Source organism: Gordonia sp. N1V, from assembly GCF_029269935.1.
In the GTDB taxonomy this organism is placed as follows: Bacteria; Actinomycetota; Actinomycetes; order Mycobacteriales; family Mycobacteriaceae; genus Gordonia; species Gordonia polyisoprenivorans.
This window is the reverse complement of the sequence record NZ_JARJDD010000019.1, coordinates 57672-115224: the sequence shown is the minus strand read 5'-3', so window position 1 is coordinate 115224 and position 57553 is coordinate 57672. Positions and strand designations below refer to the sequence as shown.

The window sequence follows — 57553 nt, the reverse complement described above, 5'->3', positions numbered from 1 at the left end:
GCGCGCCGAGCCGGACGATCGCCTGATCGACTCCCGCCTCCCGCCTCCGTCGTGTCTCCCAGCCGTCGTAGATCTGACCCTTGTGACCGAACGTCGCGGGCTGATACTGCGCCGGGGGCGTCTTGATCAGGTTCTGTGCCTCCGCGAAGAGGTCGTCGTTGGTCCACACGACGGCGCCGCCCAGGTCCCGTAAGGCCAGGTCAGGCATGGACGTGAAGTGCGGACGGTTACCCGATGACGTCGGTGGGGGTACAGGGGTCACGACCGTCGATCCTAATGGGATTTGCCATGACGACGAACTCGAGCGCATACTTGCAGCCGCCAACTACATGCAGCCAACAACTAGTTGTGGTCGGCAAGGAAAACGGACATCGTCATCGATCGGGGTATCAGCATGCTCGAAGATCGCGACATCGATCAGCTCTTCGACACACTCGCGCGCTACGTCCGTATCCGCGACCGCGCGGTCCACACGACCTTCCGTACGCCCGACGGTGAGTTCGAGACGGCGGCCTTCAAAGGCCTGTTCCATCTGGCCAAACGCCCGATGCGCTCGCGAGAGCTGGCCGCGGAACTCGGCGCCGATCCGTCGACGGTCAGCAGGCACGTCAGTCAACTCGTCGACCTCGGCCTCATCCGACGCGAAGCCGACCCGCACGACGGGCGCGCGACGCTGCTCGTCGTCACCGACGCCGGACGTGACCGCGTCGAGTCGATGCGCGCGGGCCGCCGCTCGGCGGTGAACTCCGCGATGAGCGAGTGGTCTGCCGACGAAATGGCGACCCTGGTAACCCTTCTCACCCGCTTCGTCGACGCCGCCGAGACCCTGGTCCCGCCCGCGTGCGAACGCCGGCCATCCGAGACGGCACCGGCGTCCGAATCACCACGTATCCCCCCAGCCCCTACGACCACGAGGAACTCATGACCAACGACAACGTCACCACCTCTGCGGTGAGTCCCCCGGAGGAGCACGCCGGAGCGGGACTCTCGCACCGGCAGATCCTGACGGTGCTGACCGGCCTGATGCTCGGCATGTTCCTCGCGGCGCTCGACCAGACGATCGTCTCGACCGCGATCCGCACGATCGCCGACGATCTGCAGGGCTACGACATGCAGGCCTGGGTCACGACGGCCTACCTGGTCACCTCGACCATCGTCACACCGCTCTACGGCAAGCTCTCCGACCTCTACGGGCGTAAGCCGTTCTTCCTGCTGGCCATCTCGATCTTCGTGATCGGTTCGCTGGCCTGCAGTATGGCGACCTCGATGTACGAGCTCGCGGCGTTCCGCGCCTTCCAGGGTCTCGGTGCCGGCGGCCTGTTCACCTTGGCGCTGACGACCATCGGCGACATCGTCCCGCCCCGCGAACGTGCCAAGTACCAGGGCTACTTCCTGGCCGTGTTCGGTACCTCCAGTGTGCTGGGACCGGTGCTCGGCGGACTGTTCGCCGGGCAGTCCTCGATCCTCTGGGTCTCCGGGTGGCGCTGGGTGTTCCTGGTCAATGTGCCGATCGGCATCCTTGCCCTCGCCGTGGTCTACCGGGTCCTCAACTACGACCAGAACAAGGGCGTCGGTGGCCGCACCGACTACTGGGGAGCCACCGCGCTGGCGGTGACCGTCGCACCGCTGCTGATCGTCGCCGAACAGGGCCGCGAATGGGGATGGCTGTCGGGCTGGTCCTGGCTGTGCTACATCGTCGGCGCGGTCGGGCTCGCGGTGTTCGTGTTCATCGAGCACCTGATGGGCGATGACGCGTTGATCCCGTTGCGCGTCTTCAAGAATCGCGTCTTCGCGCAGGGCATCGTCGTCTCGATGGTCGTCGGCGCGGTGATGTTCGGCGGCATCTCGATGCTGCCGCAGTACTTCCAGGTGCTGCGCGGGTCGAGCCCGATGGTCGCGGGCCTGCAGATGCTGCCGATGGTGCTCGGGCTGATGACCGGGTCGGTGCTGTCGGGTCAGCTGATCTCGCGGACCGGACGGTACAAGATCTTCACCATCCTGGGTTCGGTCCTGATCACGGTGATGATGTTCATGCTGCACACGGTCGGACTGTCGACGCCGGTGTGGCTGGTCATGATCTACGCGTTCTTCCTCGGCTTCGGGCTCGGTAACCTCATGCAGCCGATCACCCTGGCCATGCAGAACATCCTGCCGCCCAAGGACATGGGACTGTCGACGGGTACCGCGACCTTCTTCCGGCAGATCGGTGCGACGCTCGGTGTGGCCGTGTTCTTCTCGATGCTGTTCAGCTTGATGGGCCCCAACATCAAGGACGAGATGGTCACCGCGGCGGCGGCTCCGCAGTACCGCACCGCGGTGATGACCGCCGCGTCGAGTCCGGACCCGCAGGTCAGCGGATTCGCCAAGGGTCTCATCAGTGCGGCGCAGAATCCGGGTGCCGGGGGTGGCTCGGCATCGGAGAGCGTGATGTCGGATACCTCGGTGATCAGCAAGCTCCCCACCGAGCTGGCCCAACCGATCAAACAGGGCTTCGCCAACTCGATGGACCGCGTGTTCCTGACGGTCTCGATCATCTCGTTGCTCGCGATCATAGGCACCGTCACGTGGAAGGAATTGCCGCTGCGCAGGGGCAAACCGCTCGGCGACCCGGAGTCGACCGGCCCCGCGCAGTAGACACCGGCTCGGCCCCCGGCGTGAGAAGAAACGGCGCCCGCCCCCGCGATCGGGGGACGGGCGCCGTTCTCGTGCTCGAAAGCCAGCGTCAGCCGCGCGAGGGCTCGTTGGCGTCGTGTGGCTGCTTATCGAGACGCTCGATGGCCTGCTGCGCCACCTTCTCCGCCTCGGCGGTACCGACCCAACCGCCCGGGTTCACGTGCTTGCCGGGCTCGAGGTCCTTGTAGTGCTCGAAGAAGTGCGCGATCGCCTTGAGCTCGTACTCGGGGACGTCACCGATGTCCTGGATGTGATCCCAGCGCACGTCCTTGGCCGGGACGCACAGCAGCTTGTCGTCACCACCGGCCTCGTCGGTCATGGTGTACATGCCGACGATCCGGGCCCGGACGATCACACCGGGGTACACCGACTCCGGCAGCAGGACGAGGGCGTCGAGCGGGTCGCCGTCCTCGCCGAGCGTGTTGTCGATGTAGCCGTAATCGGCGGGGTAACCGAACGCGGTGTAGAGGTAGCGGTCGAGATAGATCTTGCCCGTCTCGTGGTCCACCTCGTACTTGTTGCGGCTTCCCTTGGGGATCTCGATGGTCACATCGAATTCCACGCGTCCTCCTTGATCGTGGCACTGTCGTTGGGGTGAGCGCGGCCGCCGCTGCCCGAAACGCCGGATGCAGGTATCGGCTCATCGTGCGAGTCGGCGGCGCGAATCGCCTCAACGATACTGTTAGGTCCACATGAAGGAACGTCGAGACCCGGAGGTTGTGTGGGTGCACATCACGGAAGCGCCGCGGTGAACCGGCCGCGGACGCGTCGTCGGCGCCTCATCTGGTCGTTGCTCTCGATCGCTCTGGTCGCCGTCATCGCGGTCGGCGGGGTGTTCACCTACCTGCAGCTGACCAAACCCGACCCACTTCCGCCGGGCACCCCCGACCGGCCCGCGCCGATCGCCTTCACGCCCGCCATCGACCCGGTGTCGGCGACCGCGCCCGAACCGACCGCGGTCGGCGTCCGGCGAGCCATCGCCGCGTCGCTCAAAGCGCCCGCACTGGGCACCCTCACCGGCCAGATCAGCGACGCGCTGACCGGGACGGTGCTGTGGTCGCAGGGCGCCGACCAGCCGCGCACCCCGGCGTCGAACGCGAAAATCCTCACCGCGGCGGCGGTGCTGCTCGCCCTGCCCCACGATCAGCGCATCACCACCACCGTGCTCGCCGGGCCCGACGGGCAGGTCATCCTCAAGGGCGCGGGGGACCCGACGCTCAGCGCCCAGCCGCCCGGGGTCGACACCTTCTACACCAACCCGGCCCGGATCTCGCAGCTCGCCGACCAGATCAAGAACTCCGGGGTCGACGTGCGGTCGGTGGCCGTGGACGTCAGCGCGTACACGGGACCGTCGATGGACCCGACGTGGGATCGCGCCGACATCGCCGGCGGCGACATCACCCCGATCCAGCCGCTCATGGTCGACGGCGGCCGCACCGCGCGACCGCTCGACGAGTACTCGCCGCGCGTCGCCGACCCGGCGGTCACCGCAGGCAAGGCGCTCGCCACGGCCCTCGGGGTGTCGACCGACGTCACCGAGACGACCGCGCCGGCGGGTGCGCAGACCCTCGCGAAGGTGTCCTCGGCCCCGTTGCTCACCCGCGTCGACGACATGAACCGCTTCTCCGACAACGTGATGGCCGAGGCGCTATCCATCGAGTTGTCGGTGTCCCAGGGTGGTCCGGCCACCTTGTCCGGAGGCGCCGCAGCGGTGGTGAAAACGTTGCGGGACAACGGTTTCGACACCTCCGGGGTGACCCTGCACGATTCGTCGGGGCTCTCGTATCAGAACAAGATCCCGGCCGCATTCCTCGACACCCTGATGGGCGCCATCAGCGGTCCCGACGATTCGAACAGCCCCAATGGTGCCCGCAACGCCAAACTACGCCCGATCCTCGAGGGCCTGCCGATCGCCGGTGGCACCGGGACCCTCGCCGACCGCTTCGACGAACCGGACAACCCGGCAGCGGGCTGGGTGCGGGCCAAGACCGGAACTCTGACCGGCGTCAGTTCGTTGACCGGCATAGTGCAAACCGTCGATGGGCGGGTGTTGTCGTTCGCGTTGATGTCGGGGGGAACCTCCCCGGCCGACGCCCGCCCGGCACTCGACGCCATCCCCGGCGACCTGAGGGAGTGCGGATGTCGATAGATCACGCAGACCACGATCTGGAGTCGGTCGGCGCCAAGATCGACTGGGGCCTCGCGTCCACGGTGGGTAAGAAACTCTCGCGGCCCGGCCCGAAGATGACCGACTACACGCGGATGGCCGCCCGGGTCGAACTCGCCGACGCCGCGGTGCGCGCCGAGGCGCCGGTCCGCGAGGTCACCGGTCTCGCCGACGGCCTCGCGGTGCCCGCGGCACGCGTGCTCGAACGCGACGAATGGATCGACGCCGCAGGGCAATCCATGCGATCGATGCTCTCGGGGCCAGGTGGCGCCGACGACTCACCCGGTCTGAGCGGGCGCATCGGCGGGCTGCAGGCCTCGGGTCTGCTGGCCTTCCTCTCCACCGCGATCCTCGGACAGTACGACCCGTTCTCGCCGCCGGAGGAGTCGGTGTCGGGGACCGCCGACGACCCGGGTGTGTTGATGCTGGTGCTGCCCAACATCGTCGGCGTCGAGCGGACGCTGAAGGTGGTCCCGTCGGACTTCCGGCTCTGGGTGTGTCTGCACGAGGTGACCCACCGGGTGCAGTTCTCGGCCAACCCGTGGTTGCGGCAGTACATGCTCGACAACATCGAGGTGCTGACCTCCGACGCCGGCGAGTCGATCTCCGACGTCGTCGAACGCATCACCGGCGCGCTCAAGGGCGGCAAGCCCCGGGAGAAGGGCGTGATCGGTGCGATGCAGTTGCTGCAGACGCCCGAACAGTACGACGCCTTCAATCGGATGCTGATGCTCGGCACCCTGCTCGAAGGCCACGCCGATCACGTGATGGACGCCGTCGGCCCGGCGCAGGTACCCACCGTGGCGTCGATCCGCGCGGCGTTCGACAAGCGGCGCACGGGACCGAAGAATCCGGTGCAACGCATCATCCGTGCCCTCATCGGTATGGATGCCAAACTGGCCCAATACATTCGGGGTAAGGCATTCGTCGACGAGGTGGTCTCGACGGTGGGCATGGAGCGCTTCAACACGATCTGGACCTCGCCGGAGACGATGCCGCTGCCCGCCGAGATCGACGAACCGGCGAAATGGATAGCGCGGGTGCTCTGACCCGGGCGGTCGAGCGATTCGCCGCCGACCACCTCGACGGCCACCGGCAGGTCTGCGTCGGACTCTCCGGCGGTCCGGATTCGCTGGCGCTGACCGCGGCCGCCGTGCGCGCCGGGTTCGAGGTTCGTGCGCTCGTCGTCGATCACCGGCTCCAGCATGGGTCGGCGCATGTCGCCGACGCCGCGGCCGTGGCGGCGCGCGGGCTCGGTGCCCGCGCGCAGGTGATCGAGGTGAGTGTCGGCACCGCGGGTGGGATGGAGGCAGCGGCCCGGACGGCCCGCTACGCGGCACTCGAGGAGGCCCGGGACGGATGGCCGGTGCTGCTCGGCCACACCGCCGACGATCAGGCCGAGACAGTTCTGCTCGGACTGGCACGCGGCTCGGGCGCGCGTTCGATCGCCGGGATGCAGGCATGGTCGGCGCCGTGGGGAAGGCCCTTCCTGGGTGTCCGGCGTGCGCAGACCGTCGGTGCCTGCACCGAACTCGGGCTCGCTCCGCATGCCGACGCGCACAACCGTGATCCCCGGTTCACCCGGGTGCGTCTGCGTTCGGAGGTCCTGCCGCTCCTCGACGACGTCGTCCACGGCGGTGTCGTCGAGGCGCTGTGCCGCACGGCCGATGCGTTACGCGCCGACACCGACGCCCTCGACGCGCTCGCCGAGGAGTATCACCGTGCCGCCCGCACCGACGCGGGCCTGGCGATCGAGCGGGTGCGAGATCTCGCCGCCGCGGTGCGGACCAGGGTGATCCGGCGGTGGCTTCTCGACGTCGGGGCCACCGAGCCGACGAGCCGGGTGATCGGTGCCGTGGACGCGTTCGTCGTCGATTGGCACGGTCAGGGCGGTGTCGCCGTCGGCGGCGATGGCGGGTCCCGACGTGAGGTCGCCCGGGTCGGCGACGTACTCACGGTGCGGGACTCACCGCGCTGACGTCGCCGGACCCGGGCGTGCGGGGTTGGACCGGCTCACTTCTGGGGTGAGCTGGTCCGGGGTGGGACGAACGGGGAGTTGATGGTCTGCAGGTACTGGATTCCCGCGACGACGAGGGTGCCGCCACCGCCGACGATCGTGCCCGCGACACCGCCGAGACCCGCTGCGGGGACGACGGCCACCAGGCAGCCGATGACCGCGGCGGCCAGTCCGATCGCGCAACCGATGACGCCGCCGACGATCGCGCCGATGATGGTGCCCACCAGTGTCCCGATCGTGGTGCCTGCGCCGAGGATTTGCATGAATTGCGCCAATGCCTGATTGTCGCGTTCCTGCCGGGTCGTCGGCGCGTCGACGAGTTGCTTTCCTGCGGCGGCGCGAACGGGTTCCACCAATTGTGGATCGATTGATCGTGAGTCGGCCACGCGGTGTGACGGAATGAGTGTCACCGAATTGCCGGAAATCTGCGCCGCAATCGGGTACTCCCGGTCCTCGAGGCGGTAGCTCAACGGCATTTGGAAAACCGCCGAACCGGCATTGTCGACGATTGCCAGAGAGTTCTGGCCACGCTTGAATGTGCCGTGTTGCAACGTCAGGGTGAGCGACGTGCTGGTGCTCGACAGCGTGTAGCCCACCGGGGTCGGCGGCGCTGCATTGGCCGGGGTCCCACGCGAAATCAACACCAGTGCAAGGGAAATCGCGACCAGGAGGATGATGCTGCGGTGCCGGGATCGGCCGCTCGGGCTCCTGTGGTCGGTCGGTGGTGGCGATGAGGTGTGCATGGGGTGTCCATTCGGCGGGTCGGTCCGATCCGGGCGACGAAGAATGCCGAGTGGGGCAAACGTGGACGTCATCGTCCGGGCGGAATGATGGAATCCGGACATTGCCGGGGCATGTCCGGGATTTCGGTGCACTGGTTTTCTTACTGCTTTGGAGATTGTTCAACTTGAATGCGTCAGAAGTCCAAAAAATCGCGTGAGATGTGACCGCTGTGGCGTCGCGTTATCGAGTTGTGATGTTATGTCGTCAAACGGCGGACAAAATGCACGCCCTTGCCTTTCTTCCTTGACGCCCGACGGCGCTCGCCGACGTCGGATCCATCCCGGGCGTCGGGCATGACAAGCTAGAGGCCGTGGCGAACGAGATCGAACACCATTACGGCGACGACATCGAAGCGGTGCTGATCACCGAGGAACAGATCAAACAGCGCACCGCCGAGCTGGCCGAGTCGGTTGCCTCGCGCTACGCCGGTATCGAGGACGATCTCGTCCTCATCGGTGTGCTCAAGGGCGCGATCATGTTCATGACCGACTTCGCGCGGGCGTTGCCCATTCCGTCGCAGATGGAGTTCATGGCGGTATCGAGCTACGGCTCGGCGACGTCGTCGTCGGGTGTCGTCCGCATTCTCAAGGACCTCGACCGCGACATCGCCGGGCGCGACGTCCTGATCGTGGAGGACATCATCGACTCCGGGCTCACCTTGTCGTGGCTGATGAAGAGCCTGGCGACCCGCTCGCCGAAGTCGTTGGAGGTGTGCACGCTGCTCCGCAAGCCCGAGGCGGTTCGCTCGCCGGTCGACGTCGCCGAGGTCGGTTTCGACATCCCCAACGAGTTCGTCGTCGGGTACGGCCTCGACTACGCCGAGCGTTATCGCGACCTGCCGTTCATCGGTCGGCTGCGCCCGAGCGTGTACCAGGGCTGAGCCGGCGAGGAGCGCAGCGACAAAGCCCCCACAACGTGCGTGCGCCGCGCCGCGATGAGGAGGAGCCGGCGAGGAGCGCAGCGACAATGCCGGAGACGACGAAGAGCGGTGCCGAGAGGCGCACGCACCCGCGACGCCGGAGGCGGCGCCAACAAACAGGGAACGGTTTTACCTGCGCGATCGTTGACCGGTAGCCTTATCACAACGATCACGGTCGATGCTCGGCGTGCGTCTGCACGATTTGTCCGCGTCAACTCGGCTTGTTGTGGTCACGAATCGATGGGAAGGACCAACGGGACCGGTCGGGTGTCACCACCGCCGACCAACCCCTCACTGGCATGAACCGCAAGACAGTCTTCCGCAATCTCGCCATCGTGGCGGTCATCGTGCTCGCCTTCTGGGGCTGGAGCGTCTGGCGCGACAATGATCGCGACTACACGGCCGTCGACACCTCGGTCGCGTTGACGCAGCTCAACACGAAGAACACCAAGTCGATTCAGATCGACGACCGTGAGCAGCAGCTGCGTATCGAGACCAACACGCCGGTCAAGGTCGGCGATGACGAGTCGACCAAGATCTCGACGAAGTATCCCTCGGCGGCGAGTGAGGAGATCTTCAACGACGTCAAGGCGACCGGTGCGCCGTATCAGACGAATGTCAACGAGCAGTCGGTGTTCTGGCAGATCATGATCTTCCTGCTGCCGATGTTGTTGCTGTTCGGTTTGTTCTTCTTCGTGATGAGTCGCATGCAGGGTGGTGGTCGTGGCGGCGTGATGGGCTTCGGCAAGTCGCGCGCCAAGCAGCTCACCAAGGACATGCCGAAGACCACGTTCTCCGATGTCGCCGGCGCGGATGAGGCGGTCGAGGAGCTCTACGAGATCAAGGACTTCTTGCAGAATCCGACGCGCTATCAGGCGCTCGGCGCGAAGATCCCCAAGGGCGTGTTGCTCTACGGTCCGCCCGGTACCGGTAAGACGTTGTTGGCTCGCGCGGTCGCCGGTGAGGCCGGGGTGCCGTTCTTCACGATCTCGGGTTCGGATTTCGTCGAGATGTTCGTCGGTGTCGGTGCCTCCCGTGTGCGTGACCTGTTCGAGCAGGCCAAGAACAACAGTCCGTGCATCATTTTCGTCGACGAGATCGATGCGGTCGGGCGTCAGCGTGGTGCGGGTCTCGGCGGTGGTCACGACGAGCGCGAGCAGACTCTCAACCAGCTGCTCGTCGAGATGGATGGCTTCGGGGACCGGCAGGGCATCATCCTGATCGCGGCCACCAACCGTCCCGACATCCTCGATCCGGCGTTGCTGCGTCCGGGTCGTTTCGACCGGCAGATCCCGGTCGGCAATCCCGACATGGCCGGGCGCCGGGCGATCCTGCGCGTGCACGCCAAGGGCAAGCCGATCGATTCCGACGCCGATCTCGACGGTCTGGCCAAGCGGACCCCGGGCATGTCCGGTGCCGATCTGGCCAACGTGGTCAACGAGGCGGCGTTGCTGGCCGCTCGTGAGAACAAGCACACGATCACCGCGGAGATGCTCGAGGAGGCCGTCGACCGTGTGATCGGCGGGCCGCGTCGTAAGAGCCGCATCATCAGTGAGCACGAGAAGAAGGTCGTCGCCTACCACGAGGGCGGCCACACGTTGGCCGCGTGGGCGATGCCGGATCTCGACCCGATCTACAAGGTGACCATCCTGGCCCGTGGACGCACCGGCGGTCATGCGCTGGCCGTACCCGAGCAGGACAAGGACATCATGACCCGCTCGGAGATGATCGCCCGCCTGGTGATGGCGATGGGTGGTCGTGCCGCCGAGGAGTTGGTGTTCCACGAGCCGACGACGGGCGCGTCGTCCGACATCGATCAGGCGACGAAGATCGCGCGGGCGATGGTCACCGAATACGGTATGAGCGCCAAGCTCGGTGCGGTCCGGTACGGGCAGGAGCAGGGTGATCCGTTCCTCGGCCGTTCGATGGGCAACCAGACCGACTACTCCGCGGGGGTTGCCGGCGAGATCGACGAGGAGGTGCGCCGGCTGATCGAGGCTGCGCACACCGAGGCGTGGGCCATTCTCTCGGAGTACCGCGACACCCTCGATGTGCTCGCCAGCGAGTTGTTGGAGAAGGAGACACTGACGCGGAAGGATCTGGAGAAGATCTTCTCGCAGGTCGAGAAGCGGCCGCGGATCACCACGTTCAACGATTTCGGCGAGCGCACGCCGAGTGACAAGCCGCCGGTGAAGACGCCGGGTGAGCTCGCGATCGAGCGTGGTGAGCCCTGGCCGCCGCCGGAGCCGGTGAAGGTTCCCGAGCCGGTCGGCGCGGGTGGCCCTCCTGGAGGACAACCGGGGGCACCGGCGTATCCCCCGCAGGCGGCACCCGGGTATCCGCATCCGGGGCAGTTCCCGCCGCAGCAGAATCCGTATCCGCCCCAGTCATATCCACCGCAGTCGTATCCGCCCGAGTCCTATCCGCCCCAATACCCGCCGCAGGGGCAGCCCCAGCCGGGCCATCAGGCCGGGACGTGGCCCGATTACGGCGCCCCGCGTGATTGGTCGGCGCCCGGGTGGCCGCCGCGCGAGCAGGGCCCCGGGGTCAACGGCGGCACCGAGCCCAATGGCGCAAATGGCCCCAATGGCGCACATGGCTACGGGGGCAACGGGAATGGCCCGGGTGCCAACGGGCATTCCGGCCGGCCGGACGAGACCGGCAAAGACGTGAACGGTACCGGCGCCTGAGCCCGGTGGCGACTCGAGGCGATCGAAGGGGACGGATGTGACGACACTCGACCAACGGGGTCCGGATTCGGCTGCAGAACCGGTGCGGGAGTTTGATCAGGCGCGGGCCGAGGCCGCGGTGCGTGAACTGCTCCTCGCGATCGGCGAGGACCCGGATCGAGAAGGGTTGCGCCGCACCCCGACCCGTGTCGCCAACGCCTATCGCGAGATGTTCGCCGGGCTCTACACCGATCCGTCGGAAGTGCTCGCGACGACCTTCGACGAGGACCACGACGAGTTGGTGCTGGTCAAGGACATCCCGCTGTATTCGACGTGCGAACATCACCTCGTGTCCTTTCACGGGGTCGCGCACGTCGGTTACATCCCGGGCGTCAGCGGGCAGGTGACCGGTCTGTCCAAGCTGGCGCGACTGGTCGATCTGTACGCGAAACGTCCGCAGGTTCAGGAACGTCTCACCAGCCAGGTCGCCGATGCCCTTGTGCGACGGCTCAATCCGCGCGGCGTGATCGTCGTGATCGAGGCCGAGCACCTGTGCATGGCCATGCGTGGCATCCGCAAGCCGGGCGCGCGGACCACCACGTCGGCGGTGCGCGGTCTGTTCAAGACCAGTGCGGTCTCGCGGGGCGAAGCGCTCGACCTCATCACCCGGTGAGTCCCGCGCCGACCCAGGTGATGGGCATCATCAACGTCACCGCCGACTCGTTCTCCGACGGCGGCCGTTACCTGGATCTCGACGCCGCGCTCGCGCACGGACAACAACTGCTCGACGACGGCGCCGACCTCATCGACGTCGGCGGTGAATCCACCCGTCCCGGCGCCATTCGGGTCGATCCGGCGATCGAGACGGCGCGGGTCGCCCCGGTGATCTCCGCGCTCACCGATCTCGGGGCGACGGTTTCCGTCGACACCATGCGCGCCTCGGTCGCCGCGGCCGCGATCGAGGCGGGTGCGCGCATCGTCAACGACGTGTCCGGAGGCCGTGCCGACGCCGACATGGCCCGTGTGATGGCTGATGCCGGGCTGCCGTGGATCCTCATGCACTGGCGTCCGGCCGGGGACGACTCCGACGCCGGGCGCCGCTTCACTCACCGGGTCGACGACGTCGGCGGCTATCACGACGTCGTCGCCGAGGTCAGTCGCGAACTGCTCGGCCAGGTCGATGCCGCCGTCAGCGCGGGCGTCGACCCGGATCGGATCATCCTCGACCCGGGCCTGGGTTTCGCCAAGACCGCCGACCACAACTGGGCGCTGCTGCACGCGTTGCCGACGTTCGTCGGACTGGGTTTCCCGATCCTCGTCGGCGCGTCTCGTAAACGTTTCCTGGGCACGTTGTTGGCGGCCGGCGGCGCCGACCGGCCACCGGCCGGTCGGGACGTCGCCACCGCAGCGGTGTCGACCCTCGCCGCTGCCGGCGGGGCCTGGGGGGTGCGGGTCCATGACGTCGCCGCCAGCCGCGACGCGGTCCTCGTGGCCGCGGCCTGGCGAGCAGGTGGATGCGGTCGGGTACACGCCCACGTACAGGCAGGGGAGCGCTGATGGCCGATCGGATCGAGCTGAAGGGGCTGCGGGTCCGTGGCAATCATGGTGTCTTCGAGCATGAACGCCATGACGGTCAGCTCTTCATCGTCGACGCCACACTGTGGGCCGACCTGCGTTCCGCGGCAGCCAGCGACGACCTCGCCGACACCGTCGACTACGGTGCGCTGGCCCACCAGATCCATGCGATCGTCGCGGGCCCGGCGCGGAATCTGATCGAGACGGTCGGCGCGGAGATCGCCGACGCGGTGATGGCCGACGAGCGCATCCTGGCTTGCGAGATCGTCGTGCACAAGCCGTCGGCGCCGATCCCGTTGGCCTTCGACGACGTCGCGGTGGTCACCCGTCGGTCGCGGAAGTCGGTCAAGTGAGCACCGTCCCCGTCGGCCACAGCCGCGCGGTGCTGTCCGCGGGGTCCAACATCGGCGACTCGGTGGCCACCTTGGCGCTGGTGCCCGACGGGTTCGCCACCGCAGGCCCCGATATCCGCGTCGTCGCCGTGTCCGACGTGTACGCGACCGCGCCGTGGGGTGGGGTCGAGCAGGACGATTTCTGCAACATCACGCTGATCGTGGAGGGCAAACGGGAGCCGCACGAGTGGCTGCGGATCGGCGCCGACCTGGAGAATCGGGCGCACCGCACCCGCGAGGTGCGATGGGGACCCCGCACCCTCGACGTCGACGTCATCACGGTCGACACCGCCGACGGCACCGTCCACTCCGACGACCCCGACCTCACGCTGCCGCATCCGCGGGCCCATCAGCGCGCGTTCGTGCTGCTGCCCTGGCTGCAGATCGATCCCGACGCCGAACTCCTCACCGAGGCCGGGCCCCGGCGGGTCGCCGAGCTGGCCGCAGCCCTGCCCACCGACGAGCGCGACGGGGTACGCCGGACCGGGCCGCTGTCGAGGTCCGCACTGCGATGAGCGAGCCCTCCGCGCCCAAGAAGGACGACGACGAGCACCAGGGGATGGGACCCACCAAGCCCCTCGACCTGGTCCTCGTGGCCGTCATCGTCGGCGTCACCGCGTGGATTCTGGTGCGCTACAACTATTCCAGCGTCCCGCCGATCCCGGCGTTGGCCGGCATCGTGCTCTACGTCCTCGCCGTCATCGAGGCGGTCACCGGGTTCATCGTGCGGGCACGCGTCGAGGGCAAACAGGTCGGCCGGGCCCGCGGGCAGTTGCACCCGCTGACCGCAGCCCGGGTGGTCGCGCTGGCCAAGGCGTCGGCGATTCTCGGGGCGATCGCCACCGGGTTGTGGGGCGGGGTGCTTGTCTTCTTGCTCAATCAGACCGGTGTGAGCGCCGCCGAACACGACACGCCCGCCGCGGTCGTCGGCCTCATCGGGGGTGTGGTGCTCACCGTTGCCGCCCTCTGGCTCGAATACTGTTGCCGCGCGCCCGACGACCCCGACGACAATTCCGTCAACGGCAACGGTCACACGCGACCGGGCCCGGCCTGAGAAGTCCACGGCGACGCCGATGATTCCGGCGGCGCCACTCACGCCGCGCCATAGCGCATCGACGATTCGTGACTCTCCGCCGGGCTTGTACACCCAAAGACAGGTCAACGGGTAAGTTGCACAGATATGACGACCTCCACCGGCCGCTCCTCGGACCCCCGGCGCGCCGGCCGCTCGGTCGGCCAGTGGCTGCTGGGGCTGCTGATCGTGCTGGCCCTGGCGGCCAGCATCCTGATGATCTTCACCGACAACCTGTCGATCTCGGGCAGTCTCGCCGTCATCGCGGCGCTGTGGGCCGCGGTCATCGGCGCGATCCTGGTGACCCGATTCCGTAAGCAGGCCGAGACCGCCGAGGCCAAGAGCCGCGACCTGAGGCTCGTGTACGAACTCCAGCTCGAACGGGAGATCGCCGCGCGTCGTCAGTATGAGCTCGACGTCGAGACCACCATCCGCAAGGAGGTCGCCGCCGAATCCGGTGCCGAACTCGCCTCCCTCAAGGAACAGGTGATCTCGCTGCGCGCCAGCCTCGAACGGTTGCTCGGTGAAGCCCTCCCCGACGATCAGGTCGCGTTGCCCAACGAGAAGCTGCGCGAGCTCGCCTCCGGCCTCGGCGGCGGCGGGCTCGATCCCCACCAGTATTCCGCGCCCTACGGGAGTTCCGGGCGCGGTGACTCCGCCTTCGGCGGACATGGTGGCGCCTACGGCTCGCAGGGCTACGCGCCGGATCAGTACCGTCCGGAGGGCTTCGGCGCCGCCGATTTTCACGCCCCCGACGATGGTGTGGTCGCCGCACGCGATTTCGCCGAGACCGTTCCGGCCGCCGACGACGGCCGCCACGTGGAGCGCAAGGCCGACCCCAACGAGATGACCGAGGTCATCCCGATCGTCACCGACGACCCGCTGTCGGGACGCTTCGCCACGTCGACGGCCGATCATGCACAGGATTCCGCGACGTCGGAAGCCCCGGAACAACCCGGTCGCGACCAGGCGGGACGTGAACAGACCGGTCCCGAGCAGACGGCTCCCCAGCAGTCCGGTCACGACGCCGTCGATGAGCCCGCCGCGTTCGTCGATGACACCCCGACCGACGAATGGGATCGACCCGGCCCCGAGGTGTCCACGCCGGGCAGCGCCGCCGAGGCTGCCGGGGCCCGGACTGCCGATGCGTCCGGTCCGATCCCCGCGTGGTCGCGTGGTCGACACGAAACCGCAGGCGCAGCAACCACATTCGGTGGCGGGGGGCGTCGGCGACGCCCCGAGGAGCAGCCGGAGCCGGTGGCGGTCGAGGATCCCGTCGACGACGCCGACAGCGCGCATTCCAACGGGCTTCCGGTGTCGGAACTGCTCAAGCAACTCCGCGACACCGACGCCGCGGGCGGCGGCCGTCGCCGTCGCCGCGACTGATCGCGTCCCCCGTAACACCACCGCCTGTTGGCCGACCCCGTGCGGTGAGCCCCGTCACACGGGATGGATCCGGGCTGACGCCAACGCCTACCCTGACTCTGCAACGTCCGGTACCCGGCCGTCGCGGCTCCCCACACCCGCTGTGGACGCCGCCCGGCAGCCCTCGGGACTGGAACGACCCGGAGGACAGTGGTGACCTCGTCGAACGATGACGCCCGTGCGGCGTCTGCCGGCCTACCCAGGCCGGGCGGAGACGGGTATGCCCACCACAGCGCCGCGATCCCCGGGATCACCAACTTCCCCGCCCCCGCCCGACTGACCGTCGGCATCGTGTCCGCCGGACGAGTCGGCACGGCGCTCGGGGAAGCGCTCGAACGTGCCGGACACGTGGTCGGTGCCGTCGTCGCGCGTTCACCACAATCGCGCCGCCGGGTCGAGCAGCGGCTGCCGGAGTCGGCGATCCTCGACCTCGCCGACGTGGTGTCCCGATCCGAACTTCTCCTCATCTCGGTGCCCGATGCCGTCCTGCCGTCGGTGATCGCCGACATCGCCGCCACCGGCAGGTTGCGCCCGCGCACTCTGGTGGCCCACACCGCGGGGGCGCACGGCGTCGGCATCCTCGCCCCGCTGACCGCGTTGGGTGCGACCGGACTCGCGATCCACCCGGCGATGACCTTCGTCGGCACGGCCGACGACACCTCGCGGCTGACGCGGGCGTGCTTCGGGATCACCGCAGGTGATGAGGTCGGCGACGCGATCGCCGCGGCCCTCGTCATCGAGATGGGCGGTGAGCCGGTGCGGGTGGCCGAGGCCGACCGCACCCTGTATCACGCGGCGCTCGCCCACGGTGCCAACCATCTCGTCGCGCTCATCAACGATGCGGTGACCGCACTCAACCATGCGATCGCCGGTCCCGCCGGGACCGGGCAGTCGACCGCCACCGTCGACGGAAACCCGGTGCGCCTGGCCGAACGCATTCTCGGACCGCTGGTGACCGCGTCGCTGCACAACGTGCTCGACCTCGGTGCGTCGGCGTTGACGGGCCCGGTCGCACGCGGGGATGGCGCTGCCGTCGCCGCACACCTGGCCGCCTTGCGGGCACTGCCCGACGCCGATGCCGACAGTGCGGATAGCGACGGTGCAGATACCGATGGGGATTCGATCGCCGAGGCCTACCGTGTGCTGGCCCGCCGCGCCGCCCACCAGTCGGATGCGCCGCAGGCGGTCCTCGATGCCCTGAGGCCCAGATGAATCCTGAGGCCCAGATGAATACGGAGCAGCGATGAGTGCCCACGTGATCGCCGACGAGGCGAACCTCTTCACCCCCGGAACCCTGACGGTGCACCGTGATCCGGCAGCACTGCACCGGGTGAGCGCGGCACTGCGCAGCACCGGACGACGGGTCGCCCTGGTGCCGACGATGGGTGCCCTGCACGCCGGGCACCTCGAACTGGTCCGCGCGGCCAAGGAACGCGGCAACACCGTCGTGATCGTGTCGATCTTCGTCAATCCGCTGCAGTTCGGTGCCGGCGAGGACCTCGACGCCTATCCGCGGACCTTCGACGCCGACCTCGAGCTGTTGGCGCCGTTGGGCGTGGAATTGGTTTTCGCGCCCACCGAGGCGGCGATGTATCCCGATGGCCGGCGCACCATGATCCATCCCGGACCGGCCGGCGATATCCTCGACGGTGCCTCGCGCCCAGGGCATTTCGCCGGAATGCTCACCGTCGTCAACAAACTTCTGCACATCGCGGCGCCGCACACGGCGTACTTCGGGGAGAAGGACTACCAACAACTGGTGCTCATCAGTCAGATGGTCGCCGACCTGAACATGGACGTCGAGATCGTCGGTGTCCCCACCGTCCGCGAGGCCGACGGCCTCGCGATGAGCTCGCGCAACCGCTACCTCTCCGCCGAGCAGCGCCAACTCGCCACCACCCTGTCGGCCGCGCTGACCGCGGGCTCGCACGCCGCTCCGAAGGGCGCCGACGCCATTCTGGCTGTGGCGCAGGAGGTTTTGTCCTCGGAGCCCGAGATCGAACTCGACTATCTCGCCCTGCGGGGCCGGTCGTTGGAAGAACCGCCGGACAAGGGCCACGGGCGGTTGCTGGTCGCGGCCCGCCTCGGCGCGGCGCGGCTGATCGACAACGTCGGCGTCGCGATCGGATTGAGCCTCGAAGAACGCGAGGCCAGGTCCGAATGACCCGTCGACAACCGTTGCGACTCAAACCACTTCTCTGCCAACCCTGTCCACGACATCGGAGGAACCGCACATGCTGCGCACCATGATGACCTCGAAGATCCACCGCGCCACCGTGACCCAGGCCGACCTGCACTATGTCGGATCGGTGACCATCGACGCCGACCTGCTCGAGGCCGCCGATCTCCTCGAGGGTGAGCAGGTCACCATCGTCGACATCACCAACGGTGCCCGCCTGGAGACCTACGCGATCGCCGGTGAGCGAGGTACCGGGGTCATCGGGATCAACGGGGCCGCAGCACATCTCGTCCACCCCGGCGACCTGGTGATCATCATCGCCTACGGCATCCTCGATGAGCGGGAGATCGCCGAGTACGCACCGCAGGTGGTCTTCGTCGACGAACACAACCGGGTTCTCGAGCAGGGGACCGACCCGGCCCGCGCGCCCGAGGGTTCGGGATTGCGCGATCCCCGGCACGCCGACGACCTCGCCGCCACCCATGCGTGAGGTCGGCCACCCTCTGACGGTCGGCCCCCGCTGATGCTGCTCACCGTCGAGATCGGTAACACGAACACCCATCTCGGCGTGTTCGCCGGTACGGGCGCGCATGCGCGATTGGTCCGCGATTGGCGCCTGCACACCGAACCCGAGCGCACCGCAGACGAATTGGCGTTGCTGATCCAGGGACTCCTCGGCTCCGACATCGAGCAGGTCACCAGTGTCGCGGCGCTGTCGACGGTACCGTCGCTGTTGCGCGAGGTCCGGGTGATGGTCGGCCGGTACTTCGACAACCCGCACAACGTCATCCTGGAACCCGGTGTGCGCACCGGGGTTCCGCTACTGGTCGACAATCCCAAAGAGGTGGGGACCGACCGTGTCGCGAATTGCCTTGCGGCCTATCACACCTACGGCGGGCCGACCATCGTGGTGGCGTGCGGCACGGCGACCGTGGTCGACGCGGTGTCGGTCAAGGGCGAGTTCCTCGGCGGCGCCATCGCACCCGGCGTCGACCTCGGTGTCGAGGCGCTCAGCGAACACACCGTCACCGTGCGCAAGGTGGAGTTGATGCCGCCGCGCAGCGTCCTGGGCAAGAACACGGTCGAGGCCCTGCAGTCGGGCATCCTGTTCGGGTTCGCCGGTCAGATCGACGGCCTGGTGAACCGCATCCGCACCACGGTCGCCGGTTTCGACGGCGACGACGTCACCGTCGTGGCGACCGGCTACCTGGCACCCCTGATGTTCGAGGAGTGCCCGACGCTGACCACCCACCACAGCCATCTCACCCTCGAGGGCCTGCGTCTGGTGCACGAACGCACCAAGGCGGCCGTGCGACGCAAATAGCGCCGACAGCGCTCGCCACCGCGCCGACAGCGCCCACGCGAGGGAAGCAGATCGACTTTTGCTCGCCCGGTGCACAAAACCCGGCTGACCCTGGACCCGCTGGCGTTCACTGTGGCAAACTGTCCGACGTGATCAAGAGCTGTCAGGAGTGTTGTCAGGGCTGAGTCCGCATCTGCGGCCGCCCTCCTTCGCGCTCCCCGCTCACCTTTTCGATCACTCGAGGTTTCTCACCATGACCGCATCGGTCCAGGTTCTCGCACCCGTCTCTGCTCCCGCACCCAACGGCCCGCTGTCGCTGCAGGTCAGCCACTATGCCGAGGCTGTCGCGGCTGGAGCCGTTCCCGTCGACATCCGCAGCCACCGCAAGCGTCAGGCCGATGGGGCCTTGATCGGGGCACTCGCACTCGACGCCGCCGAGGCACTCGATCTGCTCACCCCCGGATCGCCGACGGCACTGCGCTCGGCCACCCACGACGCCCGCTGGATTCTCGTCTCCGACGACGGCCACGAAGCCGAATGGCTGAGCTGGCATCTGCAGGCGCGTGGGGTGAGCGGGGCGGTGTTCGTGGTCGGCGGTCACCGCGGCCTGCGCCGCGCCGGTATCAACGGCCGGATCAGCCAGGCCGAGCTCGACATCTTCTCGGTGCACTGACAGCGGGGCACCTGACAGCGGGGGCGCTGATGGCGGGCGCACCGAACGGACAGCTCGCCGAACTTGGTGGACGCCACCACCACCGAATACGCTCACGGACGTGAGTGACGCGCCCGACGAGACGATTGCCGACGAGCAGACCCCCGAACAACTCCTCATCCGGAGGGAGAAGCGGGAACGGATTCTCGACGAGGGCCGTGAGGCCTACCCGGTGGCGATCCCGCGCACGCATGCACTTTCGGAGATCCGTGCACAATTCCCCGACCTGGAGGCCGGCACCGAGACCGGTGAGATGGTCGGCGTCGCCGGCCGCGTCATCTTCCTGCGCAACAAGGGCAAGCTCTGCTTCGCCACGCTGCAGGAAGGCGACGGCACCCAGCTGCAGGCGATGATCTCCTTCAACGGCGTCGGCGAGGAGTCGCTTGCGCGCTGGAAGGCCGAGGTCGACCTCGGCGACATCGTCTTCGTCCACGGCCAGGTGATCAGCTCTCGCACCGGAGAGTTGTCGGTGATGGCCGACGCCTGGGAGATGGCCTCGAAGTCGTTGCGTCCCTTGCCCGTCGCGCACAAGGAGATGAACGAAGAGACCCGGGTGCGGCAGCGCTACGTGGATCTCATCATGCGGCCGGAAGCGCGCTCGATCGCCCGCACCAGGATCTCGGTGATGGCCGAACTGCGTGCAGCGCTGGGTAAGCGGGGATTTCTCGAGGTCGAGACGCCGATGCTGCAAACCCTGCACGGCGGCGCCGCGGCGCGGCCGTTCGTCACCCATTCCAACGCCTTCGACATCGATCTCTACCTGCGGATCGCGCCGGAACTGTTCCTCAAGCGTTGCATCGTCGGCGGTATCGAGCGCGTCTTCGAGATCAACCGCAACTTCCGCAACGAGGGCGCCGACTCCACGCATTCGCCGGAGTTCGCGATGCTCGAGACCTATCAGGCCTACGGCACCTATGACGATGCCGCGGTCATGACTCGTGAACTCGTCCAAGAGGTTTCGCAAGGTGCCCTGGGAACACTGACCCCGACGATGCCCGACGGCGAGGTCTACGACCTCTCCGGCGAGTGGACGTCGTTGCAGATGTATCCCTCACTGTCGGAGGCGCTCGGGCAAGAGATCGTGCCCGACGGTGGCGCCGATCATCCCGGTACCACCGTCGACGAGTTGCTGGACATCGCGGCGAAGGTCGGTCTGGAGATCCCGAAGGGCAAGGGCTACGGGCACGGCAAGCTCGTCGAGGAGTTGTGGGAGCACATGGTCGGCGAGAAGCTCTCGCAGCCGGTGTTCGTCCGCGACTTCCCGGTCGAGACCTCGCCACTGGTCCGCGCGCATCGCAGCGTGCCCGGCGTCGTCGAGAAGTGGGACCTCTACGTCCGTGGATTCGAGCTGGCCACCGGATACTCCGAGCTCATCGACCCGGTCATCCAGCGTGCGCGCTTCGTCGACCAGGCCCGTCTGGCCGCCGCCGGCGACGACGAGGCCATGCGCCTCGACGAGGAGTTCCTCACCGCCATGGAGTACGGCATGCCGCCGACCGCCGGCACCGGTATGGGCATCGACCGGCTGCTGATGGCGCTGACCGGCCTCGGTATCCGCGAGACGATCCTGTTCCCGCTGGTCAAGCCGATCAGCTGAGAAGTAGGGGAAGAACGTTCTTCCCCTACTCTGTCGTTCGTCCCCGGGAGATTTCCTGCGGACGAACGGAATTCCTCAGGAAGAACGACGGGTCGGCGTGCGCGTCGACGTGGGTCCACTCGTCCGGCGGTTCGAGTGTCGCGGTCTGCCGTCTCGCCACCGACTCGTCGGCGTCGGATGCATCGGGCCCCCGATGCGTGATGCGGGAGATGCGTTCGGCCTCATCGAGTTCCAGCCACCATCCGGTGAAGTCGACGCCGGTCTCGGTGGCCACCGCGGCGATCGCCTGTTGCTGTGTGGCACTGCCGAAGACGGCGTCGGCGACGACACTCATGCCGCCTGCGAGATCCGTTGTGGCCAGCCGGTTCAGCTCGTCGTAGACCGCCGACCGGGCCTGCGGTGTGTAGGCCGAGCGCGGGAGCTTCTCGGTCTCGCCGACACCGGCGAGCCGCTTGCGCAGGACGTCGGTGCGCAGGATCCGTGCACCCGGCGCGGGCTCGAGGTCCCCACCGATCGCGCGGGCGACGGTGGTCTTCCCGGTGCCCGACCCACCGCCGATCGCCATCAGCCGCGGCGCGACCGGCTCGGTGAACCCCAGGGCGAGCGACAGGTAGCGCGTGGCGTCGTCGACGGCGTCCGCGGCGGCGCTGACGTGCGCACGGACCGTCGCCCGCACGGCGAGCATGATCGGCAGCAGACAGAATCCGTCCTCGTCGTCGGGGGAGCGGTCCAGGTACTGGTTCACGACGACGTTCGCCTCATGTCGCAGGTCCCGCGCCCACAGGTCCATCAGCAGAAACGCGAGGTCGTAGAGCACGTCGGTGGTCGCCATCTCCTCGTCGAACTCCAGGCAGTCGAAGGGCACGGGACGGCCGTCGATGATCGCGATGTTGCCCAGGTGCAGGTCGCCGTGGACGCGCCGCACCCGCCCCCGGCGGGCCCGGGCGTCGAGGGTCTCGGAGCGCTCGGTGATCATCGCGGTGATGCGGCTCGTCAGACGCCGCGCCGCAGCGGGATCGATGACATCAGGGAAGGCCGACATACTCGCCAGGTTCCCGTCGACGACCTCCTGCAACCGGGCCGCACCGTGCGGATCGTCGCGGATCGGCGAGGACGCATGGAGGTCGACGACGCTCTCGGCGAGCGTTCGGAGAAACGCGTCGTCGAGGTTGCCGGGCTCGGCACGGTGGACCAGGAGTGCGTCGTCGTCGAAGCGCGTCATCTCGAGTACCCAGTCGACGGTCTCGCCGGGTCCGTCGAGGGTGAGGCTGCCGTCATCGGCACGTCGGATCGCATGCACGGCGCGATAGACCTCGGGCGCGAACCGGCGATTGAGTGTCAGCTCCTGCTGCAGGACGTCGTGGCGTAGCTCTGGGGTGGAGAAGTCGAAGAACCGCAGGCGCACAGGGCGTTTCATCTTCCATGCGTGGGTGCCGTTGAGGAAGACGACGGCGCCGTGGGTGACGATCCGATCGGTGGGCAGGTCGGGGTCGAGGGCGCCTGCCGCGGTGAGGAGCTCGGTCGTGGGGTCGGGGTTGGTCGACACAGTCCCATCCGACCACAGTCGCTGGGATCGTGCCGACCGGGCCCTCGCCGTTCTTCCCCTACTTTCCCCTTCTTCCCCGGGAAATCTCCAGGGGAAGAACCGAAAGCTAGGGGAAGAACCTTCACCCCAACTCGCGCTTGAGGATCTTCCCGGCCGCGTTGCGCGGGAAGGCGTCGAGGAAGACCACCGACCGCGGCACCTTGAAGTTCGCCAGATGTTCGCGGGCGTAGGCGATCACACGGTCTTCGTCGAGGTCGGCGCCGTCGCGGACGGTGAGATAGGCCCGGCCCACCTCACCCAGTCGGTCGTCGGGGACGCCGATCACGGCGGATTCGGTGACGCCGTCGAGGCGGGCGAGGGTCTGTTCGACCTCGGCCGGGTAGACGTTGAAGCCGCCGCAGATGTACATGTCCTTGAGGCGGTCGGTGATCCGCAGATTACCGCGTTCGTCGATGGTGCCGATGTCGCCGGTGTGCAGCCAGCCGTCGGCGTCGATCGTCTCGGCCGTCGCCTGGGGGTTGTCGAGGTAGCCGCGCATGACCATCTTTCCGCGCGCGAGTACCTCACCCTGCTCCGACACCGCGATCTCCATGCCGTCGAAAGCGCGCCCGCAGGTGCTTGCGACGGTTTCGTCATCGTCGTCCGGGGTGCAGGTGGAGACGAACCCGCTGGCCTCGGTCAGCCCGTAGGCGGTGATGACGGTGTCGACGCCGAGGTCACGCTGGATGCGTTCGACGAGGACGACCGGAACGATCGCCGCACCGGTCACCACCAGCCGTAGTGACGAGAGATCGAGGCTCTCGCGAGCGGGGTCGTCGAGGATGGTCTGGAAGATCGTCGGCGCTCCCGGGAAAACGGTGATCCGTTGCGCAGCAACCTGCTTCATCGCCTCGGCGGGCGAATACACGGCTTGCGGGAACATCGCCGACCCGAACAGCACGCACGGCAGGATGCCCGCCTTGTAGCCGAAGGTGTGGAAGTACGGGTTCACCATGAGATAGCGGTCGTCGGGGGACAGGCGGCCGTTGGCGCCCCACGCGTGTGAACCCGCGACGGTCTGCTGATGTTCGGCCAGCACGCCTTTGGATGTGCCGGTGGTACCCGAGGTGAACAGGATGTCGGAGAGGTCGTCGGGGGTGACGGCGTCGGCGCGCGCAAGGGCCTGCGCGCGGGTCTCGTCGGTGGCACGGTCGAGGAAATCGCTCCAGTCGAGTGCGCCGTCGGGCGCCGCGCCCTTGTCCGACAAGCCAATCCGCACCACGAGGTCCGGCATCGCATCGCGATGGGTGGTCATGAGTTCGGCAGCGTGATCGGCTCCGAGGAACTCGCCGGAGACGACGACGGCACGCACCCCCGCCCGATCGATCACGTCGACGGCCTCGCCGGCGGTGTAGCGGGTGTTGAGCGGTACGAGCACCGCACCGGCGTAATGGATGCCCAGCGCCGCGACCGGCCAGTGATGGCTGTTGGGTGACCACACCGCCACCCGATCCCCGTGCTCCACCCCCGACGCGATCAGGGCGGCGGCCGTATCGACGACCCGATCGTGCAATTGTGACCACGAGTACTCGACCGGACTGCTCCACTGGGTATCGACGAGGGCGAGACGATCCGGCCACTCGCGGGCCGCCCGACGCAGCGCGGACGGGGTCGTCGAGACGCTCTCCATGCTCCCCAACCTAGCACTTGCTTGGTAGGTTATGCTAGCGGCCATGACCTCGATCGATCTCGCCGACAGATCCCTGGATCTCGGTGAATGGGCAGCTCGGACGCCCGACGCCGACGCGGAGTTCGCCGTGGCGGTCCGGGGGTGGCTCGAGGAGAACCTCGCCGGGAGCTTCGCGTCGTTGCGAGGTCGGGGCGGTCCCGGCAGTGAACACGAGTTCTTCACCGAGCGCCTCGAGTGGGATCGTCACCTCGCGCGCGCCGGATGGACGTGTCTGGGCTGGCCGACGCGCTACGGCGGCCGCGGTGCCACGCTGGCCCAGCGCATCATCTTCCACGAGGAGTACGCGCGCGCCGATGCGCCCGCCCGGGTCAACCATCTCGGCGAAGAGCTTCTCGGTCCGACGCTCATCGAATTCGGGACCGACGAGCAGAAACAGCGATTCCTGCCCGGCATCGTCGACGTGACCGAACTCTGGGCACAGGGCTACTCCGAACCGGGTGCAGGCTCGGATCTCGCGGGCGTGGCGACCACGGCGAGTCCGGCCGACGGACGGTGGCAGATCAACGGGCAGAAGATCTGGACGTCCTTGGCGCACGTGGCACAGTGGGCGTTCGTGCTCTGTCGCACCGAGCCGGGCTCGACGCGGCACAAGGGGCTGAGCTTTCTGCTCGTCCCCCTCGATCAGGAGGGCGTCACCGTCCGGCCCATCCAACAACTCACCGGCACATCGGAATTCAACGAGGTGTTCTTCGACGATGCGGTCACCGATGCCCGCAACATCGTCGGCGAGCCCGGTGACGGCTGGAAGGTCGCCATGGGGCTGCTGCAATTCGAACGCGGCGTCTCCACCCTCGGACAGCAGGTAGGTTTCGCGCGTGAACTCGACGCCGTCACCGATCTCGCGCGCAGCAACGGTGCCCTCGACAATCCCGAGATCGCCACCCGAATCGCGCGCGCCGGTATCGGCCTGCGCGTGATGCGAGCCCATGCGCCGGCGGTGCTCGACGGCGTTCCCGGTGCCGACTCGGTCGGAAAACTCTTGTGGTCCAACTGGCATCGCGATCTCGGCGAGCTGGGAATGGCCGTGCGCGGAGCGTCGGCGTTGATCGGACCCGCCACGACCGCCGAGGGTGCGTTCAACGACCTCACCGATCCCGAACACGTCGAACTCGACGAATGGCAACGGCTGTACCTGTTCACTCGCGCCGACACCATCTACGGCGGCTCGAACGAGGTGCAGCGCAACATCATCGCCGAGCGTGTGCTCGGCCTACCCCGAGAGGCCCGTGCATGACCATCCCGGACACCGAGAACCGTCGTTCACCGTTGGCCGACCCACCGACGGAGACGCCCGGGCACGGACTCCTGTCGGGACGCAAGGTCGTGGTCACCGCGGCCGCGGGAACCGGCATCGGATTCGCCTCCGCCAGAAGGGCACTGCTCGAAGGTGCCGATGTTCTCATCAGCGACTGGCACGAACGCCGGCTCGGCGAGGCCGCCCAGAAACTGTCCGCGGAGTTCGGTGACCGGACGGTCGCACAGGCAACCTGCGACGTCTCCGACACCGCGCAGGTCGATGCGCTGATCACCCGTGCCGCAGACGAACTCGGCCGCATCGACGTCCTGGTCAACAACGCCGGACTCGGCGGTGAGACGCCGGTCGCCGACATGACCGACGAACAGTGGGACCGCGTCGTCGACATCACCCTCAACGGCACCTTCCGCGCCACTCGTGCTGCCCTGCGCTACTTCCGGGCCGTGGAACACGGCGGCGTCATCGTCAACAACGCCTCGGTACTGGGCTGGCGCGCCCAACGCGGACAAGCCCACTACGCCGCCGCCAAGGCCGGTGTGATGGCACTGACCCGTTGTGCCGCAGTAGAAGCCGCCGACTTTGGGGTGCGCATCAATGCGGTCGCGCCGTCGATAGCCAAACATCCCTTCCTGGCGAAGGTCACCAGCGACGAACTGCTCGACGAGCTCGCCGCGCACGAGGCCTACGGACGTGCCGCGGAGGTCTGGGAGGTCGCGGCCACCATCGCGATGCTCGCCAGCGACTACACCACCTATCTCACCGGCGAGGTCGTCTCGATCTCCAGCCAGCGAGCCTGACCCCGATCACCCACCAGGAGAACTGATGTCACCCCAGGCCTACATCGTCGACGTCGTCCGCACACCGGTCGGCAAGCGTAACGGCTCGCTGGCCAAGACCCATCCCGCCGATCTCGGCGCCCACGTCATCACCGCGATCCTCGAGCGCACCGGCATCGACCCGTTGATCGTCGACGACGTCGTCTTCGGATGCGTCGACGCCATCGGGCCGCAGGCGGGCAACATCGCCCGCACCGCGTGGCTCGCCGCCGGTGGGCCGCTCGCCATCCCGGGCACCACCGTCGACCGGCAATGCGGATCCTCGCAGCAGGCGATCCATTTCGCCGCGCAAGGCGTGATGAGCGGTACCCAGGACGTGGTGCTCGCCGGCGGCGTGCAGAACATGAGCGCCATCCCGATCAGTCAGGCCATGATCGCCGGTCAGGAGTTCGGATTCACCACGCCGACAGCCGAATCCGTCGGATGGCGGGAATGCTTCGGTGACGCCGAGATCTCACAATTCGCGGGCGCCGATGCGATGGCGGTGCGCTGGGACATCAGCCGCGAGGACATGGAGGCGTGGGCGCTGCAGTCACATCAGCGCGCGGCGCAGGCCATCGCCGCCGGTCATTTCGACAACGAGCTCGCGCCGCTCGGTGACTGCGTCGTCGACGAATGTCCGCGCGAGACGTCGCTGGAGAAGATGGCCGGACTCTCGCCGTTGGCGCAGGGATCGCGCCTGACCGCTGCCGTCGCCTCCCAGATCTCCGACGGCGCATCGGCCGCGCTGGTGGTGTCCGAGAAGGCGTTGGCCGACTACGGGCTGACCCCGCGGGCCCGCATCCATCACCTCTCGGTGCGCGGCGACGACCCGGTGATGATGCTGTCCGCGCCGATCCCCGCGACCGCATACGCACTGGACAAGACCGGCCTGTCCATCGACGACATCGACGTAGTCGAGATCAACGAGGCCTTCGCCTCGGTGGTGCTTGCCTGGCTCAAGGAGACCGGCGCCGACCCGGCGAAGGTCAACCCCAACGGCGGTGCCATCGCCCTCGGCCATCCGCTCGGTGCGACCGGTGCCAAGCTCTTCGCCACGCTGCTGAACGAACTCGAGCGCACCGGCGGCCGGTACGGGCTGCAGACGATGTGCGAGGGCGGCGGTACGGCCAACGTGACCATCATCGAGCGGCTGGGCTGACCCGCCAGTTCGCCGACAGCGCCCGCCACGACGCCGAGAGCGCTCTGCAGGACGCCGAGAGCGCCCGCCACGACGCCGACAGCGCTTTGCCGAGCGCCGTCGACGCCATGGCGAGCGCTGTCGGCGCATACTCGAGCGCCGTCGGCGAAAAATCGAGCGCCGTCGGCGATATGACGAGCGCTGTCGCGAGGGATCTGGGAACACGTGTAGCCACATCACTGTGACGTGACGCATACTATGGGGGAACGAGCGAGCGTAAACGTCTCAGCGACGGTCGCGAGACGCCGCTCGACCTTGGGAGGGTGGCGAATGACCAAACCTGCTGACGTGACCAGCAAGATCGAGGGACGTGTCTCGTCGGAGGCGCATTCGATGACCGAACTGCTCGAGATCCAGCGTGCGGCGTTCCTGCGGGACGGTATCCCGGACGCGGCGACCCGCATCGACCGCATCACGCGGCTGTCGTCGCTGCTGCTCGATCACGGTGACGAGATCGCCGAGGCGCTGACCGTCGACTTCGGTTCGCGGCCGCGGGAATTGAGCATCGCCGCGGACGTCGCGGGCTGCATGATCGACCTCACCCACCAGCGGCGCGGGGTCAAGGAATGGATGGCCGATTCCGTGTCGGCGCGTGTGCAGGGAGCTCTCGGCTTCAAGCAGCGGGTGCGTCACGATCCGCTCGGCGTCGTCGGCATCATGGGTCCCTGGAACTTCCCGCTGCAGCTGACCTTCGTGCCCGCGGCGTCGGCATTCGCGGCCGGCAACCGGGTGCTGATGCGCCCGTCGTCGATCACCGCGCGCACCACCGGCGTGATCGCCAAGTACGCCCCCGACTACTTCTCGATCGAGGAACTCGCGGTCATCACGCCCAAGCACGGGTCGGGATCGGATTTCGCGAAACTCAAGGTCGACCACATGTTCTTCACCGGTTCGCCCGAGGTCGGTTCCTCGGTGGCCCAGGAGGCCGCCAAGAATCTGGTGCCGGTCACCCTCGAACTCGGCGGCAAGAACCCGGCCGTCGTCGACGTCTCCGCCGACATCGACAAGGCGGCAAAGATGCTCGCCGACGCCCGGATGGTCAACGGCGGTCAGGTCTGCCTGTGCCCCGACTACGTCTTCGTGCCGGAGGCCAAACTCGGTGAGTTCACCGACAAGGTGATGGCCCGCTGGACCGCCAACTTCGCGACGATCTACGACAATCCCGAGTACACCTCGACGATCAACCAGAAGAACTACGAGCGCATCGTCGGGCTGATCGACGACGCGGTCTCGCTCGGCGCCGAGAAGCGACAGGTCATCCCCGGTGGTGAACCGTTGCCGTCGGCCGAGCGTCGCAAGATCCCGCCGACCCTGCTCACCGGGGTCAAGTCGGGGATGAAAATCACCGAGGACGAGGTCTTCGGTCCGGTGCTGACGGTGTACCCGTACCGGGATCTCACGGAGGCGATCAGTTACATCGCCGGCCATCCGCACCCGCTGACGATGTACTGGTGCGGCGACGACAACGACAACTTCGCACGGCTGGCAGACAACACCCGCAGCGGGTCGATCAACGGAAACGACTTCGCCCTGCACATGTTCGGTGCCGAACTGCCGTTCGGTGGCATCGGGCGCAGCGGGATGGGCAGCTATCACGGCAAGACCGGCTTCGAGACCTTCAGTCATGCACGCGCCGTGGCCTTCTCGACGATGCCGTTCACCGTGGCCGAGATGATGTCGCCGCCGTTCACCAATCGCGACAAGAAGATGGCCAACGGCCAGCTGAAGCTGTGGACCAAGCTCAATGCGCGAGCGCAGAAGAAGGTGCGCAAGCGCTGAATCCTCTCACGGGAGCCACCCCCGTACCCAAGCGCTTGCTAGGGTACGGGGGTGGCGCCACGTAACGGAACTTCCCGACGCGACGAACTGCTGACGACGGCGAGTCGGATGTTCGCGGAGCAGGGTCTGCGGTCGACGACCGTGCGCGACATCGCCGATGCCGCAGGCATTCTCTCGGGGAGTCTCTATCATCACTTCGATTCCAAGGAGTCGATGGTCGACGAGATCCTGCGGGGTTTCCTCGACGCCTTGTTCGCCCGCTATCGGCAGATCGCCGACGCCGGTCTGTCGGCCGCCGAGACGTTGCGGCAGTTGGTGATTGCCTCATTCGAGTCCATCGACGCCGATCACCATGCGGTGGCCATCTATCAGGACGAGGCCAAACGCCTTGCCCCGCAAGATCGTTTCTCCTATATCGGCGACCGCAATGAGGAGTTTCGCGGGCTGTGGCATTCGGTGCTGGCGCGTGGGGTCGCCGATGGTGAGTTCCGCGCCGACCTCGACGTCGAACTCGTCTACCGCTTCTTGCGTGACACGGTGTGGGTGGCGGTCCGCTGGTATCGGCCAGGCGGATCGCTGAGCGTGGAGCAGATCGCCGACCAATACTTGTCCGTGGTCCTCGACGGCATCCTGCCGCGCTGAGATTCCCCTTACTTAGGTAACCCTTGCTTCCGGGTGGCTGTCCGCGTTAACGTACGCGTATGACAACGGTGGAGGGGTCCGCGGAGGACCAGACGTTGCTGGACAGGGGCGCCCTGCGTGAGTTGTTGCAGCCCGTCCGGTCCCGCATCCGGGTGGCTCAACTGCTGCAGGTGATCGCTTCGGCGGCAACGGTCGTCCCGTTCGTGGGAATCGTCGAACTGGGTCGGACCCTGCTACTCGACGGGCCGGTGCAGGCCGCGCGGGTCTGGTGGATCGTGGCGATCGTGATTCTCGGGCTTGCGGCACGCGCACTCTTCGGAGGTGCGGCGCTCGGTGTCACCCATTACGCCGACGTCGACCTGCAGGTCATCCTGCGGCGTCGGATCACCGCCAAACTCGGTCGTCTCCCGCTCGGCTGGTTCGGGACAACGAGCTCGGGTCGAGTGCGTCAGTCCGTGCAGAACGACGTCGGTGAACTCCACTACCTCGTGGCCCACGCGGACGTGGAAACCACTGCGGCAGTGGCCACCCCGTTGTTCGCGCTCATCTACTGCTTTGTGCTCGACTGGCGTCTGGGCCTGCTGGCCGTCGCGACCCTGCCGCTGTATGCGATCGCGTACGCCTGGATGGTGCGCGACATGACCACACAGCAGGCCACGATGAACGCCGCACTGGCCCGCATCAGTTCGACCATCGTCGAATTCGTCACCGGCGTCGCCGTCGTCAAGACCTTCGGACAGACCGGACGGGCGCACAGGGCGTTCTTGCGCGCCGCCGACGAGTTCAACGACGACTTCGCGGGATATGTGGGCCCGATGCTGCGTATCGAGGCGCTCGCGGCGATGATGCTCTCCGCACCGCTGATCCTGCTGGTCAATCTCGCGGGCGGGTACTGGTTCGTGGATGCGGGCTGGGTCGGGGCGATCGATGTCCTCGGTGCCACCCTGATCGCGATGGTGCTGCCGTCGACACTGATGGCGGCGATGATGGCCATGCACAGCCGGCAGGGCGCGGCGGCCGCGGCCGGTCGCATCGTCGGGTTGCTGACGTTGCCCGAATTGCCGATCGCCACCGAACCTGCTGTGCCCGAGGGTAATCGGATCGAGATCGACGATGTGCACTACTCCTATCCGACCGAGGGACCAGCCTCCGGTACGCCTGCTCTGCAGGGCGTGAGCGTGACGCTCGAGCCCGGCACCCTGACCGCGCTGGTCGGTCCGTCGGGCAGCGGCAAATCGACTCTCGCGACCCTGATCCCGCGGTTCGTCGACCCCGACGCCGGGGCCGTACACATCGGCGGGGTCGACGTTCGTGACATCGACCCGCAGGTCTTGTATCGACATGTCGGCTTCGTGCTGCAGGACGTCGCGCTGCTCGACATGAGCGTCGCCGACAACATCGCGCTCGGACGTCCCGACGCCACCCGCGCCGAAGTGGAGTCGGCGGCTCGCGCGGCACGGATTCACGACCGGATCACCGCCTTGCCCAACGGATACGACACCCGGGTCGGCACCGACGCCCACCTCTCCGGCGGTGAGGCGCAGCGTGTGGCGATCGCGCGGGCGCTGTTGTGCGACACCCCGATACTGATCCTCGACGAGGCCACCGCGTTCGCCGACCCCGAGTCCGAAGCCGATATCCAGCAGGCGATCTCGTCGTTGATCGCCGGCCGGACTGTACTCGTCATCGCGCACCGGCTCGGCTCGATCACCCACGCCGACACCATCGTCGTCCTCGATGAGGGCCGGATCGTCGAGCGGGGTCGTCACGACGATCTCGTCGCCGCCGGCGGCACGTACGCCACCATGTGGCGGGCCTGGCGCAGCGACCCTGCAGCAGATCCGGCAGGCACTGCCGCGACAGTACCGACAGGAGTTCTCCGATGATCCGTGGTTATCTGCGCATTCTCGGTGACGAGGCCGGGCGCATGTATGTGTTCCTCGCGTGGGCGATCGTCTACGGACTCGCCCAGGGCGCCGCGATGTTGCTGCTGGTACCCATCGCCCGCGACCTCTTCGACGGTGACCTCGCCGGTGCCGGCCGCTGGCTGTTGGTGTTGGTGCCGGTCGTGCTGATCTGTTGTGTCACCTTCTATCTGCAGTCGCTGACGGCGATGCGGATGGCGGTGCACACCATGCGTTCCCTGCATCACCGGCTCGGTGATCATCTGGTGACGTTGCCGCTGGGATGGTTCACCCGCGACAAGACCGGATCGGTCTCGCAGATTGCGGTCAAGGGAACGATGTTCGTCGGCAGTGCGGGTGCGCACCTGATGACGCCGGTGGTCACCAATCTCGTCGGGTCGGCGACCGTCGTGGTCGGATTGTTCTTCTTCGACTGGCGTATCGGGGTGACCGCCGCCCTTGGCGCGGTGGTCCTGTGGCTGGCCGGCCTGCGTGCGAGTGCGATGATCGCCGACGCCGAGGCGCAGAATCACGGCACCGCGGTCGAGGTCAACAATCGGGTTCTCGAACTCGCAAGGTTTCAGCCGACCCTGCGTGCGTTCGGGGCGGCGGGCTCGGCCTATCAGCCCCTCGAGGAGGCGCTGGACCGTCAGCATCGGGTGGGCCGGAAGATGATGGGCCGGTCGGTCACCGGGTTGTTGCTCAATGGTGTTGCCGTACAGGCGGTGTTCACGACCATCCTGATCGTCGGCGCCGCTCTCGCGGTCACCGGTCACGTCGAGACCGCGTTGCTGATGGCGGTGTTCGGGTTGGCCGCGCGCTTCACCGACCCCATTTCCGAACTGGCCGAACTGGGATCGGCGATGCGGATGTCGACCGCCGAGATTCGGCGCATCACCGACATCCTCGACACGCCGCCGATGCCGGCGCCGCCGAGCCCGGTCGTCCCCACGACGCGGGGGTCGGTCGAATTGTCCGGCGTCGATTTCGGTTACGGCGGTACTGATCACGATCGTTCGCCGAAGACCCTGCACGGCATCGATTTCCGGGTTCCCGCCGGATCGATGACGGCGCTGGTCGGCCCGTCCGGATCGGGTAAGACCACGATCACCCGGCTGATCGCACGGTTCTACGACGTCGACGCGGGAACGGTGCGGGTCGGTGGCGTCGATGTCCGAGAGCAGGACACCGCAACCCTGATGGCGCAGCTGGCGTTGGTCTTCCAGGATGTCTACCTCTTCGACGACACCCTGTGGGAGAACATACGTATCGGCCGGCCCGACGCCACCGACGACGAGATCCGAGCGGCCGCAACGACTGCCGGGGTTGATTCGGTGGTGGTCCGTCTTCCCGGCGGCTGGGATACCCGCGTCGGTGAGGGTGGCTCGGCGCTCTCCGGTGGCGAGCGCCAGCGTGTGTCGGTCGCCCGGGCGTTGGTCAAGGGCGCACCGATCGTGCTGTTCGACGAGGCCACCAGCGCACTCGACCCGGAAAACGAGGCGCACGTGGCGGCGTCGATCCGTGAACTCGCCACGCAAAGTACGGTTCTGGTGATCGCGCACAAGATCTCGACCGTACTCGCCGCCGATCAGATCGTGGTGCTCACCGCCGACGGTCGCGTCGACGACATCGGACGCCACGACGAACTGTTGGCGCGCGGTGGCACCTATGCCGAGTTCTGGGCGCGACGCAACGCCGCGGCGGGGTGGACGATGACGGTCTCAGCCGACGTGTGAGGTGCCGGCGGTCACCTCGTCGAGCCAGGCGCGGGTGACCTTTCCGGTTGCGGTGCGGGCGATCTCGTCGACGAAGACGATGTCGCGCGGGACACGTGAGCGCGACAGTTCCTGACCGATGTGTTCTTTGAGCGTTGCGTCGTCGACGTCGTGGCCCGCGCGGCGGGCGACCACCGCCGAGAGTCGTTGACCGAAGTCGGCGTCGTCCACGGTGAAGACCGAGGCGTCGGCGACACCGGGGTGGCGGTGCAGTGCGAGTTCGACCTCTTCGGGGTAGACGTTCTCACCGCCGGAGACGATCATCGAGTCCGATCGACCGCGGACGTACAAGCGGCCGGCGCCGTCGAGGTAACCCGTATCGCCGGTGGCAACCATGCCGTCGATGAGGATCGCCACCCGGACACCGAGCGGAGCGGACCCGGCGCAGGACGGGTCGTGCGCGAGGTCGGCGGGGGTGGCGATGGTGATGTAGGAGACCTCGGTGGCGCCGTAGAGGTTGTGCAACACCGGGCCGAACCGTTCGGTGACGGCGGTGACGAGATCGGGGTCGAGTCGCGCGCCGCCCGACCCGATGATGCGCAGACGACCGGAAAGTGGTTGCAGCACCGCGTCGTCGAGATCCATGATCCGCTTCAGCATGGTCGGTACCGCGACGAAGGCGGTGCAATTCTCGGTGAGCATCGTTGCCACGGCACGCTCGGCGGAGAACCGCCCGTCGAAGACGAGGGTGGCCCCGGCGAGGAGGCCGGTGAGGGTGGCGATCAGGCCCCATCCGTGAAATGCCGGCGGCGCCAGGTAGATCACGTCGGATCGACGCAGCGGGATCTTCTCCAGCAGGCCGGCCAGCGTCGAGAGCATGGTCAACGGAGAACTGCTGCGGGCTGCGCCGCGGGGTACACCGGAGGTCCCGGAGGTGAGGATGACCAGCTCGGGATTGCCATGCGCGCGTGGGGGAATGGAGTCGTCGGCGGCGGCGAGCACCGATTCGAGGTCTTCGGTGCGGATGGTGCGTACTCCCGTGAGTTGGGAGAGCCGGCCGGTGAATTCGTCATCGTGGAGCAACAGATCGATGTGCTCGCGCTCGCATACGGTCGTCAGCTGCGCGGAGCCCATGTCGGTGTTGAGAAAGACCACCCGAACACCGCCGGCGAGAGCTCCGAGCAGGGCGATCACCAGCTGCGCACTGTTGCGGCACATGATGCCGACGGTCGGGCGGTCGCCGGTGGTGTCGAGCTCACGCAACACCGTGATCCACCGGCGGGTGGCGATGGCGAGGTCGCGGTAGGTGAGCGGAACCCCGCGGTCGACGACGGCGACCGAATCGCCGAACCGGGCGGCGAGCACCTCGGTCAGCGTCGCCCCACCCCCGGCGCGAGCGGCCCGCAGCGTGGCAGGTAGCTCGGTCGGACCGGGCAGGATGCCGGCGCGGGCGAGCCTGCCCGTGGCGCGGAGTTCGATGGCGATCCGGCGCAGGCCGGCGAGACTGGGGGTCACCGACAGAATTCTGCCTCAAAGAAACGAATCAATCAATGTGTGCCAACGATGGAGCGGATGGAAGGCGATCGGTTCCCCATGGTTGGACGACCTAGTAATTTGTGAGGTCGACAACACCCCGCGGGTAACGGAGGCAGTGATGGGACCGGAATTCAGCGAATCGACCGAGGCGGCGATCCGGACGGCGCGCGAACACTCGATCGGCGCGTTGCTGCATCGCAGTGCCCAGCGCAGCCCCGACAGGATCGCGATCATCGACGGGCATACGGAACTGACGTTCGCCGAGTTCGATGCCGCGGTGAACCGGTGCGCCAACACCCTGGCCGCGCAAGGTCTACAGCGCGGAGACCGGTTGGCGCTGATCAGTCACAACTGCTGGCAGTTCGGCGTTCTCAACTTCGCGACCGCCCGCCTCGGGGTGATCCTGGTGCCCATCAACTTCGGGCTCGGCGCCGAGGAGATCGCGTTCATCCTGACCCACAGCGGGGCACGCGGCGTCGTCGTCGAGGACGCTCTCGGGCCGACGGTCATCGCGGCGATCGACCTCGCCGCCGCCGCGGTCGACATCCGCGGTTGGATCGCCCTGTCCGGTGCCGCGCCGGCACCCGCCTGGGAGGACGCGACGGCGTGGATGACCACCGGCGACGCGACTGCTCCGGGCGTCGTCGTCGGCGACGACGAGCCGGTGCGGATGATGTACACCTCCGGCACCGAGTCCCGCCCCAAGGGGGTGCTGCTCTCCAGTAAATCGCTGATCACGCAGTATGTTTCGTGCATCATCGACGGTGGCATGTCGGGTGAGGACGTCGAGATCCACTCGCTGCCGATGTATCACTGCGCGCAACTCGACTGCTTCTTCTCCACCGACATCTACCTCGGGGCGACCAGTATCATTTTGCCCGCGCCCGATCCGGCGACGATCCTGGCGACCATCGAGTCCGCGCGTGTCACCAAACTGTTCTGCCCGCCGACGGTATGGATCTCGCTGCTGCGTCACCCCGACTTCGACACGCGCGACCTGTCGTCGTTGCGCAAGGGGTACTACGGCGCCTCACCGATGCCGGTGGAGATCCTGCGCGAGTTGTCGCGCCGATTGCCCGAGGTGTTGTTGTGGAACTTCTACGGCCAGACCGAGATGTCGCCGCTGGCAACCATTCTGCAGCCGCATGAGCAGATCGACCGCGCCGGGTCGGCCGGACGGGCATCGTTGAACGTCGAGACCAAGGTCGTCGACGACGACGACAATCCGGTACCGGTGGGGGAGGTCGGCGAGATCGTGCACCGCAGTCCCCATGCGGCGCTGGGCTATTACCAGGACCAGGAGAAGACTGCAGCGGCATTCCGCAACGGATGGTTCCACTCCGGCGACCTCGGCATCATCGACGCCGACGGCTACCTCTCGGTGGTCGACCGCAAGAAGGACATGATCAAGACCGGTGGGGAGAACGTCGCCTCACGTGAGGTCGAGGAAGCCATCTATCTGCTCGACGGGGTGGCCGAGGTCGCGGTCTTCGGTGTGCCACACCCGAAGTGGATCGAGGCGGTCACCGCCGTCGTCGTCCCCAAGGACGGCGCGACCCTCACCGAGGAGGGCGTCGCGGCCCACCTCGAGCCGATCCTCGCCGGATACAAGCGGCCGAAATACATCGTGTTCGCCGATGCCCTGCCGAAGAATCCGAGCGGCAAGATCCTCAAGAAGGATCTGCGCGTCGAGCACAACGCGATCGCGGGGTAGCGGGGCCGTCAGTACAGGTAGTCCTCACCACTCGCGCGCACGGTGACGTCGGAAAGGCTGATGCCCCAGGGTTGGTCGATCACATGGACGACGGCGTCGGCGAGTTCGTCGGGTGTGATCAGCCAGTACTCGGCGGAGTCGGGGTCGGTGAGTTCGTCGGGCAGCGTGCCCGCGACCATCTGCTTGGTGTGCTCGGCGTACTGTGCCGCGCGTTGCCCGACCATCCCGAAGATGGCTGCGCCGTTGACGATCCAGCTGGCCAGGTTGGTGCCGGCGACGCCGGTGGGGCGCACCGTGGTGACCTTGATCCTGCCCTTGGTCTCGATGCGCAGCGAATCCGACAGCGCGTTGACCGCTGCCTTGGTCGCGCTGTACACCCCGGATCCGGCGACGCCTGCGTTGCCGTAGATCGACGAGATGTTCACCACGTGGCCGCGGCCCTGCTCGATCATCTGGTCGTAGACCGCCGAGATGCCGTTGAGCACGCCCTTGATGTTGATGTCGATGGCCCGATGCCAACGGTCGGCTGCCCGCTTGTGGTCGGCGAAGAACGCCAGTGGCATCACGCCGGCGTTGTTGACGATGACGTCGATCGCCCCGAACTCGGCGACGGTTTGTGTTGCCACATACCGCATCTGGGCGAGATCGGTCACGTCCGCGCCTATCGCCAATGCCTGCCCGCCGGTGGTGCGGATGCCGTCGACGACGGCTCCGAGGCCGGCCTCGTTGACGTCCACCCCCACGACGCGCGCGCCGCCGGCCGCACACTTCTCGGCGATGAGCGCGCCGAAGCCGCTTGCGGCACCGGTGATGATGATGACCTTGTCGGTGAGATGTCCGGACACGCGAGCCCCCTCTGGCGTCGACCGAGTTGCCGCCGATGCGGCAAATCGGTTCGGATGCTACACCGGCACCGCGCCTGGGCGTTTCGGGCCCTCGGCGGTTCGGCACTCGGTGCAACCGGCCGCCCGTATCGCCGGACCCGTGCCGCCGGAGAGGCCGTCAGTGCCCGGTGGTGAATCGCTTGCGGACGTGCGCGCGCTTCTCGATCTCGTCGACGAAGGCGAGTGCGTAGTCAGTACCCGAGATCTCCGAGCTGCCGTCGTCCTTGGTCACCAGGAGATCGTCGTCGGTGCGATAGGTGCCGGTGGTCTCACCGGGTGCCCAGGACCCGAACAGGGCGGCCGGGGAGACATAGAACCAGTCGAGCTCTTCGGGGCCTGCGCGTAGTGCGTCGAGTACATCCGCGTGGGCCAGCGCCTCGGGCTTCCATTCGTCGTTGAAGTCGGGGGTGTCGACCAGCCGTGGACCGCCCTCGGCCACCAACGAACTACCCGCTCCTCCGACCACACCGACGCGTGTGTTGTGCGCGAGCGCCGCCGCGGTCACCGAAGGAATCAGATCGACGAGAGCCTTCCCATCCACATCGGCACCGTGTACCGCGATCGCCACGACGTCGGCGGTCTCGGCGACACGATTCACCAAGTCGGCGTCGGCGAGCGATCCGACGTCGTAGGTCACGCCGTCGACGGGGTCTGCGGGTGCGCCGGAGCGGCTGTACGAGGTGACCTGATGGCCGCGGCGAACGGCCTCTGCGGCGATGTGACCACCGGCGTACCCGGTGCCTCCGAAAATGGCGACGTGAGAACTCATACCGGATGTAACCGGACCGTGGTCCGCAGTTATTCCGCGGGTCTGCGGGATTTTCTCGGCTCGGTCCGTCGTCCGGTCGACATGGCTGGGCGGGTCGGGCTCCGCACCCTACGCTGACCGTCGTGACCTATGACGATGCCGAGTGGCACACGGATTCGGTGATCGACCTCGGCCTCGATGAGTCCGCGGCCGCAATCCACATCGCGGCCTTCATGGGCTGGGCGTGCAGACGCGGGTTGGTGCCCGCCGACGACCATGCCGACGCGATCGCCGACGCCACCGCTGAAACCGACCGTCCCTCCGGGTTCGTGGCGACACACTTCGTCTCGCAGATCAACGTCAGCAACCTCACTCCGCGCGGAAATCTCTTCGCCGAGCAGTGCTACGACGCGTATCTCCGGGCGTTACCCCGCACGGAGTTGATGGCCCGGTACGACAACGACTACCGCGTACCCGACACCTGGGACACCGTGGAGGAGATCGTCGCGTTGCTCGACGAGTTGTACGCGGAATGGGAGTCACACGGCGGCAGACTCGCCGAGCGTTGACAGTCTGCTCGTCACGCGGGCCCGCGACATGGGATCCAGAGCGGCGCAATGGGCGAATTCTGTTCTGTCGAGCGCACACTCGATGTTCAGTTCCGCCTCCTGGTCATAGAGGATGTCGACGAGGTGGACGAAGCGACGGGCACTCTGGCGGTCGGTTGTGGCCAGACCGGGCACGCCGCTGACGGTCCACGAACGGTACCGGCGAGCAAGGCGAAGATAGTCGGCGGCACCGAGCGGGCGGCCACAGATCTCCCCGAACGTCACCCCGAGATGGTCGCGAGTCGAGTCCCACACGGAGATGGTTCGTCCGTTGACCGACGTGGACTGCGAGACCCGTTGTGTTGGTGCGCCGTTCACGGTGATCCACAGACCGCCGGCGAAGCCGTGGTCGCGGCGCGCGTTCGGACGGCGAATCGTGCGGTAGTCCGTACCGCCATCGAGTTCTATCGCCACGCAGTGTGTTTCGATGAAGTCGATGGTCGGCAGGAAGGTGGCGTGCAACAGCGGGTGGGGCATCAGATCAGAAGGTCGATGATTGGACGTGATGATCAGGCGGACGCCGCGCTCGATCGCTCGCCGGATCACCGCGTCGACGTAGATCCCGTCGGCGCGGTCGTCGACGGTCAATTCATCGAAACACAGGACCCGGACACCCGACGTGATCGTCGCCAGCGCTCCCTCGACGCCGCGGTCTTTGATCAACGCATCGAGATCACGCCCGAACTCGTGCCAATGCAGCCGCCGTACCCACTTCGGGGGCAGTGCGCCGAGGTAGGTGTCGACAAGCCACGTCTTCCCTCGACCTACCGGCCCGGAGAGATAGAGATGATCACGGCCCGAGAGATGCTGTGCAGCAACGAGTTGGGTTGGATCGAGTCGAAAGCCGGCCCGGGTCGCGGCCTCGACGACAACGTCGTCACCCACCAGCGGCGCGGACTGCTTTCGACCACCGAACATTCCTTAACTCTATCATCGTAGAGTCTGGCTATCATGTGATGTGTGCCCCGTCCCGACCGTCGCCCACGAATCGCCGATGCCGCGCTGGAACTCGCGGCGTCCGGGGGAACACACGCGCTCACGCATCAGGCGATCGATCGTCGGCTCGACTTACCGAAGGGATCGACCTCGTATTACTTCCGCACTCGCGAAGCGCTCTTGCTGGCCGCCGCCGACCGGCTGATCACCATCTCCCGTGAGCGGTTCCGCGGCACGCTCGAACTGTCCGCCGGACAGACCAATCCGGTCGAGGTGATCAGCGACTACGTCACCGGACTCGTCACCGATCGTGTGGCCGAGGTGATCGCGCGCCAGGCGCTGTTGCTCGACGCCGAGCTCGGGGATGACGTCCGCGGGCGCCTGCGCCGCTGCTTCTTCTCCGAGGACGCTGCCGCAGGGCTGATGCAGTCGCTGGGGTCCGCGCAGCCGAAGGCCGCAGCCCGCAGGCTGGTGACCGTCCTGGAGGGAGTCGTCCACAGCCACACGCAGGGTCTTTACTGCGACGAGCCCCAGTCCTCACGGCGCGAGCTCGTCGCCGATCTCGTTGAGCGAACGCTCCTCACACTGCGCTGACCGGTGCAGCGAGTGCGTGTAGACGCTCGTGGGCCTGCGTCATGATGGATTGGATCAACTCCTCGCAGCTGGGCAGATCGTCGATCATTCCGACGACCTGACCCGAGGCGAGGACGCCCGCGCGGGTGTCGCCCTCGACGAGTCCTGCGCGCAACAACATCGGGGTGTTGCCTGCCATGATGATCTGCTGCCAGGTGCGTTCCCCGGAGCGTCGCATGGCGCGGCCGTCGCGCAGCATCGTCGTCCAGCGCATTCCGGTCAGCTGCTTGAACTCGTTGGCGTTACGGGCTGCGGCGACAAGGGCTTTGACGGAGCTACCGCTCTCCAGCGCCTCGACGAGCGGGGTGCGCAGGACCCGATGCGGCATCCCGTCGACCTTCACCGACACCACCGTGTCGCCGAGGCCCCGGGCCAGATACTCCTGCTTGACGGCGTCGGGCACCGCTGAATCCGAGGTCAGCAGGAACCGCGTCCCCATCGCCACCCCCTGCGCGCCATACGCCAGGGCGGCGGCCAGTCCGCGGCCGTCGAAGAATCCGCCGGCCGCCACCACCGGCATGTCGGAACCGTTCTCCGCGAGGGCATCGAGTACCGACGGCAGCAGCAACGTGGTGGCTACCGGTCCGGTGTGTCCGCCGCCCTCGCCACCCTGCACAATCACCGCGTCGGCGCCCCAGGAGGCCACCTTCACCGCGTGCTTGGCCGCGCCGATCGACGGGATCACCACCACACCATGATTTTTGAGCTTGGCGATCAGGTCCTTCTTGGGCGCCAGTGCGAACGAGGCGACTTTGACGCCCTCCCGGATCAGCAGGTCGATCCGCTGCGGTGCGTCGGTGGCGTCGGCGCGGATGTTGACCCCGAAGGGCTTGTCGGTCAACGCTTTCGTCTTGGCGATGGCCGCTTCGAGTTCGTTGTAGGTCATCGTCGCCGACGCGAGGATTCCCAGACCGCCGGCGTTGGCTGTCGCCGACGTCAGCGACGGCCCCGACACCCAGCCCATCCCGGTTTGCACGATCGGGTACTCGACGCCGACGAGGTCGGTGAAGCTCGTCGGCAGGGGCGCGGCGCGCCCAGCACCCGTTGTGTCAGAGCCGGTCCTCTCATCGCCGGTCATCTCACCGCACCTCTTTGGCGCGAACACCCTTGGGATCGAGCACATCCCGGATCAGGCCGAGTTCCTCGTCGGAGGGTTCCCGCGTTGTCGGGGCCTCGGCGAGTCCGTCGATCTCGAAGGAGGTGTTCTCCGCGACCTCCTCGGCACTCACCCCGGGGTGCAGCGACAGTGCCCGCATCGTGTGGTCGGGCCCGCCGAAGTCGAAGACACCGAGATTGGTGACGACGCGCGCGATGTCGACGTCGTCGAAGGCGGGGTTGTCGGGGTCGACCTTGTCGAAGCCGAGTCCGCAAACGATGTCGACGGCGTCGACGAACACGCGTGCCGAATGCCGTGGGACCCAGTAGCTCGTCGGATGGTTGATGGTGTTGCCGGGAGCGCCACGGGCGCCGAACATCTGTCGGGTCGGGTGTTGCAACGGGCCGAACGCCGACAGGTTCTGGTTACCGAAACGATCGATCTGGTTGGCGCCCATCACCACATGGCGCCGGCCCGAGGCCACGACGTCGAACACCTTGGAGAACGGCATCCACCCCTCGATGGCGCCCGTTTTGCCGATGCCCGGTGTGTCGGCGAGGATCAACGCCTCCCCATCGGTGATGAGCAGATCGGGCGCGAAGCTCAGCCGCGCCAAACGGGCCCCGAGTAGCGGGATCGGCGCCATCGGCGACGCCATGATCTCGCCTGCGCCACGGAAGATCTCGGCGCAGGAGACGACGCAGTACTCGGCCCGGGTGACCCCGGTGGTCGCTGTGGTCACTTGCGGTCCTCCTGTTCGGCACGCCAGGCGACAACCTCGCGCTGATAGGTGGGTTCGTCGACGTCGAGGAAGCGCGCGCGGAACGCGGCCCACGTGTCGGCGTCCTTGGCCTGCTCGACGTAGAACCGTTGGAACGCCTCGTCGCGACCGTAGTCCCCCGCGAAAGAAAAGTGCGCCCCATTCGGGGTATGCACCACCCGGTCGACATTCATCCTGTTGAGCAGAAGACGCTGGGTGGGAACGGATTTGACGAGCACCTCGGTGTCGACGAGCTGATCGGTCTCCAGATATCGGCGCGTTGCGGCGGCACAGAACAGGTCGTCCATGTACGGGTCGACACCGGTGTAGGCGGCGTTGCCGCGGGCATCGGCGAGATCGAGGTGGACGAAGGCTGCGTCGAGTCGCAGGGCGGGCATCGCGATGAGCGTCTGCGTGCGGCCGTCGGGGTCGGGATACGGGGACTCGACGGTCTTGAGCTCACCCTCCCAGAATGCCGGCACGTCGGAACCGAGTCCGGCCCGGATCGGCAGGAACGGCAACCGGGCCGCGGCGGCCTGCAGACCGCATTTGACCATGCCCTCGTCCATCTCGCGTGCCTCGATGGCGCCGGTGGTGCGGGCGTGGGCGAACCACGGATCGTAGAACGGGGCGGAGTCCAGGGAGACGAAGCCGTAATAGACGCGTCGGACTTTGCCTGCGGCGCACAGCAATCCGAGATCGGGTCCACCGTAGGTGGCGATGGTCAAATCGGTCACCGCCGAGCGGGCCAACGCCCGGACGAGTGCCATCGGCTTGCGCCGCGACCCCCAGCCGCCGATGCCGATCGTCATCCCGTCGCGCAGCTCGCCGATGACATCGTCGAGAGTGCTCGTCTTGTCGGTGGGTGTTGACGCAGTGGGTGTTGCTGCCATGTCAGGCGTGTCCTCCTGTGTTGAGGGCCTTGCCGGTCGCCACGAACTCGTCGCGGTGTTCGTCGGCGACGCCGGCCAGATTGAGCTCGAAGGTGTATCCCTGCTCGAGGCGGTAGCTGGCCTTCACGTCCACCGGGTCGATGTGGTTGATCGCCGACTTCGCCGCGCGGATCACCCGGGTGTCCTTGGCGGCGATCTTCTCAGCGACATCGAGTGCCGCGGAATCGAGTTCGTCGGCGGCCACCACCCGATGGACCGAGCCGAAGTGCAGGAGTTGTTCGGCGGTGACGTTCTGGGCCGTGTAATAGAGGGTGCGCATCATGTGCTGGGGAACCAGGCGCGCCAGATGTGTTGCGGCGCCCAGTGCCCCGCGATCGACCTCGGGAAGACCGAAGACCGCGCCCTCGGAGGCGACGATCACGTCGGCGTTGCCGACCAGCCCGATTCCGCCACCGACGCAGAAGTTCTTGACCGCGACGACCACCGGGACGGCACAATCGTAGACCGCGCTGAACGCCGCGGTGCAGCCGTGGTTGGCGGCGATCAACGCCCCGAATCCCTCCGTGGCCTGCATCTCCTTGATGTCGACGCCGGCGTTGAAACCGCGGCCCTCCGCCCGCAGGATCACCACGTGTGTGCTGGGGTCGTTGCCCGCTGCGGTGATGGCGTCGGCGAGGTCGAACCACGCCGACGACGGCAGCGCGTTGACCGGCGGGTAGTCGACGGTGACGGTGACGACCCCGCCATCGGTGCGGGTAGTGGTGATCGGCACGCGTGCTCCTCTCGGCGAAGCGCTGAAGAAAACCAACCAAGCAATTGCTTGGTTCTTTGGTAGGGTAGCACCCATGACGACAGGGGCACAGGTGACCGGACGGCCGGGCCGATACGACCTCGGGCTCGCCGGACGGGTCGTGTTGGTGACCGGCGGTGCCCGAGGTGTCGGACTCGGCATCGTTGCCGCCCTCGCCGATTTCGGCGCGACCCCGGTGGCCTGCGCTCGACATTCGAGTGACGAGCTCGAATCAGTTTCCGCTGCAACATTTCTGCCGTGTGATGTGCGGGACGAGGACGCCGTGGCCGCCACCCTCGCGCGAATCGTGGAGACCCACGGGCGGATCGACGGCGTGATCAACAATGCGGGCGGGTCGCCGTTCGCACTGGCGGCCGACGCCTCACCACGCTTCGCGAGCAAGATCGTCGAACTGAATCTGCTTGCCCCGCTGATCGTCGCGCGTGCGGCGCAGGCCGTCATGCGTGGTCAGGAGAGCGGTGGCGCGATCGTCAACATCTCGAGCGTCAGTGGGCACCGCGCCTCCCCGGGTACCTCCGCGTATGGGGCCGCCAAAGCCGGACTCGACAGTCTCACCACCTCACTCGCCGTGGAATGGGCGCCCCGGGTTCGGGTGAACTCCATCGTCGCCGGACCGGTCGAAACCGAGCAGGCCCACCTGCACTACGGCGACGACGCGGGCATCGCCGCGGTCGGCCGGACGATTCCCATGGGTCGCATGGCGCGCCCCGCCGATGTCGGCGCCGCCGCGGCGTTCCTGCTCTCGCCACTGGCCGGCTACATCACCGGCGCCACACTGACCGTCCACGGCGGGGGCGAGCTACCGGCCTTCCTCGCCGCCGCCAACGCAGGCAACGACGTCTGATCTGCCCGGACGCCTGATCTGTACAACTACGCTGTGAACCGAAACATCGGAGAGGACAACAACAGTGGCTGAGAGCGCGTCCAATGCGGGTCGTGTGGTCGTGGTGACCGGTGCGGGTCAGGGAATCGGCCGGGCCCATGCGGTGGCCTTCGCCGCCGACGGCGCCAAGGTGGTCGTCAACGACTTCGTGGCCGAGGCCGCCGACGCGGTGGCCAACGAGATCCGTAATTGTGGCGGGGACGCGATTGCCGCCACCGGAGACGTCGCCGACTGGGACACCGCGGCCGGCATCATCGCCACGGCCGTCGACGAATACGGCGCACTCGACGTCCTGGTCAACAACGCCGGATTCGTGCGTGACCGCATGCTGGTCTCGATGGCCGAGGAGGAGTGGGACGCCGTGGTCCGCGTGCATCTGAAGGGGCACTTCGTGATGCTGCGTCATGCCGCCGCCTACTGGCGGGCGCAGGCCAAGGCCGGCAGCCCGCGCACCGCCCGCGTCGTCAACACCTCGTCCGGGGCGGGCCTGTACGGCTCGGTCGGTCAGGGTAACTACGTCGCCGCCAAAGCCGGTATCGCGGCGTTGACCGTTCAGGCGGCCGCCGAGATGGGCGGTTACGGTGTCACGGTCAATGCGATCGCACCGGCGGCACGCACCGCGATGACCCTCGGTGCCGGCGAGGCGATGGCCGCGCAGATGGCCGCCCCCGACGACGGCTCCTTCGACGTGATGGATCCGGCGAACATCTCGCCGCTGGTGTGCTGGCTCGCCTCGCCGCAGTCGGGTGAGGTCACCGGTCGGGTCTTCGAGGTGGAAGGCGGCAAGATCTCGATCACCGACGGCTGGCAGCGTAGCGTCGAACGCGACAAGGGTGCGCGCTGGGAATCGTCCGAACTCGGCCCGGTGATCGCCGAGATCATCGGTAAGGCGCCGGTGCCGATGCCGGTCTACGGCGCGCGCTGACACCGTTGGGCAGATACCTCTTGGGGGAACCATGACCGACTCCGTGGCGGCGGCCCGTGTCGCGGCGGCACGGGCCTATGTCGACGCACTGGTCAGTCACGACGCGAGCGGGGTCGACCTGCATCCGGATTGCACCCGAGTCGAATTCGGTGTCAAGACCGGGCGCAACGGACCGCATATCGCACGCAGTCTGGAACGCGGACCGCAGTTCCGGCTGATCCACCGTGTCAGTGGATTCGAGGCCACCGTCGACGGGCACAGCGTCACCACCCGCTACCTCGTACACGTCGCACCGAAGATGCTGGGGCTCGCGGCGCCGGTGTCGGAAACCTTCGTCATCGACGAGGACACCCGCATCCGCGCGATCGTCGCCCGATTCGGGCTGCCCCGGCGGGTCGGCTGAGCGCACCGACCCGCACGAGGTCACCACCGTTCAGGCGCCCGGCGCCCGAACCACCATCGGCACACCCGGGAAGTAGGCGGCGATCTCCGAGCGTGACTTGCGCAGGGCGGCGGTGCCGTAACCCTTCTTGCGGTGCTCGGGATGAATCCAGATCCGCACATCGACCTCGCCGGAGGTCAACTCGCCGAAGACGAAGCCCACCTTGGACTCCCCTTCGACGGCGACGAGCCAGACGGCTTCCTCGTCGTCGACGCGCGCGGTCGCCTTGCTCAGTTCCTCGGCCAGATCGCCTGCGGGAGCGCCCGAGCCGTCACCGGCCACGCCGAGTTCGGCGGTACGTGTGGCAAAGAGGTCGGCGTCCTCCTCCGGGGAGAACGGGCGCAGATCGAGGGTGTCACCGCTCGAGGCCGGTCGCTCGGCGAGGGTGAACGTCAGCGCCGAGTTCAGGTCGTCGAGTTCGGCCTGATTCTTGCGGCGCTCGTCCTTGGTGAGCTGATCGAGTTTCATGTCGAGGATCGCCTCGGCCCCGAGCTGGGACTTGTCCAGCAGCTCGGCAATCGCGGCGACCGCCTCGGAGTGGTTGTCGGCCTCGACGATGGTGTCGAGAACCTCGTGGCGCCGCTCGAGGGCGGTCAGAAGTGCGTCGGTGATGTCGCGACGGGAGGTCGCCAGGTCCAGGTCAGTCATGACTCGATCCTAGTGTGGAGTCGCCGCCCATGAGGGCAGACTCGATCTGTAACACGTTCTAGTCCTATTCTCGTCTACGATCGGCGATATCTGTGCACGTCATCGACGAATCTTTGCCACACCCTTCCTCAGTTCTGAAACACGTCCTAGTCTGGTCGTATGACTGAGGACAGCTCTGTGACCGAATACGACCCGTTGCGCAGCGGGGTCCATCTGGGTGATCTCATGGTCGCGGCCCTGCGACGGCATCGCGACCACAAGGTGCTCGAGCTCGGCGACACCGAACTCACCGGTGGCGAGATGGCCGACGCGGTCAGCCGGTACGTGCAGGCCTTCGAGTCGGTGGGGGCGGGATCGGGAACCGCGGTCGGACTCCTGGCGCTCAACCGTCCGGAGGTACTCCTGGTGATCGGTGCCGGGCAGACCCAGGGCTGGCGGCGCACCGCGCTGCATCCGCTCGGCTCGCTCGACGATCACGCCTACGTGCTCTCCGACGCCGGGGTCACCACACTGGTCATCGATCCGGTGCCGATGTTCGTCGAGCGGGCGGTGGCGCTGGTGGACCGCGTCGACAGCCTCAAGCAGGTCCTCACCCTGGGGCCGGTGCCGGAGGAACTGTCCGCGTACGGTCGCGACATCATCGCCGAGGCCGACACGTTCTCGCCCCGCCCGCTGACCGCGGCGGCGCTGCCCGGCGATCACATCGTGTCGATCACCTACACCGGCGGGACCACCGGAAAACCCAAGGGTGTCATCGGAACCGCGTCGGCGATGGCGACGATGACCCAGATCCAGCTCTCGGAGTGGGAATGGCCGGAGCGACCACGGTTCCTGATGTGTACGCCGCTCTCGCACGCCGGTGCGGCGTTCTTCGTGCCGACGTTGATGAAGGGCGGCACGATGATCGTGCTGTCGAAGTTCGACCCCGCACAGGTTCTCGCGACGATCGACGAGAAGAAGATCAGCGCCACCATGCTGGTGCCCTCGATGCTCTATGCGCTCCTCGATCATCCCGACTCGAAAACCCGTGACCTCTCGTCGCTGGAAACCGTGTATTACGGTGCCTCGCCGATCAATCCGGTGCGGCTCGCCGAGGCCATCGAACGTTTCGGTCCGATCTTCGCCCAGTACTACGGGCAGTCCGAGGCCCCCATGGTGATCAGCTACCTCGGCAAGCACGACCACCCGAAACCGGGCGAGGACACCCGCCGACTGTCGAGCTGTGGCCGGCCGTCGGCCTTCCTGCGCACCGCGCTCCTCGGCCCCGACGACGCGCCCGTCGCGCCGGGTGAACCCGGCGAGATCTGTGTGGCCGGACCGCTTCTCGCCGGCGGCTATTGGGGCCTACCCGAGCAGACCGCGGCGACCTTCCGGGACGGTTGGCTGCGGACCGGTGATGTCGCCCGGGAAGACGACGACGGCTTCTGGTACATCGTCGACCGCACCAAGGACATGATCGTCACCGGCGGCTTCAACGTCTTTCCGCGGGAGGTCGAAGACGTTGTCGCCGAACATCCTTCCGTCGCACAGGTCGGCGTGATCGGGGTACCCGACGACAAATGGGGCGAGGCGGTCACCGCGGTCGTCGTGCTGCGTGCCGACGCCGCATCCGACGATGCGGGACGGGCGCGGATCACCGCCGAGATCCAGAGTGCGGTCAAGGAACGCAAGGGTGCGGTGCAGTCACCCAAGCAGGTGATCTTCGCCGACGCGCTGCCGTTGACCGCGCTGGGCAAGCCCGACAAGAAGGCGTTGCGCGCACAGTTCTGGGAGTCGGCCGGACGCGGGGTCGGCTGAGCGGCATCGACCGAAAGCGTTCAGGTGCAATCACAGTCGCAGCAGTCGCAGCAATCCCCGCAGTCGTCGTTGCAGCAGGGGTCGGTGAATTTGTCACTGCAGTGATTCCAGTGGTCGGCGCAGCACGCCCGGCCCGTGCAGCCGGTCCACAGGAACGGGCCGAGGCGATCACGAAATCGTCGGTTCGGTGGGAACGGCGGGGGATAGGGCCAGGAGTCGGGGAAGTCCGGTGGTCGCGTGGCGGGCCACCGGGTCCGCGCATGCATCCGGCGGGCGATCGCGTGCCGTAGACCGTCGAGGAATACTGCCCGCAGCAACCGGTCGTCGTCGAGTCGGAGCCGGGAATATCGCTCGGTGATCCGGTCACGCCGGTCGCGACACTCGGCCAGCGCCGCCGTCACCTCGGTTCCGGTGGCGCGCAATGGATTGTATGCACCATCGAGCGCGTCGGCGTGATAGTCGTCGACGGCGTCGAGCAGGTGGGCGATCGTGCCGAAGTCGTAACCGATGGCCGCGAGGTCGGCGCGGTTGTCCGGCACGCCCGAGGCATCGGCGGTCGCAGCGAACACCTCGGCGCACGCCTGGCCGCTGGGATCGGTGATCTCGCCGAGAGATGTGGCAGTGCACTCGATCTCGGGCTGACGGTGCAGGGTGTGCAGGATGCGCTCGACGTCGAGAACCGGTGCATTCGACGCCGCCGCATGTAACCGTGATCCGATCACCCGGGCGGTTGCCGACCTCATCGGTGAGTGTGGCGCGAGTCCGAGGCGCTGCTCGGCGCGGACATCGTCGGCCTTGGCCGCGGCCAAGGTGAGCGACGCGCCGGCCGCCAGCCGGATACCCGGGTCGGTGGCGGTCACCACCGTGGCCGTCCGCAGGGACCGGAGTGGGCATCGGCCCGCTCGTGTGGTCGTTGCCGCACCGCCGTATTGGGCTTCGGTGAGGATCGAGATCATCACCGCGTCGGTGTTGGTGGTCAGTCGCGCGGCTTGGCCGTGACCGTCGCGCAACGCCAGACACAACCCGCAAAGATGTGCGCGCCACCGGTCGGCGAGTTCGTCTCCCAGACGGTGACGACAAGGTGTGAGGACCCCGAACATGCCGCCATCCAAACATCACGCTCCGGCTCGACGCCATCCGAGTCGCAGCCGTGTCCTTCAGGCGGACGACAACCCTTCGGTGGTCGACAACTCAGGTCGTCGACGCCGCGGCGGTCGTGATGATCTCGCACGCGACGTCGACCGCATGATGCGGGGGAAGGAGTCGCTCGGCGATCCGACGTGCGGCTGCTTGCGCGCCCGGGTCGGTCAGCACCGACAGATCGTCAGCACTCATCCGGCTCAACCGGCTTCCGGTTCCCGCACCGCAGCGGCGTAACGCGGCCGCCCAGATCGGTTGGTCGGCACTGAACCATCCGACGGCTGACGGAATCCCGGCCCGCAGGACCGAACCCGTCGTCCCGGCGCCACCGTGGTGCACCGCGGCGCGGCAATGCGGCAGCAGCGCTTCGTGATCCACCGTTCCGGATACCCGGAACAGACGGGAATCCGTGATCGGAAGGTCCAGATCGGTGTGGGCGATCACTCGCAGACCTCGATCGAGCAGGGTGGTGACCACGAACTCCATCCGGTCCACGGGGGTTCGCATGCTGCCGAAACCGACATAGACCGGCGGCGGTCCCGAGCAGGCGAAACCGATGGCCGCGTCGGTCCGGTCCAGGCCGTCGTTGATCGCCGTCCGGATCTCCTTGTCCGGGCACAGGAATCCGACGAAGGGGCGCTGCGATCCCCACTCGCGCGGCAGGTCGGGGAACAGGACCGGGTCATACACCTGGATTTCGGGGAGTCCGTCCTCGCGCAGACGTCTGCTGAATGGGCGCCGGTCCGGCGGCAACCCCAAACGTGCGCGCAGTCGGCGGTCGGCGCCGCGGGTCGAGCGCCACATGACCCGATCGGCGAGCGTCCATGCCACGCGTGAGACCAACTGCGGCACATCCCGATACACCGGCGAGACCGAGCCCGAGACACGCACCGGGCAGTAGTGCAGGGGAACGAAGGCGATCCCGCGGCTCTCGGCGATGGTCGCGGCCCGGTCCTGGGCGAGCAGGCCGGTGACGAGGACGTCCGACTCGTCGGAGAGCTCGGCAATCACCCGCTCGGACTGCTCCACCCCGTACGCGCTGACCTCGCGCAGCGCCCGGAATCGGGTGCGCGGATTGCGCGACTTGAGGTCGTTGCGGATCAGTGGACTGGCGAGCAGATCCGCGGTCGACGGACAGAGCTCGGTGGTCGGAATCATCGTTCGTGCAAAGGATTCCACCAGATCGGCCGCCACGGCCAATCGCACCGAATGACCACGCCGCACCAACTCGGCGGCCACCGCGGCCGCCGGTTGGACATCGCCGCGGCTGCCGTGCAGCGCGAAGGCGATTCTCATCCGCCCCACTCGCTCGCCTCGAGTTCCCATCGCTTCAACTCGGCGCGCACCAGGGCCGCCAGGGCGGCGTCATCGGCGGCCAGCCGCGGATCGAGGGACGTCACCGCCAGCCCGATCGCACGGGGTCCGACGCCGAACCATCCGCTCACACCGCCACCGAAGTCGGCCGTGCCCGCCGGCCGGCCGGTGAAGGCGCGCACCGCGATCTCGGCATCGAGTCCGCTTCCCAGGCTGCAGAATTCGGGCGACAATTCGCCGAGGTTCGACGCCAGGCACATCGGCGTCGAGCCGTTGGCGGCCAGGCGTCGCACCAGCCCGTCGCCGAGCGCCTGCGCGATCTGCGAGAGGTTCCCCATCGAGGACGCGGCCGTGGTCACGCTGCGGTAGGCCTCCTTGCAGGCCACCCGAATCGCGGTGAGATCGTGATAGCGGTCGTCGGATACCCGGATCCGGGCCGTCGTCCCGGTGGTGGCGTTGGCCCGACGGTCCCCCTCGGGGTGCATCGACACCGGAATCGATACGGGAACAACGTTATCGGGTCCCACGATCCCGGCCTCGGCGAGGAGTCCGACCATGATCGCGACGAACAACGCGTTCGCGCTGCCGTGCGCACGTGCGGCAGCGCGCGCGTAGTCGTCGGCCGGGATGCTCAATAGGATTCCGCAGGGTTCCTCCGCGATGAGTCCCCCCGGTCGCACCGGGCCGGCCGGGGTGGGTTCGCGCCGGGACCCGACCGTGCCGGCGATGAGTCGACCCGTGGCCAGCGCGGCTCGAGCGGCGGTCCGCACACCGTCGATGACGTCGTCGAGTGGACCCACCGGTTCGGTGGTGACGGCGTAATCGTTTCCGCGAACGGCTTCTTCGACCGCGGTCACCATCGACCATCCGTCCGCGACGGCGTGTGCGGCGATCAGCGAGACCAGGGTGGAGCGCCCGTCCGCCGAGTACGCGGCGGTCAGTCGCCACGCCGGTCCGTCGACGCTGTCGACCCCGCGCTCGGCCTGCCGTCGCGCCCATGCCACGGCGTCACCCTCGGCGACGGGCTCGTTCTCGAAGTGGGTCATCCCCGCTGCCGGTGTGTAATGCCAGCGATCACGGACCGGAGGCGGGCGACGTCGTGCGAGGCGGGACAGACGCCCGTACCGTAGCCGAGTCGCCAGGGTGGACAAGACATCCGGATCGAGACGGCCGTCGAATCGCCATGCCCCCTGGTTGATGACACCGAGTCCGAGGGCGTGCTCCATGCGGATGAACAGGTCGTCGTCGGTACCCAGGCGCTCGGTACCCAAACGCTCGGTGGGGCGACGCCGGATGTCCGTGTCGTGGTTGGTCATAGGCGTGTGAGGTAGGCGCGCAAGGTCGCGGGGGCGAAGATCACCAGGATCACGCAACAGCCGAGGAGTGTCCATCCGACGTCCGCGGTGAACTGCCCGTGATTGGCGAGTGCGCGAAATGACGAGATGAGGTGTGAGATCGGGTTGATCTCGGCGATCACCCCGAGCCATCCGGGCATCGTCGAGGTCGGCACAAAGGCGTTGGAGGTGAACGTCATCGGCATGAGGATCAGCATCGAGATGCCCTGGATCGCCGAGACCTTCGACAGCAGCACACCCATGAGGGCGAAGATCCAGCTCAACGAGAACGCGGCGAAGACGACGAGGACCACGCCGAGCAGCACACCGAGGGGGCTCGTGGGTCGATAACCGATCGCCAGACCCACCGCCAGCGAGACCGTGGTCGCGATGAGGTAGCGCGCCGTGTCGGCGATGAGCAGTCCGGCCAAGGGGGCGATCCGAGCGATCGGCATCGACACGATCCGGTCGAAGACGCCGCTGTCGATGTCCTCCCGTAATTGGGTTCCGGTGACGATGGACGTCGTCACCGACACCGAGACCAACACGCCGGGAACCAAGAGCTGCAGGTAATTTCCGACGCCACCGGCGACCGCACCGCCGAAGATGTTGGCGAACATCACGGTGAAGACGATCGGTACGACGACGACGTCGATGAGGCCTTGCGGCGAGTGGCGCATCCGCAGGAAACCTCGCCGTGCCAGGGCGAGGATCTGTCGCAGCGCCTGCGAGAGCGGCACCCGATCGAGTGGGGTGATCGGCCATTCGATGCCGACCGCCGGGTTCTCGGCACCCTCGATGGCGTCGGCGGTCTCGATGGTGCGGGCGCCCAGCACGTCTTCGGTCATGAGGCGTCCTGCCACGAGATCTCGTTGCCCGCTGCATCGTGGGTCGCCGGATCGCCGGTGAGGGCGAAGAACACATCGTCGAGCGTCGGGCGTTGAACCGAGAATTCGACGATACCGACCGACGCGGCCTCCAGATCGGCGACAGCGCGCGCCGCCAGTCCGGGATCGGTGATCGACGCCGACAGTCGTGCCTCGCCGGCCACCTGCGCCACCTCGGTGCCCAGGCTCTGCTGCAAGACCCCGGCCGCGCGGGGCAGTTGTGCGGCGTCGGTGATGATCACGTGCAGCGACTTGGTGCCGATGCGTTCCTTGAGGGTGTCGGCCGTGCCCTCGGCGACGACACGTCCGGAATCCATCACGACGATGGAATCCGACAGCTTGTCGGCCTCGTCGAGATATTGCGTGGTCAGCAGTACCGTAGTGCCGCCCGAGACGAGTTCACGCACGGCTTGCCACACCCGTGCCCGGGTCGCCGGATCGAGGCCGGTGGTGGGCTCGTCGAGAAACAGCAATGGCGGCGCGGTGATCAGGGAACACGCCAGATCCAGGCGACGGCGCATTCCGCCGGAATAGCCGGAGACCGCACGGCGGGCGGCGTGAGAAAGTCCGAATTGTCCGATCAGGTCGTCGGCACGAGAACGCGCTCGGACTTTGCTGAAACCACGCAGCTCGGCGAATAATCGTAGGTTCTCCTCGGCGCTGAGATCCTCGTCCAACGATGCATACTGACCGGTCAATGCGATGAGGGAGCGCACGGCGGTGCCCTGGGTCGCCACGTCGCGGCCGAAGATGCGCGCGCTGCCCCCATCGGGGCGGAGGAGCGTCGAGAGCATGCGGACCGTGGTGGTCTTACCTGCGCCGTTGGTGCCGAGCAGTCCGCACACCGAGCCGGTCGGGACCGACAGGGAGACGTCATCGACCGCGGTGACCCGCCCGAACGTCTTGCGCAGCGACGCGGCCTCGATGGCGGTCGGAGGCAAAACGACCATGCCGGGCTCCTTTCTCGACGCGATTGCGATACGTAGCCTACCGAGATCCGGACGATTCGGCGCCATTCAAAGTCTGCTTTGGTTTACCCGCCACGGGTGATTTCACAGGAATCTCGCAGAAAACGCCACATGGTTCGACAACGTAATCCATTGATCCGGAGAAAGAAATTGTGACGAATACCGCGAGTTCGGGTTATCTTGAGCGTGCTGGCGGTCTATCTGAGCCACATTTCTCGGTTGTTCACTGTTCGCGAGGTGCTGATTTGTCGGGTGATTCTGGTCGCCGTTCGCGGTGGCGTTTCCGCGTTTCCGCGGGTCTTCTGGTCGTCGCTGCCGCGGTGATGACCGGGGTCGTCGGTGAGCCGGGGGCCGCATACGCGACGCCGCAGAAGGCGTCCATCGTACGGACGGCGTCGGAGGGGACCGACCTCACCGCCCTCTATGTGTACTCCCCGGCGATGCGCAAGACGATCAAGGTGCAGGTGCTCACCCCGGCACACGCCGACCGGACTCGTCCGTCGCTGTACCTGCTCAGCGGACTCGGTGAAGAAGACCCGCAGAACAGCATGTGGTTGCGCAAGACCGATGCCAGGCGCTTCTACGCCGACAAGAACGTCAACGTCGTGATGCCGCTGGCGGGCAACGGCAGCCTGTACACCGACTGGGAACGTGATGATCCCAAACTCGGCCGCTACCAATGGGAAACATTCCTGATCGACGAGCTGCCGCCGCTGATCGATGCCACGTTCAACGGTAACGGCAAGCGGGCGATCGCAGGCATCTCGATGGGTGCGGGTGCCGGGTTGGTGCTCGCCGCACGCCATCCGGGTTTCTATCGGGCGGTCGCCTCCTACAGTGGCTGCTACACCACCACCGGCCTGGCCGGACAGACGTATCCGCGGGGAATCGTCACCGCATTCGGCGGCAACCCCGACAACATGTGGGGCCCTCCCAACGATCCCCAATGGGCCGCGCACGACGTGGTGTCGCTGGCCGGCAATCTGCGCGGCACGACGGTGTATGTCTCCAGTGGAACCGGGATGCCCGGCAAGTACGACGAGCCGGGGTACCCGGGAAACAGTGACCCGGCGAATCGCCAGGTCGTCGGGGGTGGAATCGAATTCGGTACCTACCTGTGTACACGGGAATTGCAGTCCCGACTCGTCGCCTCCGGCATTCCCGCGACGATTCGATACGTCGATCCGGGAACGCACTCCTGGCCGTACTGGCGCGACCAGCAGACGCAGAGTTGGCCCACCATTGCCCGCGGCTTGAACAGTTGATGCGCTTTCAACAATTGCTCCGTCCCGTTCACACGATCATTACCGGAGGTTTCGATGGAATACACAGAGCTCGCCGACTATCGGATTCCCGGCGGTCGGGTGACCGCGTGGGAGCCGACCGCCGACCCCGCCGCCTGGCAGCCCGATCCGCGGCGGCTGTCCTACATGCACCTCGAGCACGCGCGCCGCGCCCAGACGATGGGTGCCGACTGGTACAGCGAATGGATCGGCACGGCGTTCATGATCGACCGTCCCCTCGATCGAGAGGCACTCGCGGCCGCCATCGAGGAGTGGTACCGCAGGCATGAGGCGTTCCGGTCGTCGGTGCGCACCGATGCCGGTACCGGCCCCGAGGACGATCTGACCCGGATCACCACCGCAGCCCAGGCGATCTCGGTCCGCACGAGCGCACTCGGCGACGCGATGAGCGCCGACGAAGCCCAGGCCTGCGTGCAGGAGTACTTCAACAGCACCGTGTCACCGCTCCGGTGGCCCCACTGCGTTGCGGTCACCGTCGAACCGGACGGCGACGACAATCGTTTCTTGCTGGTCTTCGCCGCCGACCACACCGTGATGGATGCCTACACACAGGTTTTCGCGATCCGCGAGCTCACCACCCTGTACGAGGCCGCACTGGACACAACGCCGCACAATCTGCTGGATTACGGCAGCTACCTCGATTTCGCCGACGCCGAACGCGATCTCGGCGAGCAGATCGACGCCAACAACATCGCCGTCACCCTGTGGCGCGAGTTCTTCGAGACCCCGACATCGGTCGCGCAGCCGGGGCCGATGCCGACCTTCCCTCGTTTCGAGGTTCCCGACGGCCATTCTCCGACGATCACCTGCCCTCGCATCCCCGACGACGGATACCAGTCGAGCCTGTCGACATATCTCCTCGATCCCGCCCAGACCAAGGCGTTCGACACGGTGTGCAAAGCCGCGGGCACCTCGATGGCCGTCGGTGTGTACACGGCGCTGACGATGGCCGGTGCCGCCTGCAGCGGGGCCGACGATCTGCGGTTCATCAGCCCCGTCCACACCCGCACCGGCCCCGAGTGGGGCGAGGCGGTGGGATGGTTCGTCGGTGTGATCCCGATGCACGCCCGATTGGGCGGTGCCACCACATTCCGTGAGGCACTGCCTTCCGTGGCGGCGAGTGTCGGACGGTACCGCGATGCCGGCAGCGCTCCGTTCGCCCCGATTGCCGACCTGATCGGCGGCGACGTGACCCCGCCGGGATTCGTCATCTCCTACATCGA

54 protein-coding genes (2 of these 54 only partly in view) are annotated in these 57553 nt (G+C 67.3%); 35 read left to right on the top strand and 19 right to left on the bottom strand.

Features of this window, described 5'->3' with window-relative positions:
* Window positions 1-208: the 5' portion of an allantoicase gene (gene alc / locus P3L18_RS21490; protein ID WP_276115182.1), read on the bottom strand. 776 nt of this gene lie to the left of the window's left edge; only the first 208 of its 984 coding nucleotides appear in the window; the start codon lies at window positions 206-208; its stop codon lies off the left edge, out of view.
* 186 nt (window positions 209-394) lie between these two features.
* Here alc and P3L18_RS21485 point away from each other — a divergent pair, with 186 nt between their 5' ends.
* Entirely contained in the window at window positions 395-925 is a 531-nt protein-coding gene (locus P3L18_RS21485; RefSeq protein ID WP_079930852.1) for a MarR family winged helix-turn-helix transcriptional regulator, read from the top strand.
* A complete protein-coding gene (locus tag P3L18_RS21480) occupies window positions 922-2634 on the top strand; it encodes an MDR family MFS transporter (RefSeq protein WP_006371919.1) in 1713 nt (570 codons plus the stop codon). The genes P3L18_RS21485 and P3L18_RS21480 overlap by 4 nt, the downstream gene beginning before the upstream one ends.
* Before the next feature lie 88 nt (window positions 2635-2722).
* Here the strand turns inward: P3L18_RS21480 and P3L18_RS21475 are convergent, their stop codons facing one another.
* Window positions 2723-3235 carry an inorganic diphosphatase gene (locus P3L18_RS21475; protein ID WP_276115175.1) on the bottom strand — a complete coding sequence of 171 codons (513 nt, stop codon included), beginning with the start codon at window positions 3233-3235 and terminating at the stop codon, window positions 2723-2725.
* Window positions 3236-3394: 159 nt separating this feature from the next.
* On the opposite strand from P3L18_RS21475, the gene dacB reads away from it, so the two are divergent.
* Genes dacB through tilS form a run of 3 tightly spaced genes read left to right on the top strand, consistent with a single transcriptional unit; the run spans window position 3395 to window position 6818 of the window.
* Window positions 3395-4822 carry a D-alanyl-D-alanine carboxypeptidase/D-alanyl-D-alanine-endopeptidase gene (dacB, locus tag P3L18_RS21470; protein ID WP_276115174.1) on the top strand — a complete coding sequence of 476 codons (1428 nt, stop codon included), beginning with the start codon at window positions 3395-3397 and terminating at the stop codon, window positions 4820-4822.
* Window positions 4813-5889, top strand: a complete 1077-nt coding sequence (locus P3L18_RS21465) for a zinc-dependent metalloprotease (RefSeq protein ID WP_079930849.1) — start codon at window positions 4813-4815, stop codon at window positions 5887-5889. Before dacB ends, P3L18_RS21465 begins: the two co-directional genes overlap by 10 nt.
* Window positions 5868-6818, top strand: coding sequence for a tRNA lysidine(34) synthetase TilS (gene tilS / locus P3L18_RS21460; RefSeq protein WP_079930848.1), 951 nt, complete (start codon window positions 5868-5870; stop codon window positions 6816-6818). The genes P3L18_RS21465 and tilS overlap by 22 nt, the downstream gene beginning before the upstream one ends.
* A gap of 35 nt (window positions 6819-6853) precedes the next feature.
* Here tilS and P3L18_RS21455 read toward each other — a convergent pair whose 3' ends face one another.
* Window positions 6854-7600, bottom strand: coding sequence for a hypothetical protein (locus P3L18_RS21455; RefSeq protein WP_035728617.1), 747 nt, complete (start codon window positions 7598-7600; stop codon window positions 6854-6856).
* A 350-nt stretch (window positions 7601-7950) separates the two neighbouring features.
* Between P3L18_RS21455 and hpt the strand changes: the two genes are divergently transcribed.
* The 14 genes from hpt to lysS all read left to right on the top strand — a co-directional run bounded on the left by hpt (window position 7951) and on the right by lysS (window position 21483).
* Window positions 7951-8520: a hypoxanthine phosphoribosyltransferase gene (gene hpt, locus P3L18_RS21450; RefSeq protein WP_006371925.1), complete on the top strand. Its 570-nt coding sequence runs from the start codon at window positions 7951-7953 to the stop codon at window positions 8518-8520.
* Window positions 8521-8858: 338 nt separating this feature from the next.
* Complete coding sequence (ftsH, locus tag P3L18_RS21445) at window positions 8859-11249, top strand: ATP-dependent zinc metalloprotease FtsH (protein WP_079930847.1); 2391 nt, start codon at window positions 8859-8861, stop codon at window positions 11247-11249.
* Window positions 11250-11286: 37 nt separating this feature from the next.
* Window positions 11287-11901, top strand: a complete 615-nt coding sequence (gene folE, locus P3L18_RS21440) for a GTP cyclohydrolase I FolE (protein WP_006371927.1) — start codon at window positions 11287-11289, stop codon at window positions 11899-11901.
* A 20-nt stretch (window positions 11902-11921) separates the two neighbouring features.
* The gene (folP, locus tag P3L18_RS21435; protein ID WP_276115181.1) at window positions 11922-12785 is read left to right on the top strand and encodes a dihydropteroate synthase; all 864 of its coding nucleotides are present in this window, start codon (window positions 11922-11924) and stop codon (window positions 12783-12785) included.
* Window positions 12785-13156, top strand: coding sequence for a dihydroneopterin aldolase (folB, locus tag P3L18_RS21430; protein WP_014361551.1), 372 nt, complete (start codon window positions 12785-12787; stop codon window positions 13154-13156). The genes folP and folB overlap by 1 nt, the downstream gene beginning before the upstream one ends.
* Window positions 13153-13710, top strand: coding sequence for a 2-amino-4-hydroxy-6-hydroxymethyldihydropteridine diphosphokinase (gene folK / locus P3L18_RS21425; RefSeq protein WP_006371930.1), 558 nt, complete (start codon window positions 13153-13155; stop codon window positions 13708-13710). Before folB ends, folK begins: the two co-directional genes overlap by 4 nt.
* On the top strand, window positions 13707-14249 hold the full coding sequence (locus P3L18_RS21420) for a DUF3180 domain-containing protein (RefSeq protein ID WP_094601111.1): 543 nt from the start codon (window positions 13707-13709) through the stop codon (window positions 14247-14249). Before folK ends, P3L18_RS21420 begins: the two co-directional genes overlap by 4 nt.
* 126 nt (window positions 14250-14375) lie before the next feature.
* Window positions 14376-15653, top strand: a complete 1278-nt coding sequence (locus P3L18_RS21415; RefSeq protein WP_014361549.1) for a DUF6779 domain-containing protein — start codon at window positions 14376-14378, stop codon at window positions 15651-15653.
* Window positions 15654-15845: 192 nt separating this feature from the next.
* On the top strand, window positions 15846-16904 hold the full coding sequence (locus P3L18_RS21410; RefSeq protein WP_079930845.1) for a DUF2520 domain-containing protein: 1059 nt from the start codon (window positions 15846-15848) through the stop codon (window positions 16902-16904).
* A gap of 31 nt (window positions 16905-16935) precedes the next feature.
* The gene (panC, locus tag P3L18_RS21405; RefSeq protein ID WP_035728667.1) at window positions 16936-17856 is read left to right on the top strand and encodes a pantoate--beta-alanine ligase; all 921 of its coding nucleotides are present in this window, start codon (window positions 16936-16938) and stop codon (window positions 17854-17856) included.
* A gap of 70 nt (window positions 17857-17926) precedes the next feature.
* Window positions 17927-18361 carry an aspartate 1-decarboxylase gene (gene panD / locus P3L18_RS21400; protein ID WP_079930842.1) on the top strand — a complete coding sequence of 145 codons (435 nt, stop codon included), beginning with the start codon at window positions 17927-17929 and terminating at the stop codon, window positions 18359-18361.
* 33 nt (window positions 18362-18394) lie between these two features.
* Window positions 18395-19195 (top strand): type III pantothenate kinase, encoded by an 801-nt coding sequence (locus P3L18_RS21395; protein WP_006371936.1) that lies wholly within the window; start codon window positions 18395-18397, stop codon window positions 19193-19195.
* 232 nt (window positions 19196-19427) lie between these two features.
* Window positions 19428-19847, top strand: coding sequence for a rhodanese-like domain-containing protein (locus P3L18_RS21390; RefSeq protein WP_276115173.1), 420 nt, complete (start codon window positions 19428-19430; stop codon window positions 19845-19847).
* 100 nt (window positions 19848-19947) lie between these two features.
* Window positions 19948-21483: a lysine--tRNA ligase gene (gene lysS / locus P3L18_RS21385; protein WP_079930840.1), complete on the top strand. Its 1536-nt coding sequence runs from the start codon at window positions 19948-19950 to the stop codon at window positions 21481-21483.
* Between the two features lie 25 nt (window positions 21484-21508).
* On the opposite strand, the gene P3L18_RS21380 is transcribed toward lysS, so the two are convergent.
* Together P3L18_RS21380 and P3L18_RS21375 are read right to left on the bottom strand one after the other, a co-directional pair.
* The gene (locus P3L18_RS21380; protein ID WP_276115172.1) at window positions 21509-23029 is read right to left on the bottom strand and encodes an AAA family ATPase; all 1521 of its coding nucleotides are present in this window, start codon (window positions 23027-23029) and stop codon (window positions 21509-21511) included.
* Window positions 23030-23150: 121 nt separating this feature from the next.
* Window positions 23151-24698, bottom strand: coding sequence for a FadD3 family acyl-CoA ligase (locus P3L18_RS21375; protein ID WP_020169997.1), 1548 nt, complete (start codon window positions 24696-24698; stop codon window positions 23151-23153).
* Window positions 24699-24741: 43 nt separating this feature from the next.
* Between P3L18_RS21375 and P3L18_RS21370 the strand changes: the two genes are divergently transcribed.
* From P3L18_RS21370 to P3L18_RS21340, 7 genes are all read left to right on the top strand, one after another.
* Window positions 24742-25992, top strand: a complete 1251-nt coding sequence (locus P3L18_RS21370) for an acyl-CoA dehydrogenase family protein (RefSeq protein WP_276115171.1) — start codon at window positions 24742-24744, stop codon at window positions 25990-25992.
* Entirely contained in the window at window positions 25989-26810 is an 822-nt protein-coding gene (locus P3L18_RS21365; protein WP_276115170.1) for an SDR family oxidoreductase, read from the top strand. The genes P3L18_RS21370 and P3L18_RS21365 overlap by 4 nt, the downstream gene beginning before the upstream one ends.
* A gap of 22 nt (window positions 26811-26832) precedes the next feature.
* Window positions 26833-27990 carry an acetyl-CoA C-acetyltransferase gene (locus tag P3L18_RS21360; protein ID WP_276115180.1) on the top strand — a complete coding sequence of 386 codons (1158 nt, stop codon included), beginning with the start codon at window positions 26833-26835 and terminating at the stop codon, window positions 27988-27990.
* Window positions 27991-28299: 309 nt separating this feature from the next.
* The gene (locus P3L18_RS21355) at window positions 28300-29808 is read left to right on the top strand and encodes an aldehyde dehydrogenase family protein (RefSeq protein ID WP_079930837.1); all 1509 of its coding nucleotides are present in this window, start codon (window positions 28300-28302) and stop codon (window positions 29806-29808) included.
* Window positions 29809-29859: 51 nt separating this feature from the next.
* Complete coding sequence (locus P3L18_RS21350; RefSeq protein ID WP_014361540.1) at window positions 29860-30450, top strand: TetR/AcrR family transcriptional regulator; 591 nt, start codon at window positions 29860-29862, stop codon at window positions 30448-30450.
* A gap of 59 nt (window positions 30451-30509) precedes the next feature.
* Window positions 30510-32336, top strand: coding sequence for an ABC transporter ATP-binding protein (locus P3L18_RS21345; RefSeq protein WP_276115169.1), 1827 nt, complete (start codon window positions 30510-30512; stop codon window positions 32334-32336).
* Window positions 32333-34090, top strand: a complete 1758-nt coding sequence (locus P3L18_RS21340; RefSeq protein ID WP_079930835.1) for an ABC transporter ATP-binding protein — start codon at window positions 32333-32335, stop codon at window positions 34088-34090. Before P3L18_RS21345 ends, P3L18_RS21340 begins: the two co-directional genes overlap by 4 nt.
* Here P3L18_RS21340 and P3L18_RS21335 read toward each other — a convergent pair.
* Complete coding sequence (locus P3L18_RS21335) at window positions 34076-35584, bottom strand: AMP-binding protein (protein ID WP_276115168.1); 1509 nt, start codon at window positions 35582-35584, stop codon at window positions 34076-34078. The two genes, P3L18_RS21340 and P3L18_RS21335, sit on opposite strands and share 15 nt — an antisense overlap.
* A gap of 139 nt (window positions 35585-35723) precedes the next feature.
* Here P3L18_RS21335 and P3L18_RS21330 point away from each other — a divergent pair, with 139 nt between their 5' ends.
* Window positions 35724-37319 (top strand): acyl-CoA synthetase, encoded by a 1596-nt coding sequence (locus tag P3L18_RS21330; RefSeq protein WP_276115167.1) that lies wholly within the window; start codon window positions 35724-35726, stop codon window positions 37317-37319.
* An 8-nt stretch (window positions 37320-37327) separates the two neighbouring features.
* Here P3L18_RS21330 and P3L18_RS21325 read toward each other — a convergent pair whose 3' ends face one another.
* Together P3L18_RS21325 and P3L18_RS21320 are read right to left on the bottom strand one after the other, a co-directional pair.
* Window positions 37328-38164: an SDR family oxidoreductase gene (locus tag P3L18_RS21325; protein WP_276115166.1), complete on the bottom strand. Its 837-nt coding sequence runs from the start codon at window positions 38162-38164 to the stop codon at window positions 37328-37330.
* A gap of 157 nt (window positions 38165-38321) precedes the next feature.
* On the bottom strand, window positions 38322-38972 hold the full coding sequence (locus tag P3L18_RS21320) for an NAD(P)H-binding protein (RefSeq protein ID WP_276115165.1): 651 nt from the start codon (window positions 38970-38972) through the stop codon (window positions 38322-38324).
* 122 nt (window positions 38973-39094) lie between these two features.
* Here P3L18_RS21320 and P3L18_RS21315 point away from each other — a divergent pair, with 122 nt between their 5' ends.
* A complete protein-coding gene (locus P3L18_RS21315) occupies window positions 39095-39520 on the top strand; it encodes a hypothetical protein (protein ID WP_276115164.1) in 426 nt (141 codons plus the stop codon).
* Here P3L18_RS21315 and zapE read toward each other — a convergent pair.
* Window positions 39491-40477, bottom strand: coding sequence for a cell division protein ZapE (gene zapE, locus P3L18_RS21310; protein ID WP_276115163.1), 987 nt, complete (start codon window positions 40475-40477; stop codon window positions 39491-39493). The two genes, P3L18_RS21315 and zapE, sit on opposite strands and share 30 nt — an antisense overlap.
* Before the next feature lie 42 nt (window positions 40478-40519).
* Here zapE and P3L18_RS21305 point away from each other — a divergent pair, with 42 nt between their 5' ends.
* Complete coding sequence (locus P3L18_RS21305) at window positions 40520-41089, top strand: TetR family transcriptional regulator (protein ID WP_276115162.1); 570 nt, start codon at window positions 40520-40522, stop codon at window positions 41087-41089.
* Here P3L18_RS21305 and P3L18_RS21300 read toward each other — a convergent pair.
* The 4 genes from P3L18_RS21300 to echA20 are packed head-to-tail and all read right to left on the bottom strand — an operon-like array spanning window position 41076 to window position 44649.
* Window positions 41076-42206 carry a nitronate monooxygenase gene (locus tag P3L18_RS21300; protein WP_276115161.1) on the bottom strand — a complete coding sequence of 377 codons (1131 nt, stop codon included), beginning with the start codon at window positions 42204-42206 and terminating at the stop codon, window positions 41076-41078. The genes P3L18_RS21305 and P3L18_RS21300 overlap by 14 nt on opposite strands.
* A 1-nt stretch (window position 42207) precedes the next feature.
* A complete protein-coding gene (locus P3L18_RS21295; protein WP_006371954.1) occupies window positions 42208-42966 on the bottom strand; it encodes a hypothetical protein in 759 nt (252 codons plus the stop codon).
* The gene (locus P3L18_RS21290) at window positions 42963-43877 is read right to left on the bottom strand and encodes a CoA-transferase (RefSeq protein ID WP_276115160.1); all 915 of its coding nucleotides are present in this window, start codon (window positions 43875-43877) and stop codon (window positions 42963-42965) included. Before P3L18_RS21290 ends, P3L18_RS21295 begins: the two co-directional genes overlap by 4 nt.
* Window position 43878: 1 nt before the next feature.
* A complete protein-coding gene (gene echA20, locus P3L18_RS21285) occupies window positions 43879-44649 on the bottom strand; it encodes a (7aS)-7a-methyl-1,5-dioxo-2,3,5,6,7,7a-hexahydro-1H-indene-carboxyl-CoA hydrolase (RefSeq protein WP_014361529.1) in 771 nt (256 codons plus the stop codon).
* Between the two features lie 73 nt (window positions 44650-44722).
* Between echA20 and P3L18_RS21280 the strand changes: the two genes are divergently transcribed.
* From P3L18_RS21280 to P3L18_RS21270, 3 genes are all read left to right on the top strand, one after another.
* Window positions 44723-45532, top strand: a complete 810-nt coding sequence (locus P3L18_RS21280) for an SDR family oxidoreductase (RefSeq protein WP_196813399.1) — start codon at window positions 44723-44725, stop codon at window positions 45530-45532.
* A gap of 64 nt (window positions 45533-45596) precedes the next feature.
* Complete coding sequence (locus P3L18_RS21275; RefSeq protein ID WP_276115159.1) at window positions 45597-46496, top strand: SDR family oxidoreductase; 900 nt, start codon at window positions 45597-45599, stop codon at window positions 46494-46496.
* 31 nt (window positions 46497-46527) lie between these two features.
* On the top strand, window positions 46528-46899 hold the full coding sequence (locus tag P3L18_RS21270; protein WP_006371959.1) for a hypothetical protein: 372 nt from the start codon (window positions 46528-46530) through the stop codon (window positions 46897-46899).
* A gap of 30 nt (window positions 46900-46929) precedes the next feature.
* On the opposite strand, the gene P3L18_RS21265 is transcribed toward P3L18_RS21270, so the two are convergent.
* On the bottom strand, window positions 46930-47586 hold the full coding sequence (locus tag P3L18_RS21265) for a GNAT family N-acetyltransferase (protein WP_006371960.1): 657 nt from the start codon (window positions 47584-47586) through the stop codon (window positions 46930-46932).
* Window positions 47587-47745: 159 nt separating this feature from the next.
* On the opposite strand from P3L18_RS21265, the gene fadD8 reads away from it, so the two are divergent.
* The gene (fadD8, locus tag P3L18_RS21260; RefSeq protein ID WP_276115158.1) at window positions 47746-49383 is read left to right on the top strand and encodes a fatty-acid--CoA ligase FadD8; all 1638 of its coding nucleotides are present in this window, start codon (window positions 47746-47748) and stop codon (window positions 49381-49383) included.
* A 20-nt stretch (window positions 49384-49403) separates the two neighbouring features.
* On the opposite strand, the gene P3L18_RS21255 is transcribed toward fadD8, so the two are convergent.
* From P3L18_RS21255 to P3L18_RS21235, 5 genes are all read right to left on the bottom strand, one after another.
* Window positions 49404-50483, bottom strand: a complete 1080-nt coding sequence (locus P3L18_RS21255) for a DUF5685 family protein (RefSeq protein WP_265077025.1) — start codon at window positions 50481-50483, stop codon at window positions 49404-49406.
* Window positions 50484-50574: 91 nt separating this feature from the next.
* The gene (locus P3L18_RS21250) at window positions 50575-51819 is read right to left on the bottom strand and encodes a nucleotide disphospho-sugar-binding domain-containing protein (RefSeq protein WP_276115157.1); all 1245 of its coding nucleotides are present in this window, start codon (window positions 51817-51819) and stop codon (window positions 50575-50577) included.
* A complete protein-coding gene (locus P3L18_RS21245; RefSeq protein ID WP_079930820.1) occupies window positions 51816-53153 on the bottom strand; it encodes a hypothetical protein in 1338 nt (445 codons plus the stop codon). The genes P3L18_RS21250 and P3L18_RS21245 overlap by 4 nt, the downstream gene beginning before the upstream one ends.
* Entirely contained in the window at window positions 53150-54019 is an 870-nt protein-coding gene (locus tag P3L18_RS21240; RefSeq protein WP_006371965.1) for an ABC transporter permease, read from the bottom strand. The genes P3L18_RS21245 and P3L18_RS21240 overlap by 4 nt, the downstream gene beginning before the upstream one ends.
* Window positions 54016-55008, bottom strand: a complete 993-nt coding sequence (locus tag P3L18_RS21235; RefSeq protein WP_079930818.1) for an ATP-binding cassette domain-containing protein — start codon at window positions 55006-55008, stop codon at window positions 54016-54018. Before P3L18_RS21235 ends, P3L18_RS21240 begins: the two co-directional genes overlap by 4 nt.
* Before the next feature lie 263 nt (window positions 55009-55271).
* On the opposite strand from P3L18_RS21235, the gene P3L18_RS21230 reads away from it, so the two are divergent.
* Together P3L18_RS21230 and P3L18_RS21225 are read left to right on the top strand one after the other, a co-directional pair.
* Window positions 55272-56291: an alpha/beta hydrolase family protein gene (locus P3L18_RS21230; RefSeq protein WP_014361522.1), complete on the top strand. Its 1020-nt coding sequence runs from the start codon at window positions 55272-55274 to the stop codon at window positions 56289-56291.
* A gap of 54 nt (window positions 56292-56345) precedes the next feature.
* Window positions 56346-57553: the 5' portion of a condensation domain-containing protein gene (locus P3L18_RS21225; protein WP_276115156.1), read on the top strand. 271 nt of this gene lie beyond the right edge of the window; the window shows 1208 of its 1479 coding nt (coding positions 1-1208); it begins with the start codon at window positions 56346-56348; its stop codon lies off the right edge, out of view.

What these genes read in the sequence shown, in the direction of transcription:
- P3L18_RS21485 (WP_079930852.1), top strand. Translation starts at nt 395, where the DNA reads ATGCTCGAAGATCGCGACATCGATCAGCTCTTCGACACACTCGCGCGC.
- P3L18_RS21480 (WP_006371919.1), top strand. Translation starts at nt 922, where the DNA reads ATGACCAACGACAACGTCACCACCTCTGCGGTGAGTCCCCCGGAGGAG.
- P3L18_RS21465 (WP_079930849.1), top strand. Translation starts at nt 4,813, where the DNA reads ATGTCGATAGATCACGCAGACCACGATCTGGAGTCGGTCGGCGCCAAG.
- tilS (WP_079930848.1), top strand. Translation starts at nt 5,868, where the DNA reads ATGGATAGCGCGGGTGCTCTGACCCGGGCGGTCGAGCGATTCGCCGCC.
- P3L18_RS21455 (WP_035728617.1), bottom strand. Translation starts at nt 7,600, where the DNA reads ATGCACACCTCATCGCCACCACCGACCGACCACAGGAGCCCGAGCGGC.
- ftsH (WP_079930847.1), top strand. Translation starts at nt 8,859, where the DNA reads ATGAACCGCAAGACAGTCTTCCGCAATCTCGCCATCGTGGCGGTCATC.
- folP (WP_276115181.1), top strand. Translation starts at nt 11,922, where the DNA reads ATGGGCATCATCAACGTCACCGCCGACTCGTTCTCCGACGGCGGCCGT.
- folB (WP_014361551.1), top strand. Translation starts at nt 12,785, where the DNA reads ATGGCCGATCGGATCGAGCTGAAGGGGCTGCGGGTCCGTGGCAATCAT.
- P3L18_RS21420 (WP_094601111.1), top strand. Translation starts at nt 13,707, where the DNA reads ATGAGCGAGCCCTCCGCGCCCAAGAAGGACGACGACGAGCACCAGGGG.
- P3L18_RS21415 (WP_014361549.1), top strand. Translation starts at nt 14,376, where the DNA reads ATGACGACCTCCACCGGCCGCTCCTCGGACCCCCGGCGCGCCGGCCGC.
- panC (WP_035728667.1), top strand. Translation starts at nt 16,936, where the DNA reads ATGAGTGCCCACGTGATCGCCGACGAGGCGAACCTCTTCACCCCCGGA.
- panD (WP_079930842.1), top strand. Translation starts at nt 17,927, where the DNA reads ATGCTGCGCACCATGATGACCTCGAAGATCCACCGCGCCACCGTGACC.
- P3L18_RS21395 (WP_006371936.1), top strand. Translation starts at nt 18,395, where the DNA reads ATGCTGCTCACCGTCGAGATCGGTAACACGAACACCCATCTCGGCGTG.
- P3L18_RS21390 (WP_276115173.1), top strand. Translation starts at nt 19,428, where the DNA reads ATGACCGCATCGGTCCAGGTTCTCGCACCCGTCTCTGCTCCCGCACCC.
- P3L18_RS21375 (WP_020169997.1), bottom strand. Translation starts at nt 24,698, where the DNA reads ATGGAGAGCGTCTCGACGACCCCGTCCGCGCTGCGTCGGGCGGCCCGC.
- P3L18_RS21370 (WP_276115171.1), top strand. Translation starts at nt 24,742, where the DNA reads ATGACCTCGATCGATCTCGCCGACAGATCCCTGGATCTCGGTGAATGG.
- P3L18_RS21365 (WP_276115170.1), top strand. Translation starts at nt 25,989, where the DNA reads ATGACCATCCCGGACACCGAGAACCGTCGTTCACCGTTGGCCGACCCA.
- P3L18_RS21355 (WP_079930837.1), top strand. Translation starts at nt 28,300, where the DNA reads ATGACCAAACCTGCTGACGTGACCAGCAAGATCGAGGGACGTGTCTCG.
- P3L18_RS21345 (WP_276115169.1), top strand. Translation starts at nt 30,510, where the DNA reads ATGACAACGGTGGAGGGGTCCGCGGAGGACCAGACGTTGCTGGACAGG.
- P3L18_RS21340 (WP_079930835.1), top strand. Translation starts at nt 32,333, where the DNA reads ATGATCCGTGGTTATCTGCGCATTCTCGGTGACGAGGCCGGGCGCATG.
- P3L18_RS21330 (WP_276115167.1), top strand. Translation starts at nt 35,724, where the DNA reads ATGGGACCGGAATTCAGCGAATCGACCGAGGCGGCGATCCGGACGGCG.
- P3L18_RS21320 (WP_276115165.1), bottom strand. Translation starts at nt 38,972, where the DNA reads ATGAGTTCTCACGTCGCCATTTTCGGAGGCACCGGGTACGCCGGTGGT.
- zapE (WP_276115163.1), bottom strand. Translation starts at nt 40,477, where the DNA reads ATGTTCGGTGGTCGAAAGCAGTCCGCGCCGCTGGTGGGTGACGACGTT.
- P3L18_RS21300 (WP_276115161.1), bottom strand. Translation starts at nt 42,206, where the DNA reads ATGACCGGCGATGAGAGGACCGGCTCTGACACAACGGGTGCTGGGCGC.
- P3L18_RS21290 (WP_276115160.1), bottom strand. Translation starts at nt 43,877, where the DNA reads ATGGCAGCAACACCCACTGCGTCAACACCCACCGACAAGACGAGCACT.
- P3L18_RS21280 (WP_196813399.1), top strand. Translation starts at nt 44,723, where the DNA reads ATGACGACAGGGGCACAGGTGACCGGACGGCCGGGCCGATACGACCTC.
- P3L18_RS21270 (WP_006371959.1), top strand. Translation starts at nt 46,528, where the DNA reads ATGACCGACTCCGTGGCGGCGGCCCGTGTCGCGGCGGCACGGGCCTAT.
- P3L18_RS21265 (WP_006371960.1), bottom strand. Translation starts at nt 47,586, where the DNA reads ATGACTGACCTGGACCTGGCGACCTCCCGTCGCGACATCACCGACGCA.
- fadD8 (WP_276115158.1), top strand. Translation starts at nt 47,746, where the DNA reads ATGACTGAGGACAGCTCTGTGACCGAATACGACCCGTTGCGCAGCGGG.
- P3L18_RS21255 (WP_265077025.1), bottom strand. Translation starts at nt 50,483, where the DNA reads ATGTTCGGGGTCCTCACACCTTGTCGTCACCGTCTGGGAGACGAACTC.
- P3L18_RS21250 (WP_276115157.1), bottom strand. Translation starts at nt 51,819, where the DNA reads ATGAGAATCGCCTTCGCGCTGCACGGCAGCCGCGGCGATGTCCAACCG.
- P3L18_RS21245 (WP_079930820.1), bottom strand. Translation starts at nt 53,153, where the DNA reads ATGACCAACCACGACACGGACATCCGGCGTCGCCCCACCGAGCGTTTG.
- P3L18_RS21240 (WP_006371965.1), bottom strand. Translation starts at nt 54,019, where the DNA reads ATGACCGAAGACGTGCTGGGCGCCCGCACCATCGAGACCGCCGACGCC.
- P3L18_RS21235 (WP_079930818.1), bottom strand. Translation starts at nt 55,008, where the DNA reads ATGGTCGTTTTGCCTCCGACCGCCATCGAGGCCGCGTCGCTGCGCAAG.